The organism is Mesorhizobium sp. WSM3626 (assembly GCF_000513935.1).
GTDB lineage: Bacteria > Pseudomonadota > Alphaproteobacteria > Rhizobiales > Rhizobiaceae > Mesorhizobium > Mesorhizobium salmacidum.
This window is the reverse complement of the sequence record NZ_AZUY01000034.1, coordinates 1-55,801: the sequence shown is the minus strand read 5'-3', so window position 1 is coordinate 55,801 and position 55,801 is coordinate 1. Positions and strand designations below refer to the sequence as shown.

The following is a 55,801-nucleotide window of genomic DNA, read 5'->3' as shown; positions in this document are numbered from 1 at the left end:
TTCTCGGTGGACGAGGCGATCCGGCGTGCGGCGAGGTTGCGCGAACTCGATCTCGCATGGATCGAGGAGCCGCTGCCGGCCGACGACATCGACGGACATATCAGGTTGTCGAGCTCGACGCCGACGCCGATCGCGGTTGGCGAATCGCTCTATTCCATGCGCCACTTCCGCGAATACATGCAGAAAGGCGCCTGCTCGGTCGTGCAGGTCGATGTCGGCCGCATCGGCGGCATCACCCCCTGGCTCAAGATCGCCCATGCGGCGGAAGCCTTCGACATTCCGGTTTGCCCGCATTTCCTGATGGAATTGCATGTCAGCCTGACCTGTGCTGTTCAGAACGGCAGGTATGTCGAGTACATTCCGCAACTCGACCAGTTGACCGGCAGGCACATGCGCATCGAGGATGGGCATGCGCTGGCGCCCGACGAGCCCGGTATCGGCATCGATTGGGACTGGGACGCGGTCAAGGCCATGAGCATCGCCGAATTCACCACGGCGATCACGAAATAGGGGAACGAACATGCAGCGGATGGGAATGGTTCTGGGGCTGAAGCCGGAAAAGGTCGAGGAATATGTCCGCCTCCATGCCGCCGTCTGGCCGGATGTGCTGACCATGATCTCGGCCTGCAACATCAAGAATTATTCGATCTACCTGAAGCGGCCGGAGAACCTGTTGTTTTCCTATTACGAATATCACGGCACCGACTACGCGGCCGATATGGCCAAGATGGCGGCCGACCCGAAGACGCAGGAATGGTGGTCCGTCTGCGTGCCCTGCCAAGAGCCGCTTGCAACCCGCAAGGAAGGTGAGTGGTGGGCTTCGATGGACGAAGTCTTCCACCATGACTGAGGCCGGTTTCGACCCCGCCTCGCTCATCCAGTCCTGGCCAAAACCCTCAAAACCCCGGCCGATCGTCACCTTCGGTGCCGGATCTATCGTCGGCGACGCGCATTTTCCGGCCTACCGGAAGGCGGGATTTCCGATCGCAGGCCTCTACGATCCGGACCAGGCCAAGGCGCAGGCCCTGGCCGATAGATGGAGCGTGACGGCGTTCCGCTCGGTGGAAGAGGCCGCTGAAGCGAAGGACGCGATCTTCGATCTGGCAACACCACCGGGGCGGCACGCCGAGATCCTGAAGGTCCTGCCCGACGGTGCGTTCGCGCTGGTCCAGAAGCCGATGGGCAATTATCTCGGCGAGGCAACCGAAATCCTCGAAATCTGCCGCGCTGGGAATCTCAAGGCGGCCGTGAATTTCCAGTTGCGCTTTGCGCCGATGATGCTGGCGCTGAAGGACGCGATCGCCAAGGGCTGGCTCGGCGAGGTCGTCGACTTCGACGCCTGGCTGGCGCTGGCGACGCCGTGGCAATTGTGGGAATTCCTGCTCAAGGCGCCGCGCGTCGAGATCGCCATGCATTCGATCCATTATCTCGACCTGATCCGGCAATTGCTCGGCGACCCCAGGGGCGTCCACGCCAAGACACTCGGCCATCCCAACCACAAGGTGGCGCAGACGCGCACCAGCGCCATTCTCGACTATGGCGATACGGTGCGTTGCGCGCTGTCGATCAATCACGACCACAAGTTCGGGCGCCGGCATCAGGCCTGCGAGTTCCGCATCTGCGGCACGGAAGGTGCCGCTTATCTCAAGCTCGGCCTCAACCTCGACTATCCCCGTGGCGAGCCGGACATTCTGGAGATCTATCCGAAAGGCGGGACCGATTGGATTGCCGTGCCTTTGGCCGGCGAATGGTTTCCCGACGCCTTTGTCGGGCGCATGGCCAATGTCCAGCGCTTTGCTTGCGGAGAGGACGACAAGCTGGTCAGTTCGGTCGAGGACGCCTGGACCACCATGGCGCTGGTGGAAGCCGCCTATAAATCGAGCGCGGCGCCGGCGACGCCGCTGGCCGAAAAGCCGTAAGGCAGGACATGGAACAGATCACCTATTTCGAAGACTACGAGATCGGCTCGACGCGGCTGACCAGCGGCCGCACGATCACCGAGACCGACTTCATCGTCCATGCCGGCCACACCGGCGATTTCTTCCCGCACCACATGGACGCCGAGTTCATGAAGACGACGCCGTTCGGCCAGCGCATCGCGCACGGCACGCTGGTGTTCTCGGTCGGCATCGGGCTGACGGCGAACGTGATCAACCCTGTCGCCTTTTCCTATGGCTATGACCGGCTGCGCTTCATCAAGCCGGTGTTCATCGGCGACACGATCCGCACGCGCACCACCATCGCGGCCAAGGAGGACGACCCCAAGCGGCCCACCTCGGGGCGGGTGATCGAGCGCTGCGAGGTGATCAACCAGCGCGGCGAGGTGGTGCTGGCGGCCGACCACATCTACATCGTCGAACGCAAGCCAGCGCAGGGCTGAAACTCCGCGCAATTCCTACGAACCGGTGGCAGGCGGTGATTCGCTCCAGAGCAAGCAGCAGCGAACCGGTCCGCTGGCAGCGGCGTCCGCCCGGCATGGTCCGGGCGGGGAAATCACATCAGTCAATCGACCTTCACGGCGACCACCGCGGCGCAGTCGCCAGCCTTGACCAGGCCAGGAAAATGCCGCGCCGCCAGCATGCCCGACATTTTCGCCCGGATATCCTGCGGAGCAACGCCGGTGCGGCCGGTGGAATGGATACGCGCCAGAACCACGCCCGCTTCGACGGGCTCGCCGAGATCGATCATGGTTTCGATCATGCCGTCGTCCTCGGCGAAGCAGAAGCAATCTCCCGAGGGCATGTCCAGCCACTGGGTTTTGCCCGTCTCGACCGCCCCGGCGACGATACCGGCACGACGCAACACGTTGAGGATGCCGCGCCGGGCGATCCGCACCGTCTCGGCTCGCGAGGTGCCGCCGCCGCCGAGCTCGGTGGTGACGAAGACCTTGCCCATTTCTTCGGCCGCCGTGTCATACATGCCGATTGCGTCGATCTCGGTCATGCGCATCGAGAACGGTGCCGAGAATGCCGCCACCGCGGCAAAGGCTTTCTGCTCCAGCGCCTTGTCGGGCAAGGTATGGGCGGCGCAGAACGGCACGAAATCCAGCGTTTTGCCACCGGAATGGAAGTCGAAGACGATGTCGGCGCGGGGAAGCAGCTCGCGTTGGAAATAATCGGCGATCTTCTGCGTCACCGTGCCGTCGGGCCGGCCGGGAAAGCTGCGGTTCATGTTGCCCTTGTCGATCGGCGAGGTGCGCGTGCCGGCCCGAAAGGCCGGATAGTTCATCGCCGGCACGATGATCACCGTGCCGCTGACCTGGTCGGGATCGAGCGTCCTGGCAAGTTCGTAGAGCGCCAGCGGCCCTTCATACTCGTCGCCATGATTGCCGCCGGTCAGCAGCGCCGTCGGCCCCTTGCCGTTGCGGATGACGCAGATCGGGATCATCACCGAGCCCCAGGCCGAGTCGTCGCGGCTATGGGGCAGGCGCAGGAATCCATGCTGGACGCCGCCGCGATCGAAATCGACGGTCGGCGCGATCGGCGACGGGCGAAGACTGGACATCGGGCTCAATCCTTCACCACCAGCTTGCGCGGCACATTGGCCAGGCACTCCACACCGGTTTCGGTGATCAGGATGGACTCGGTGATCTCCAGTCCCATTGTCTCCAGCCAGAGGCCGGTCATGAAATGGAAAGTCATGCCGGGCTTGAGCTCGGTGCGATCGCCGGGACGCAGGCTCATCGTGCGTTCGCCCCAGTCCGGCGGATAGGAAATACCGATCGGATAGCCCGTGCGGTTGTCCTTGACGATGCCGTATTTCTTCAGGACGGCAAAAAAGGCGTTGGCGATATCCTCGCATGTGTTGCCCGGCCTGGCGGCGGCAAGACCTGCTTCCATGCCTTCCAGCGTCGCCTTCTCGGCATCAAGGAATTCCTGCGTCGGTTTGCCGAGAAAGACGGTGCGCGATAGCGGGCAATGGTATCTGTTGTAGCAGCCGGCGATCTCGAAGAACGTGCCCTCGCCCCGCTTCATCGGCTTGTCGTCCCAGGTCAGATGCGGCGCCGAGGCGTCCGCGCCCGACGGCAGCAGCGGAACGATCGCGGGATAATCGCCGCCGATGCCGTCGACGCCGCGCGTGCCGGCATCGTAGATCTCGGCGACCAGATCGCATTTGCGCATGCCGACTTCTATCTTGTCGACGATACGCTGGTGCATCGCCTCGACGATGCGGGCGGCCTTGCGCATATAGTCGATTTCGGTCGGGCTCTTCACCGCGCGCTGCCAGTTGACCAACGCGGTGGCATCGACGAAGCGGGCGTTGGGCAGATGTTTCTGTAAAGAGGCGAAGGCGGCGGCGGAGAACCAGTAATTGTCCATCTCGACGCCGACGGTGAGCTTGCCCCAGCCGCGATTTGTCAGCACGCTTGACAGGAAATCCATCGGATGGCGCTCGGTCGACTGCACGTAATGGTCGGCGTAGCCGACGATGTTGTCATGCGCGAGATAGGCGGTACGCTTGGCGCCGTTGGCGTCCTGGCCACGGCCATACCAGACCGGCTCGCCCGACGGCGGCACGATGACCGCCTGATGGACGTAAAACGACCAGCCGTCATAGCCGGTCAGCCAGGCCATGTTGGAGGGATCGCTGACGATCAAAAGATCGACGCCCTTCGCCTCCATGGCTTTCCGCGTCTTGGCGAGGCGTTCCGCATATTCGCTTCGCGAGAATTTCAGGTTCGGCTGCATAGTGTTGGTCCTCGTTTTTTGGGGCTGGAGCCGTTTCAACTTTGTTGAATCCGGCTCCAGGTAATTCTTTTTGTCGGAGCATGATCTGCCGGGAAAACCGGTCGCCGTTTTTTCCGGATCATGCTCCTGCGGCCGGCATCAGCTTTCAAAGATCGTTCCGGCTTTCGCGGCCAGCGCGCGGTCGCGGGCGAGCGTGGCGATCGCCGTATCCTGCACGCCGGTGCCGGTAAGATCGGCGATGGTGATGTCGCTGGCCGAGCGCCGGCCATGCTTCGCGCCGGCGATGATCTGGCCGAGCTCGGTCACATCCGTGTCAGCGGCCATCACGCCTGCCGCGATGGCATGGTGCAATTCACCCAGCCGCCGCGTCTGCTTCGCGCTGTCGGCGACATAGAGATCAGCCATGCGCAGGATCGCCGGCGCGATCTCGTTCTTGTGCTCGGCGTCGGAACCCATGGCGGTGATATGCTGGCCGGCTGAGACAAACCCGGCTTTGATCAGCGGTTCGGTCGACGGCGTGGTGGTGACGACGATGTCGGCGCCGGCAACAGCGTTGGCCGCGTCGGGTTCGGCACGCACGTCGATGCCGAGCCTTTCGCGCAAGGCAGCCGCGGCGGTCTCCGCCTTGGCGGCATCGCGCGCCCAGATGCGCGCCTGCCTGATCGGCCGCACCAGCATCAGCGCTTCCAGCTGCAGCCCTGCCTGGACCCCGGCGCCGAAGATCGCGGCGACGGATGAGGCCGGCCGTGACAAGTGTTTGGCCGCGACTGCTCCCGCAGCAGCGGTACGGACGTCGGTGAGATAGCCGTTGTCGAGCAGCAAGGCTTCGACCAGGCCGGTTCTGGCTGACAAAAGCACCATCATGCCGTTTACGCTGGGCAGGCCGAGCTTGGGATTGTCGAAGAAGCCGGGGCTGATCTTGATGGCGAAGCCATCGATACCAGGCACATAGGCGGTCTTCACATCAACCTCGCCGCGATGCTGCGGAATATCGAGCCGCAGGATCGGCGGCATCGCCACGGGCAGCGTGGCAAGCGCGCGAAAGGCATTCTCGACACAGGCGACGGCATCGAGATCGAGCGTCACGATTGTGCGCAGTTCAGCTTCGGTGAGGATGGTCATCCTGCTCATGCGGCGCGCTCCGAAATCGATGGTATCTTCCCGCAGACGATCTTCCTGTGCAGTTCCATGTCGATGTTGCGGCCGGAAAGCAGAACCACCACTGGCCCCTCCGCCTTGACTTTGCCAGCGAGCAGCGCCGCGATGCCTACCGCACCTGCTCCTTCGACGATCTCGCGTTCCTGTTCATAGCCATGGCGAATGCCGGCGGCGATCTCGTCCTCACTGAGCAGGACGACATCGTCGAGCAGGTCGCGGCACATGGCGAAGGTCAGCCGGTTGTCGAGGCCGATGCCGCCACCGAGCGAATCCGCCAGCGTCGGCAGTTCCTCGACCAGCACGGGGTGGCCGGCATCGAGGCTCGCCTTCATCGCGGCGCCGCGCGCCATCGAGATGCCGACGACTTTTGTCCCGGGACGAACGCCCTTGATGGCGGCGGCGACACCGGAAGCCAAGCCACCTCCGGAGAGTTGCACCAGCACCAGAGCGGCATCCGGGACCTGCTCCATCATCTCCAGCCCGAGCGTGCCTTGCCCGGCGATGATCGCGGGATGGTCGAAGGGTGGCAGCATCACCAGCCCCTCCTCCGCCACCAGCCGCTCGACCTCCTGCTGGGCATCGTCCTGGCTGTTGCCGACAATACGGATTTCCGCGCCGAGGCGGCGGATTTCGTCGAGCTTATTCTGGGGTACCAACCGCGACATGCAGATAACCGCGCGCATACCCTCGAGCTTCGCCGCGTGGGCGAGCGCACGGCCATGATTGCCGGTCGATGCCGCGACGACGCCGCGCGCCTTCTCCTCGGCATCCAGCGAAGCGATGGCGTTCGAAGCGCCGCGCAATTTGAAGCTGCCGGTGGTCTGGCGGTGCTCGAGCTTGAGATGAACCGGGACGCCCAGCCGCTCGGAGAGACTCGCCGAAAGCACGATCGAAGTGCGCTCGACCTTGCCTGCAATTCGCTCACGTGCGGCGCGGATATCGCCAAGGGTTACTGTTGCCATAATCGTCAGTCGCGCGGCAGGGGCAGCGTCATCAGACGGCCGAATTCGGGATGGGCTGTCTCGTCGCCGCAAAGGCGCAGACAGTTCCAGGCGGTCGCCTGGTTGCTGGTCACCACCGGGCGGCCGATCGCCTCTTCCATGCCGGTGACCGCGAGTGCGCCGCGCAGTGCCGTGCAGGACACGAACAGCGCATCGGCCTGCGGGTGCATCGCCTGGCGCGCGAGATCGACAAGCGCTGCCGGAGCAATGCGCGCCATCTCGCGATCGTCCTCAAAGCCGAGGCAGGTAAAGCTTAGGATTTCGAAGCCACGTTCGGCGAAATAGGTCGCCATCGGCCTGGAGGTTTCCATGGTATAGGGTGTGAGGATGCTGATCCTGCGCACGCCGAACGCGTTCAGCGCGCGCACGCCGGCCATTGTTGGCATGACGACGGGCACGCTTGGTTTGGCGGCCTGGATCGCAGCCTCGACCTCTCCATCGCCAATCACCACCGAGGCCGACGTGCAGGAATAGCAGATGGCGTCGAGCGGCTCGTCCGGCAGGATCAAGGCCGCGCCCGCCGTCAGCGCCGGCTGCATCTTGCGCAGGTTCTCAGGCGTCGTCGGATTGGCATAGGGGATGCGCGCGACATAGACGCCGATCCGTTCGCTCGCCACCATGCGGCGAAAATCCGGCTCGGTCGTATGGTCGGTGGCCAGGATGATGAGGCCGACGCGCCGCTCCATCGGACGCTCATCGAGCGCTGGCCGGTTGGGCACAAGCTTGATCTCGGGCAAGGGCTTCATCTTTTATCTTTCGATCTTGCCATAGCGGCGTTCCAGCCAGCGCAGCAGCACGACCGAAATCAGGCTGATGGCGAGGAAGAAGGCACCGACCAACGTGATCGGCTCGAGGTAGCGATAATAGGTGTTGGCGACGCTTTTTGCCTGGTTCATCAGTTCCAGAACGGTGATCGCGGAGAGCAGCGGCGTCTCCTTGAACATGGCGATGAAGTAGTTGGCCAATGCCGGGATCATCGGCGGAATGGCCTGCGGGATGATAATATGCGTCCAGGTCTGCCGGGCGCTGAGATTGCAGGCCTTGGCGGCTTCCCACTGGCCACGCGGCACATTGTCGATGCCGGCGCGGTAGACCTCCGCCGTGTAGGTGCCGTAGTGCAGGCCGAGCCCGATGACGCCGGCGACCAGGGGCGGCAGCAGGATGCCGATGTCGGGCAGCACATAGAAGATGAAATAGAGCTGCACCAGGAGCGGTGTGCCGCGGATGAATTCGGCCACCCAACCGACGGTACGCGCCACCGCTTTGTTGGGCGAGCGGCGCGCCAGCGCGATGCCCAAGCCGACGATCGCCGCCAGCACCGAGCCGAGCAGCGTCGCCAGGATGGTGATCTTCACCCCCTGGATCAGGGTCGGCAGGATCTGCCGGACAAAATCCCAATCCCAATCCATCAGCGAACCCAATTCATCAGGAATGCTCCGGCCATCAGACCCGCACCCCGTCGAGGCCGCGCGCCATGCGGCGTTCCAGCGAGCGCACACCCCACGAGATGAGCAGCGCGAGGATGAAATAGATGAGAAGAATGGTGGTGAACGGCACCATGGTGTTGCCCGTCTGGGCGCGCACCACCTGTGCCTGGAAAGTGAGGTCGGCAAGCGAGATCAGCGAGACGACCGATGTCGCCTTGAGCAGCTCGATGGCATTGTTGCCGAAGGTCGGCAGCATCACCAGAAACGCCTGCGGCAGGATGACGTGGCGCATGCCTTGCCAGCGGCCCAGATTGAGCGCGATGCAGGCCTCATGCTGTTCGCGGCCGATCGATTGCACGGCGCCGCGCACCACCTCCGCGGCATAGGCTCCGACATTCAGGCCCAGCGCCAATACGCCGGCCTGCAATGGGGTCAGTTCAAGACCCAGCAGGGGCAACACGAAATAGGCGAAGAACAGCTGCACGAAGATCGATGTGCCGCGGAAGAATTCGATATAGGCCGTCGCCAGGGCCCGCAGCGCGAAGAAGCGCGACAGTCGCCCCAAGCCGGCGAGAAAGGCCATGATCAGGGCCAGCACGGACCCCATCAGCGTCAGCTCGATGGTGACAAGCGCTCCCTGCAATATCAGGCCGAAATAGCCGGACCACTGGGTCATTGAGATTCCAACGTTGTGATTCTAGCCCCTTCTCCCCGTTTACGGGGAGAAGATGCCGGCAGGCAGATGTAGGGCAGCGCTAGCTCGGCAAAACCTGGCGCCGCCCCTCATCGGTCCCTTCGTGCCACCTTCTCCCCGTGAACGGGGAGAAGGTGAGAAATGCGCGCGCTACTTCGCCGAGCAGAGCTTGTCGCGCGTGGTCGACATTGCCGCCGCCGCCGAGAAGCCGTAGGGCTCGATGATCTTGGCGAACTCACCCGACTTCTTCATCTTGGCCAGTTCGACATCATAGGCATCACGCAGAGCCTCGTCGCCCTTCTTGAAGGCGGCGCCGTCGCAATAGACCGGCGCGCCCTGCACCGGAGCGATGACTTCGAGGTTCGGATCGGCGGCCTTCTTCATCAGATCATTGATCGACAGCACAGGCAGCGAATAGGCATCGATGCGGCCGTCCTGCACCATCTTCAGGCCGCTCTGGCCGTCCGGCACGACGATGACGCGCTCGCGCGGCACGCCGGCGTTGAGCGCCAGCTTCTCCTCGGTGCCGCCGCCGGGCGCGCCGATGGTGGCGGACGTGTCCTTGGCGACATCCTCATAGCTCTTGAAGCCCTTCGGATTGCCCTTCTTCACCAGCATCGCCTCGGCGTCGCACAGCACCGGCTCCGAATAGGCGACCGCCGCGCAGCGCTCCGGCTTCATGAACAGGCCGGCGGTGACGACGTCGAAGCGACCAGCCTGCAGGCCGGGGATCATGGCGCCGTATTCGGAAATGGAGGCAACAATATCGCCGACGCCGAGACGCTTGAAGATTTCGCGCGCCACGTCAGGCGCGGCGCCCGAAACCTTGCCGTCGGCCGCGACCGCCGTATAGGGCGGCTCGTTGGCGATAGCGACGCGTGCGAACCCTTGCGCCTTGAGTTGTTCGAGCTTCTTGTCCGCGGCCGAGCCCACGCTTGATGTCGCAAGCACCGCAGTCAGTGCGAGGCCAGCGACGCCGGCGAGAATGCCAAGTTTCTTCATTGTTCCCAACTCCTTGTTCTTGTCCTGGTTTGCGTGATTTCAAGACGGCTTGGCCGCCTTTGGCATGCGGTCAGACACGGTGTCCGGCCGCGATGATCTTCTTCAGGAAGCCTTGCGTGCGTTCCTGCTTGGGATTGCGGAAAATCTCGTCTGGCTTGCCTTCCTCGACTATGCGGCCGCGATCGAAGAACAGCACCCGGTCGGCGAAGTCGTGGGCGAAACCCATCTCGTGCGTGACCAGCAGCATGGTCATGTCGGTCTCGGCGCAGAGCCGCCACAAGACGTTGAGCACTTCCTCGACCAGTTCCGGGTCGAGCGCCGACGTCACCTCGTCAAACAGCATGATCTTCGGCTGCAAAGCGAGCGCGCGGGCGATCGCCACGCGCTGCTTCTGGCCGCCGGACAATTGGGCCGGCATCGCCTTCGCCTTGTCGGCCATGCCGACCATCTCGAGCAGTTCCATCGCCCGCTTCTCGGCAGCGGCGCGCGGCGTGCCCTTGGTCAGCATCGGTGCCAGCGTCACATTGTCGATGACGCTCTTGTGCGGAAACAGGTTGAACAGCTGGAAGACCATGCCGGTCTTCTGGCGCATCCGCGCCAGGTGGCGCTCGTCGGCCGGCAACAGCTGGCCGTTGCGCTCCATATGGTAGAGCTGCTCGCCGTCGATCTGGATGTGACCGCCGTCGATGCGCTCCAGCGTCATCAGGATGCGCAGGATCGTCGTCTTGCCCGAGCCGGACGGGCCGATCAGCGCCAGCTTCTCGCGCGGCATGACCTGCATCGACAGGCCGTCCAGGACCTTGAAGCTGCCAAAGCTCTTCGAGATGCTGTCGACCTTGATGATGGGTGCGGATGCGGACAAATGAATTTCCCCGTGCTGGAGAAGGCTGGTGCCCTTAACGATGCGGAACGTGCCAAATCATGTCAATTGGGAAAATAATATCATGACAATTATTCCGATTGCGCACATTTTTCAGTCAAGCACAGCCGGCTTTTTGGGCATGCTTAGATTGCGAGCAGCAAATGCTCGGGATCGCCAAGCAAGAGCTTGGTGACAACGCCGAGACCGGCGCGCAGTTCCCCCTCGGTGGTAGAACCGAGCGAGATGCGCACCGCCGGATGCCAGGGCGCATCCGAAATGCGGAAGGAGGTGCCCGGCGCGATGGCCACGCCTTGCAACCGGGCCTGAGCGACAAAGCTCTCCTCGGAGCGGTCGGCCGGCAGTTGCAGCCAGATATGCAATCCGTCGCGGCGGGCACGGTAGTCGACGCCTGAGAGTACCTCGTCAGCGATATCCTGCCGGCGACGCAACGCCGCGCGCTGCCAGCGCACCAGCTCCATCGCGGTGCCGTCGGTCACCCATTTGGTGGCGATCTCGGCCACCATTGGTGTCGCCATCCAGTTCGAGACAAGATGCCGGTTGGCGACGGCCGCAACGTAACGATCGGGCGCGGCGAGATAACCGATGCGCAGGCCGGGCACGGTGATCTTGGTGAAGGAGGTGACGTAGAGCGTCCGCTCCGGTGCGAAAGCTGCGACCGGCGGCGGTCGATCCTCGACCAGCGGACCCAGCACATCGTTCTCGATAATTGCGATGTCGTGCTTGCGCGCCACCGCCGCGATCTGCTCGCGGCGCGCCGCATCCATGAGCGTTGCCGTGGGATTTATGACGGAAGGCTGGACGAATACGGCGCGGATGTCGGAAAGCCGGCAGGCCTCGTCCAGCGCTTCCGGAATCAGGCCATTGCCGTCAATCGGCAGGCCTTCGAGATTGAAGCCGAGATAACGGGCGAGCGGCACCAGCGTGTGATGGCCGATCGCCTCGGTGGCGACGGTGGAGCCCGGCGGCGCCACGCTCATCAGCGCCACCGTCATGCCGGCGGTGGCGCCATTGGTCAGGCTGATGTTCTGCGGGGAGACATCGAGGCCGCACAGTTTCAGCCACTCGACCGCCACGGCGCGGTGGCGCGGGAATACCATGTTTGGCCGGAACGACAGTACCGAACTCGAGGGCAGGTTTTCGGCGAGCCAGCCCAGCGCCTGCTTCATGCGCTCCAGGTGCATCGGCTCGCAGACCGGTTTCAGAATCGACAGGTCGATGACCTCGCCGAGGCGCTCGGGCAGATAAGGCGGCTCCGGTTCGCGGCGCTGCGTCTGGACGAAGCTGCCACGGCCGATCTCGCCCGAAATCAGGCCGCGCCGGATCAACTCCTCGTAGGCGCGGCTCACCGTCTGCACTGACAGCTTGAGATCGTCCGCCAGCCTGCGATGCGTCGGCAGCCGCGCGCCATTGGCAAGGCGTCCGTCGTGGATGGCGCGCGCGAACTGATCGGCCAACGATTGATAGGCTGGCCGCCGGATGAGCGTGGGATCGGGTTGCCACAATGTCATGACTTATTAGAGATCGAAATCAGTGCAATTGACAATCGAAATAATGCGCCGTCATGGTACGATCGACGAAAAAGTGAGCGCTGATGACTGCTGCGAAACTCGACGCGATCGACCTCAAAATCCTCGACGCCATCCAGCGTGACGGACGTATCACCAAGCTGGCGCTGGCCGAGCAGGTCGGGCTGTCGCCGACACCGTGCTGGATGCGGCTGCGCAAGCTCGAAAAAGCCGGCATCGTTTCGGGCTATCACGCCCGGATCGCCATGCGCGTCGTGGCGCCGGTCGCCACGGTGCTGATGGAGGTGACGCTGGCCAGCCACCGCCAGGCCGATTTCGACCGCTTCGAGCGCGTCATCCGCGACATCCCCAAGATCGTCGCCTGCTGGTCGGTGGGTGGCGGCGTCGACTATGTGTTGAAGGTGATGGCACGCGACATCGACGCCTATCAGCGGCTGGTCGACGGCTTGCTCGATCGCGAGATCGGCATCGACCGCTACTTCACTTACATCGTCATCAAGACGGTAAAAGATGATGTCGCGCTGCCGATAGCGGACCTGCTGCCGGCACCGACATAGCGCCGGAGAAATGGGCTGCCCTCTCGGTGCAATAGAGAGATTCTCTCTACAGTCGGGCGCCGAAACAGCCTCTCTGTCTGTCGCTGATGGATAGTCTCCCGGCATCAAACCGAACCGGGAGGCTTCGACCATGTCCGCGCATTTCGCCCGCTCGCACCGCCACGAAGCGCTAGACCGGCTCGCCGACCGTCGGCTGCTGCGCGAACTCGCTTACGTCGACGGCCATTGGACGGGGAGTGAGGCTGCGGAGAGCTTCGAGATCACCGATCCGGCGACCGGCGCCACCGTGGCCTTCGTTGCGGCGCTCGATGCCGGGCAGACCACAAAGGCAATCGACGCCGCCGCGCGCGCCTTTCCGGCCTGGCGGGTGCTGTTGCCGCAGGAGCGCTCGAAAATCCTGCGGAAATGGTTCGACCTGATCATCGCGGCGAAAGACGACCTCGCCCTGCTGATGACATTGGAGCAGGGCAAACCGTTGAAGGAGTCGCTCGGCGAGATCGACTACGCCGCCTCCTTCATCGAATGGTATGCCGAGGAAGCGAAACGTCTCAACGCCGAGAGTGTCACCAGCCATCTGCCGAACGCGGAGATGATGGTGCGGCGCGAACCGCTCGGCGTCGTCGGCGTGGTCACGCCGTGGAATTTTCCGTCGGCCATGCTGACGCGCAAGGCAGCTGCCGCACTCGCCGCCGGCTGCACCGTCGTCGCGCATCCCTCCTCGGAGACGCCACTTTCGGCACTGGCGCTGGCCGAACTCGGCGAACGCGCCGGCCTGCCCGCCGGCATTTTCAACATCATCACCGGCAAGGCCGCGACGATCGTTGGACGCATGTGCGAAGATCCGCGCGTGCGTGCCATGAGTTTCACCGGCTCGACCGAGGTCGGCCGGCTGATCGCCGCGCAAAGTGCGCCGACGATGAAGCGGCTGGTGATGGAGCTTGGCGGCCACGCGCCGCTGATCGTCTTTGCCGACGCCGATATCGACAAAGCGGTGGCCATCGCTATCGACGCCAAATTCGCCACCTCGGGCCAGGACTGCCTTGCGGCCAACCGCATCTATGTCCAGCGTCCGCTCTACGACCGATTCTGCATCGCTTTCGCCAAGCGCATCGAGGCGCTGCGGGCCGGCAATGGCCTGGCCGATGACATCGACATCGGGCCGCTGATGCATGAGCGCGCCATCAAGAAGGTCGAGGAACAGGTTGCTGACGCCATGGCCCTTGGCGCGCGTTGCCTCACCGGCGGCAAGCGGCATCAGGCCGGGCCGCTGTTCTACCAGCCGACACTGCTCGCCGATGTCGCCGACGAAGCGCTGGTCATGCGCGAGGAGACCTTTGGTCCGGTCGCCGCGGTGACACCATTCGACGACGAGGACAAGGTGATCGCCCGCGCCAATGCGACCGAATATGGCCTCGTCGCCTATGTGGTGACAGAGAACGGCGCCCGCCAACAGCGCATGGGCCGCGCGCTCGATTATGGCATGGTCGCCATCAACCGTGTGAAGATCACCGGCGCGCCGATCCCGTTCGGCGGCGTCAAGCAGTCCGGCATCGGCCGCGAAGGCTCGCGCCACGGGCTGGAAGCTTTCACCGACCTCAAATACCTTTGCCTGGATGTGGCGTAGGCTCGCACCCGGATCTCTTTCAAGGAGTCAAAAAAGATGCTCGATCAGTCCAACGAACTCGCCGCCTGGGATCGCGACCACTTCTTCCATCCCTCGACGCATATGGGCACGCATGCCCGTGGCGAGAGCCCGACGCGGATCATGGCCGGTGGTGAAGGCGTCACGGTCTGGGACAACAACGGCAAGAAGAGCATCGATGCCTTCGCCGGCCTCTATTGCGTCAATGTCGGCTATGGCCGCCAGAAGATCGCCGATGCCATCGCGACCCAGGCGAAGAACCTCGCCTATTACCACGCCTATGTCGGGCACGGCACCGAGGCCTCGATCACGCTGGCCAAGATGATCATCGACCGCGCGCCGAAGGGCATGTCGAGGGTCTATTTCGGCCTGTCCGGTTCGGATGCCAACGAAACCAACATCAAGCTGATCTGGTACTACAACAACGTCCTGGGCCGCCCGGAGAAGAAGAAGATCATCTCGCGCTGGCGCGGCTATCACGGCTCGGGCGTGATGACGGGCTCGCTGACCGGGCTCGACCTGTTCCACAACGCCTTCGACCTGCCGCGCGCGCCGATCCTGCACACCGAGGCGCCCTATTATTTCCGCCGCGCCGACCGCTCGATGAGCGAGGAGCAGTTCTCGCAGCATTGCGCCGACAAGCTCGAGGAGATGATCCTGGCCGAAGGTCCCGACACGGTTGCCGCCTTCATCGGCGAGCCGATCCTCGGCACCGGCGGCATCGTGCCGCCGCCCGCCGGCTACTGGGAAAAGATCCAGGCGGTGCTGAAAAAGTATGATGTGCTCCTGGTCGCCGACGAGGTGGTGACGGGCTTCGGCCGGCTGGGCACGATGTTCGGGTCCGATCACTACGGCATCAAGCCGGACCTGATCACCATCGCCAAGGGTCTGACCTCCGCCTATGCCCCGCTGTCGGGCGTGATCGTCGCCGACAAGATGTGGCAGGTGCTGGTGCAGGGCTCCGACAAGCTCGGCTCGCTCGGCCATGGCTGGACCTATTCGGCGCATCCGATCTGCGTCGCCGCCGGGGTCGCCAATCTCGAACTGATCGACGAGATGGACCTGGTGCGGAATGCCGGCGAGACCGGCGCTTATTTCCGTGCCGAACTGGCCAAGGCCGTCGGCGGTCACAAACACGTCGGTGAGGTGCGCGGCGACGGCATGCTGGCAGCGGTCGAATTCGTGAGAGATCGTGACGACCGTGTCTTCTTCGACCCTTCGCTGAAGATCGGACCGCAAATTGCCGCGGCCCTTGCCGCAAGCGGCGTCATAGGCCGCGCGATGCCGCAGGGCGACATTCTCGGCTTCGCGCCGCCGCTGTGCCTGACCCGCGAGGAGGCCGACATCGTGGTGGCCAAGACCGCCGATGCCGTGAACAGCGTATTCGCCAATCTCTGAGACCGACCGATGAATGCCATGACCAAAACGCTCCCCGCCACCATGGCCGCCGTGCTGCTCACCGGGCACGGCGGACCGGAAAAGCTCGTCTACCGCACCGATGTCAAAGTGCCTGCCCCCGCTTCAAGTGAAGTGCTGATAAGGGTCAGCGCTTGCGGGATGAACAACACCGATGTCTGGGTTCGCCAGGGCGCCTATGGTACCGAGGAGGATGCGGACGCGGTGTCGACCTGGCGAAGGCAGGGCAATACGCTGACCTTCCCGCGCATCCAGGGCACCGACACGGTCGGCACCATCGTTGCCGTCGGCGAAGGCGTTTCGCCCGATCGCATCGGCGAACGGGTGATGGTCGACTTCTCCATCTACAACCGCGACGACGATTCACTCGCCGACATCGACTATATGGGCCATGGCCGCGATGGCGGTTATGCCGAATACCAAACCGTCCCGGCTGACAACGCGCATGTCGTCGACACCACCTTGAGCGACGTCGAACTCGCCACGTTCTGCTGCGCTTACCTTACCGGCGAGCAGATGCTGGAACGCGCCGCACTTAAGGCCGGAGAACGGGTGCTGGTCACCGGCGCCTCGGGCGGCGTCGGTTCCGGCATCGTGCAGCTGGCGCGGGCACGTGGCGCCATTCCCTATGCCGTCGTCGGCAAGGGCAAGGAACAGGCCGTGCTCGACATCGGCGCCGAGGCGGTCATCACCCGTGGCGTCGCAGACCTGCCGCGAGCCGTGACCGAAGCGACCGGCGGCCAGTCGATCGACGTGGTCGCCGATCTCGTCGGCGGCGCGATCTTCAACGATCTGCTGCGCATCCTGCGACCCGAAGGCCGCTACACCACTGCCGGCGCGATTGCAGGCCCGGTCGTCCAACTCGACCTCAGGACCATGTATCTCAAGCAGCTGCAGTTGCATGGTTCGAGCCAGGGCACGCGCGCCGATTTCCGCCGCATCGTTCGCTACATCGAGGAGGGCAAGGTCAGGCCGTTGGTCGGCGGCGTCTACAAGCTGTCCGATTTCCACCACGCGCAGGCCGATTTCATCGCCAAGGATTTCGTCGGCAAGCTGGTGGTGGTGCCCGACGCTGTCGCGGAGCGCCTCGCCTAGCGCCGGAACCCCGGCCTTTCGCCCGAAACTCCCTTCGCCTGCTGCTGTCATAATCGGAAGGGCTTGCAGTCGTGCCAGCAAGGCGCCACAAACGGTGACGCTCGCAGCGCCACCGGCCCGGGCATCCGGTCACGGGATACAGGCGAGACATGACAGCCCGAATGATACTGCTCGACGCCAAGCCGCTCCGCGCGGCTGACGGCCTGGGAGCAGCTTGGCCAGGCGCTCGCGCATTGCGCGGTGGGCACCGCCAACCGCTGCATGAAGCTGATGTCGCCGACAATTGCGGAGCTGCCGCGCTTTCTGTCAGCCAGGGGCGGCAGCCGCCAGGGCTACGCTGAACTGCAAAAGCCGCTCGCAGCGCTGGAAGCCGAGATCCGGCATCTGGCCAACCCGATGTCGCTCAGCCCGCTTGCCGTATCGGACGGCATCGAGGACCAGTCCTCGATGGCGCCACGGGTGGTGGCCAAGACCGCCGAGATTGTCGAACGCCTACGCTATCTCGTGGCGATGGAGCTGATCTTCGCGGCGACAGGCGTGGAGTTGCGTGGCGTCGTCGACAGCATGGGCGAAGGACCGCAGAGCACCTTTGCCGCCATCCGTGCGCTCGTCAGCCCGCTCGACGACGATCGTGAGATGAGTGCCGACATGATGCGAGTCGCCCGTATGGTGGCCGGTCCCCGGAACTGAGCGCTCCGGCCTATTGCTGGAAAGGTCCCCTGAGATCGAGGTTCTCGGCCAGAAGGCAGAAGCGGTCGATCAACCGGACAAGGTCTTCGCCCTGTTCGGCGACAATCGCGCCTCGCTCGGCAGGCGGAGTATTCGAGAGAGCTTTCCACAACCGGCTTTGGCGATCACAGAGATCCGCCAATTCGGAGCATTCGCTGGCGGTCAGTTTCAAAAGGTGGTCGGAGGTCACCGGTCCGATGCCTGGAGGCGTGGTCGCACCAACGGAAAGATAGTTTGGCGGCACGGTGCCTTTTGCGTTCGTCACCGTCTTGCGGCAGATGACATCGAAGATCTGGTCGACGGCCTGCTTGGCGCCGGCGACGCGCGAGGGATGATCCGTGTCGGCCGCCGCATGCGGCAGAAGCTCGAGCCTGGCGCCATGCCTCTCGACGAGATCGAGATAAGGCAGCATCGGGCCAGACAAGCTGCCAGTGGAGGCATCCCTGAACAGGTCGGCATCGATCGCGGCGTGGCGCACCTGCCCTGCATTCAGGGCGTCGCCCAAGGCCGCGACGTCGACGAGCTCGCCGCGATCGTAGTTGACCAGCACCGCGCCGCCTTTCATGCGAGACAAAATGTCCGCGCCGATGAGCCCGGCATTGGCATAGCGGCCGGTCCGCGCATCCTGGTTGCCCAGGCCGACGTGAACGCTCAGCACATCGGCGCCTGCAGCCGCGTCGGCGAGGTCCGCCGCAAAGGCAAAACCCTCGGCTTCTATCCAGTCCCGATGCCGGGGCCGCGCGTGGATCACCACGCGCATGCCGAAGGCGCGGGCAAGCTTGGCCACCTCCCTGCCGATATTGCCATAGCCGATGATCGCGATGGTCTTGCCTTCGAGCTTTCCGGTAGGGAAATCGCGCAGCTCCCTGCCGGTGTCGAAGAGGCCCCGCGCCACCCGGTCGTGAAGCAAGTCCACCGGGAGATCCGGCAGCACTTTCAGGATCGCCTTCATCACCATCTGCGCGGTTGCGCGGCTGTTGATGCCGGGCGTGTTCATCAGGACCGCCGAGCCGCCCTCGCCACTGCCGCCGCCCCACGAGCGCGAGCCCATATTGCCGGTGCCGGCGCCGATCCGCACACCGGCCAGCGGAAAGACGGTCTCTACCGGCAGGAAGGTGGCGGCGGCAATGACGGCGTCATAGCGTCCGTCGCCGGCGGCTCCGATCAGCTCTTCGCGGGTGCTGAGATCCGGCTGGTAGAAGAAATGCACTCGGCCAGGTTCGAGAGCGGTCTTGTCGCCAAGTCCGGTCGCATGAAAGCGGCCGCCCTTGGCCTCGATATGGGCACGCACCTCCGAAGGGTCGGGTTTTCCGTCAGCATCAAAGCGCAGGCCGATCAGATCGCAGATCAGAACGGCGTAGGCGCGTTGCGGATCGATCGATTCAACGGCGTGTGTGTCTGTTGTCGCGGTCACGTCGTTCCCTCATGAAGGATGGAAGCCTACTGGAAGAGCAGGCGCTGAATAATCAGAACCTATCCGCCCGCAAAGTCGCGAGATCGATCACCGGCGGCAGACCAGCGGCGAGTTGCGACACGATCTTGCCGCTGACCGCTCCGCAGATCAGGCGCTGATGACCCGGCCGAGATGGCACCCGGCACCGCCTTTCAGGAACAGTGCGATGCCGTCATTGGCCCCTTGAACGGGCAAGCCGGACGCGCGTAAAATCGCGCTATCTGATTGAGTCTGCTACATTCGTTCGGGCTAATGTCCGGATTGGTCTGGGTATTTTCCTTGCACACGGATGCAACCAGCGCGGCCAAGCGCGGCAAATCATTTGCCCATGTGGCGGAAGCCTCCTGGGGCAAGGGCCTCAGTACGTTGCTGCGCATTGTGCGCATGACGCTGCGCCATCCCTGGCAGGTTGCCATCACCCTCATCTCGACCTTTGTCGCAGCGACGCTGCAACTCTTCATTCCGCGCCTCTTGGGCCGCGCCATCGACCAGGCGCAAGGGGTGATGGCCGCGGGTGCCGGCATCGCGGCCGAGCAGGCGCTGTGGACTACCGCGCTGACGCTGCTGATCGTCAGCATCCTGCGCGGCCTCTTCACCATGGCGCAGAACTACTATGGCGAGGCCGTCGGCCATCAGACGGGCTATGAGCTGCGGCTCGCCTTCTACGAGAAGATCCAGCGGCTGAGCTTTTCCTTCCACGACAAGGTCCATACCGGCGACCTCATCACGCTCGGGCTGCTCGATCTCGACGGCGTGCGCATGTTCTTTTCCACCGGTATCCTGCGCGTGGTGCTGCTTGGCGTGCTGATCGGGGTCGGCGCCTATTTGTTGATCAGCACCGATCTCGTGCTCGGATTGTTGAGCCTCAGCTTCGTGCCATTCGTCGCCTGGCGCTCCTCGGTGACGCAGCTCCGGCTGCGCAGCACCTGGCTGACGCTGCAGGAGCGGCTGTCGGTGCTGAGCCGGGTGATGGATGAGAATCTCGGGGGCATCCGTGTCGTGCGCGCCTTCGCGGCACAGCGGCATGAGCTGGCAAAATTCGATCGTGCCAAACAGGATGCGCTGGAGCTCGCCAATGAGCGCGTCGAAATCCGCGTCTCCAACACCAGCGCCATGAACTTTTCCTTCCTTGCCGCCATGGGCCTGGTACTGTGGTTCGGCGGCCAGAAGGTGATCGCGGGCCAGATCAGCGTCGGAACGCTGGCCCAGTTCCTCACCTTCATGACCATATTGCAGATGCCGGTGCGCCAGCTCGGCCTGATGGTCAACTCCTTCGCGCGCGCCTCGACCTGTGGCACGCGGCTGTTCGAATTGCTCGACACGGAGCTCGACATCAAGGATGCGTCCGATGCCAAAGATCTCGTCATCTCCGACGGCGTGCTGCGCTTCGACAATGTCGGTTTCCGCTACGAGGGCGCGGGCGAACGCCCGACGCTTTCCGGCGTTTCCTTCGAAGCCAGGCCCGGCGAGACCGTCGGCATCGTCGGCCCGCCGGGCAGCGGCAAGTCGACCATCGCGCATCTGATCCCGCGCTTCTACGACGTGACCTCGGGCGCGATCACCATTGACGGGCAGGACATCCGCAAAGTCACGCTGCAATCGCTGCGCAAGGCGGTCGGCGTCGTGCAGCAGGACGCGTTCCTGTTCACCACCTCGATCGAGAACAACATCGCCTATGGCAATCCCTGGGCGCGCGAGACCCGCATCGGGCAAGCCGCCGAGTATGCCCAGTTGCACAATTACATTATCGGCCTTCCGGCCGGCTACACCACGGTCGTCGGGGAACGTGGGGCGTCGCTTTCCGGTGGCCAGCGGCAGCGCCTGACCATCGCGCGCAGCCTGATGCTGCGGCCATCAGTGCTGGTCTTCGACGATTCCACCGCAGCCGTCGACGCCGGCACCGAGCAGCGTATCCGGGTGGCGATGAAGCGCTTCGCCAGGGATCGCGTGACGCTCATCATTTCGCATCGGCTGAGTTCGTTGATGCATGCCGACCAGATTCTGTTCGTCGAGGGCGGCCGGATCGTGGAACGCGGCACGCATGAGGAATTGCTGGCGCTCGGCGGACGCTACCGCGCGCTTTACGACCTGCAGCTGCGGCCGGACGAAGATCGGCTCGAGGGAGCCGCCTGATGTCGACGCAGGACGAGGACGAGAAGGAAGACACAAGCCGGCGCCCGACCAAGGCGGTCGTCGGCTCGCACCGCGATGAGGAAGAGGTCTTCGGCAAGGCCTACGATCCGCGCATCGTCAGGCGCATCTGGAGCTTCGTCAGACCATATCAGGGCCGGATCTTCATCTCGGTCGCCGCGGTGCTGGTGTTCACGCTGACGCAGCTGGCGATCCCGCTGGTCATCCGCTACGCCATCGATCACGGCATGGCGCCAGGCAGGCTCGACCGATCGGTGATGGTCTCCGCGATCGTCGCTTTTGCCGTCATCATCCTCATCAACTACGCCGCCAGTCATGTCCAGGAGAGCGTCGTCGGCAAGGTGGCCGAGAACGTGCTATCCGACCTGCGCCGTGCCATGTTCAGCCACCTGCAGCGGGTCTCTCTAGGCTTCATGGACAGGACCGAGGTCGGCCGGCTGATGTCGCGCCTGCAGGGCGACGTCAATTCGATGCAGGAATTCCTCGAGACCTCCGTGATGTCGGTGGGCGACATCGTGCTGTTGTTCGGCATCGTCACCGTCCTGCTGTGGCTCGACTTCCGGCTCGGCCTGCTGACGCTGTCGACCATGCCGATGCTGTTCATCGTGCGCCTGTTCTGGCTGCCGCGCGCCAAGGTCGCCTTCATGGCCGCCCACGAGACCAACTCCATCGCCAACGGCGCGCTTGCCGAAGGCATCCATGGCGTGCGCACCGTGCAGAGCCTGGAGCGCCAGCACGTCAATTTCGACCTCTACGACGAGAAGGTGCTGGCCAATCTCAACGCGCATCTGCGATCGGCGAGATACGCGCAGGTGATGGTGCCGATCGTCGATACGCTGACCGGCATCGCCATGGCGACCGTGATCGTCGTCGGCGGGTCGATGGTGCTGTCGCACAGTCTCGACATCGGCGTGATGGTGGCGTTCCTGTTCTACATCCAGCGCTTCTTCGACCCGATCCGCTCGCTCACCATGCAATACAGCGTCATGCAGCGCGCCATGGCTTCGGGCCAGCGTATCTCCGAAGTGCTCGACGTGCCGGTGGATGTCAGCGACAAGGAAGGCGCCATCGCGCTGTCGCGCGACATGGACGGTTCGGTCGAGTTCCGGAATGTCACTTTCGGTTACCGGCCGAACCAGCCGGTGCTGAAGAACATCTCCTTTCGGGTCAATCCCGGCGAAACGGTCGCGCTTGTCGGGCCGACCGGATCGGGCAAGTCGAGCTCGATGGCGCTTGTGCACCGCTTCTACGATGTCTGGTCGGGCGAGGTCCTGGTCGGCCGGCACGATGTGCGCGACCTGACGCAGGACTCGCTCGGCGACCAGGTGGCCATGGTGCTGCAGGAACCGTTCCTGTTCTCCGGCACGGTGCTGGAGAACATCCGCTATCACAAGACCGGTGCCAGCCGTGAAGAGGTGGTGCGCGCCGCCCAAGCCGTCGGTGCGCACGACTTCATCGAGCAATTGCCTGACGGCTACGACACCGAGCTCGGGCAACGCGGCGGCAACCTCTCGCTCGGCCAGCGCCAGTTGATCAGCTTCGCGCGGGCGCTGGTGGCCGACGCCAAGATCCTCGTCCTCGACGAGGCCACGGCCAGCATCGATTCCTACACCGAGATGCTGATCCAGAAGGCGCTGATCAAACTGCTGGAGGGCCGCACCGGGCTGGTCATCGCGCATCGCCTGGCCACCATCCGCGGCGCCGACCGCATCATCGTGCTGCAGAATGGCGAGATCGTCGAAAGCGGCAACCATGAGCAGCTGATGAAGAGGAAAGGCCTTTACGCCCGCCTCTACAACATGAACTACGCTTCCTTCGACGACATTTCCGAGGAAGAGATGGAAATGGACGCGGCGGCCGGCAATGCAACGTAAACCCGTGCTGGCGGGTTCGAACGTACGGATTGCTTCCATACCTTTGCCGAGAAGACCTTATTTGCGAGATCCCCTGATGTGACCGCTGACCTGCACGCCGTCCTCGGGACCGTGAAGGCCCGATTTCGTGAAGGAACGTGTGCAGGGAGGCGCGCGTTCTTCCCAATGTCTCGAATGAAAAGGAGACATGCTTATGGAAAAGCGAAACGTATTCCTCGGTTCCATCGTGTTGACGTTGGCCACGAGCGCTGTCCCGTTTGCCACAGTCGCCGAAGCCGCCGTCGCCAGGCACCATTATGTCCGCGTCACCACCGCCCATAATGGCCACACGCAGACCGCGAACCGCGGACACAGACACCGTTACGGTTGGGTTGATGCCGGTTGGACTGGCGAGAATTCGACCGACAACAGCAACTGGATGGACAGCTATTACAATGGTTACGGCAGTTACCGTGGGTATGCCGGCGACTTTTGCGGCACCATCGCATGGACGCTCGGCATATGCAGTCCCCACGGCCCCTGATTCCTGACCGCCGGTGGGGCCAACGAAGTTGCTGGCATTACGCCATTTCGGGTCGTCTTGATGCCTCGCGGATCGCCTTGTGCACGCCGCGCTGCAAATCCATGAAGGCAGGGGTTTCCATCACCTCTTCCCGGCGCGGTCGCTCGATGTCGACGTTGAAGGTTTGCATGATGCGTCCCGGGCCGATCCCCATGACGACGATGCGATCCGAGAGGTAGACGGCCTCCTCGACGTCATGCGTGACGAACAGCACTGTGAGCCGATGCTCTTCCCAGATCTGGGTCAGCAGTTCCTGCATCTGGTGCCGCGTCAGGGCATCGAGCGCGCCGAAGGGCTCGTCCATCAGCAGCATCTTCGGGCGATAGGAAAGCGCGCGCGCGATGGCGACGCGCTGCTTCATGCCGCCCGACAGTTCGGACGGGAAGCGATCAGCGCTTTGCGACAGCTTGACGAGGTCGAGATGCTCGAGCGCGATCTCACGGCAGGCGGAGCGATCATAGCCGGCGGCCTTGAGGGCAAACTCGATATTCTGCCGCGCCGTCAGCCAGGGAAGCAGCGTGTAGGACTGGAAGACGACACCACGGTCGAGACCCGGTTGCAAGATCGGTGCGCCGTCGATGCTGAGATCGCCGGCGTCAAAATCCTGCAGTCCGGCGACGATCGACAGCAACGTGCTCTTGCCGCAGCCCGACGTGCCGACGAGGGAGACGAACTCATTGTCGGCAAGGTCGAGGTTGATGTCCCGCAGCACTTGCGTACGCCGCTCTCCGGTGCCGAAGCTCTTGTCGAGACCGGCGATGCGCAATTTGGGAACTGTCATCGGCGGTTCCTCATTGCGGGTGGCCTTCCTGCCGGAACAGTACCTTCTCCAACGCTTTCATGACCTGGTCGGTAATGAGGCCGAGCACGCCCAGGAGCAGGATGTAGCCGATGATGGTGTTTGTCTGGAAATAGCGCTGCGACACGGTGATGCGATAGCCCAGGCCGGATGTCGCCGCGACGAGCTCGGCCAGCACCAGCCAGGTCCATGCCCAGCCGAGGCTGATGCGCAGCGTGTCCCAGATGCCCGGCAAGGCACTGGGCACGACGATGCGCGTCAGGATCTTGCGGTCCGGCAGACCGAGCGTGCGGCCAAGGCCGATGAAGTCGGCGGGAACCCGTTTCACATTGTCCATGACCATCAGCACCTGCTGGAAGAAGGTGCCGATGAAGATAATCAGGAATTTCTGGGTGTCGCCGGTACCGGCCCACAGGATGGAGAGCGGCACGAAGGCGACAACCGGCATATAGCGGATGAAATCCACCAGCGGCTCGATGGCCGCCTCCCAGGAGCGGAAACTGCCGATCAGCACGCCGATCGGTATGGACAATGCCGAGGCGAGGAGAAAGCCGATGGAAATGCGGTACATCGAGGCCCTGAGGTCCAGCCACAAGGTGCCGTCGGCCGCGAGCTTGGTGATCTGGGTCGCGACGCTGCCTGGCGACGGCAGGAAGATGGGTTTCACCCATTCCAGCCCGGTCGCCGCCCACCAGGCGAGACCAAGGCCGACAAAGACAGCCACCGCTATCGCCAGGAAACGCGACCTGGCGATGGGCACGCCGATCCCGGAGGATCGGCGACGCCTCGCCGGTTTTGCGGCGGGCGCCGGCGTCGGGCGGGCCAAACCGGTTTTCGCGGGAGGCTCCCCGGACATCTGCGTTACCACCGCGATCCGGATCTCGTCATTGCGCCGCCTTGACGAAGGACGGGTCGATCATCTGCTCCGGCGTCACATCGGCCTGAAGCAGCTTGGCGTTCTTGGCCGCCGCTTCGACGTCGGCGAATGTCTTGGTGGTAAAATCGCCGGTGAGCGCCGTCTTGTTTTCGGCCAGGGAGTAGTAGCGCACGCCGTCGAAGGCGGTATTGAGGTCCTTGACATCGGAACCGACGGCTTTGGCGATGATGGCGCGACCGCCTGATGTATCGGCCTTATAGTCCTTGAGTGCGGCGTCCCAGCTCTTGATCATCGCCAGCACCTGGCCGGGCCGCGACTTGATCACCTCGTCGCGCACCACCAGCACGTCGCTGATCAGGCCGGGATCCTCGCCGGCGGTGAACAACAGCTTGACGTCCTTGTTCTGCGCCATGGCGACAGTGAGGTACGGCTCGTAGGTGACCGCGACCGGCACCTGGCCCGCGATCAAGGCGCTGCCGGCGTCGGCGGCAGGCATTGGAACCGGCTGGATATCGGCTACCGACATGCCGTTCCTGGCGAGCGCGTATTTGAGCAGGATGTCGCTCGTCGTGCCTTCCTCAAAAGCGACCTGCTTGCCCTTGAGATCGGCGATGGATGCGACGTCCTTGCCGGCGACGATGGCGTCGGCCGTCATGGAGACATCGAGCAGCAGCACGATCTTCACCGGCAGGCCGGCCGCAACCATGCCCATCGCCGTGTGAGTGGCGATGTTGGCGGCGTCGAGCTGGCCGCTTGCGAGTGCGGCGTTGATATCCTTATCCTCGGCGAAATTGACGATCTGGACGTCCGACAGGCCGTTTGTCTTGAACAGGCCCTTGGCGTCGGCGACGTGCCACTGGCCATATCCAAGCCAGGGCTCGATCCCGATCTTGAACGGACCGGCCTCGGGCGTCGTGGGAATGGCCGCATCGGCCGCATGGGCCGCCGGGGCTGCGATGAGCCCGACGGCAACGGCCATCACCAATGCGCGAAATTGTCCTGCTAGGTTGAGCATCATCTTTCGTTCCCCTTGATGATCAGACCGCTTTTTACCCAGGCATCCGGTCTGATGAGACTGCGGGGTTCTGCTCTTGCGGCACTGTGCCTCGGCGTCTTGCCCGCCACTTCATGGTTGAAGTGCCGACATATCTCAACGTCAGCGGCCGCGGATGTCAAGGCTGAAATACATACATGCATATACAAGTTGGTGGAGTCCAATTTTACGTTGATCCGGCGGGTCCCCAGCCCGACTACTCACGCTTTTTCAGGATCGATCCGATCGAGAAAACCGGTCATCCGGTCGGTTCTGCCATCGGGCTTACTGCCGACCCTCTCTTGCCGTTGGAACTCGACCGTCGCGGCATGCTGCCGGTGGATTGGCGAGCAATGCTGCGATCAGGACTTTTCCTGTCGCCGTGAAACCTCGGCTTGCATTGGCTCGTCGACTTCAGCTTGCTTTGGAAGGCGAGTAGCGGCTGCCGAGCGAATAGCGGCTGCCGGCATAGGTCAGCTTGCTGATCGTGGCCACGACTGCTCCCGTCCATGTCCGGCGATGCAGGAAAAGGCAGCAACTTCCGACATCGATGCCCAGATGCTGCGCCGTCTCCTTGTCGGCCGGGATGGCGGAGATGATATGCTCGACCTCGGTCACCGGGGTCTTCTGCATGAGGTAGTCGTAGGTCGCCGTCCTCGCAAAGTCTTGCTTGTCATAGTCGGGAATCAGGCCCGGATTGACGAAACGCTCCTCCAGTTGCACCGGCAGGTCGTTCTCGAAATTGACGACGACGGAGTGATAGACCGAGGTGCGCTTGGCAAACTCGAACGACAGCGCGAGTTCCTTCGTGGGCACGATGGTTTCGAGGACGAGAACTTCGGAGCGATGCCTGTTGCCGCGCTCGACTATCTCGGCGGCGATGTTGTTGATCTCGATCAGCGTCGATTGTGGCCGGGGTGGCGCGATGAACGTGCCGACACCTTGCAGCCGGATCAGGAATCCTGCGGCGGTCAGTTCCCGCAGGGCCCGGTGAACCGTCATCCGCGACACACCCAGCGAAACCACCAGCTCGTTCTCGGACGGCAGCTTGCGATCCTTGCCCCATTTGCCCGTTCCGATGTTGATCAGGATGTAATCCTTCACCTTCTCGTAAAGGGGGCTCGCCGTATCGGGCAAATCGATCATTTCAAAAATCCTTTCCGGCAGGTTGCCGCATGCGGATGATTGTCTTCAAGCCATCGCTCTTCCCGGCCAGCAGCCGCTCATAGGCGGCTGGAATCTCGTCCAGGCCGATCTCGCGATCGATCAGGGCCAGCAGCGGTTCACTCAGTTCGCCCAGCATCCGCACGGCCTCTGGCAATTCGTCGGCGAAGGCATGGCATCCGAGCAATGCGATCTCGCGCTCGACCAGAACATTGGGGTCGATGTCGAGCCGGCCATGGAAGATGCCGACCATCGCCACCGCGCCGCCGGGATCGAGAAGGTCTAGCAGCTGGTTGAATGCGGCGATGCTGCCCGTCGCCTCGACGGCCGCGAGCAGCGGGGCATTGGCGGTCGCGGCTGCAATGGCATCGCGGTCGAGATCGACGATGGTGGCGCCGGTCACCCGCGCCACCCGGGCGCAGCGGTCCCGGTTGCGGTCAGCGACAAGCACCGTGCCGGCGAAGGTTCGGGAGAGCAGCATCGCGGCGAGACCACCGATCGGACCGCAACCGACGACAAGCACCGAGCCCGCCGTTCTCGGCAACCGTCGCACCGCGTGCAGCGCGACCGCGAGCGGCTCGGCCATGGCAGCGACCCGCTCGTCGAGACCGGCGTCGATGACATGCAGCAGACGTGCGGGCAGCACCGCCTGTTCGGCAAAGCCGCCATCGCAGATTTCGCCGACGAAGCCCAGCGAAGTGCAGAGATGCCGCTTGCCGGCGCGGCATTGCGCGCAATCTCCGCACCAGAAGCGGGAATCTGCGACCACCCTGTGGCCGACGGCGACGGTATCGACGCCCTCGCCCAGCGCGATCACCGTGCCGGTCAGCTCATGGCCAGCTGTCGAAGGCGACCGGCTGATCCATTGGCCGGTGCGGAAATTGTGCAGGTCCGAACCGCAGATGCCTGCCGCATCGACCCTGAGCTTCACCCAGCCGGCATCCGGAATGCCTGGCGCGGCGACGTCCTCGACGCGCAGATCGCCCGGTCCATAAAGTCGTGCCGCCTTCATCGCGATCGTCTCCGCTCAGCCGGCGAGATAGCTGTCGCGGATTTCCGAAACCGCGTTTTCGTGCGAGCTGAAGCCCTCGTAGCGGGCGAGCCTGCGGGCATGCAGCGCCAGTTCCGGATAGGCGGCCGAGGTGACATAGCCGACCGACGAACGCTTGACGAAATCCGTCACCGAAAGCGGCCCATAGGTCCGCGCCCAGCGGCTGGTCGGCAGCACGGCATTCGGCCCGAGGACAAAATTGGCGAGGGTGACCGGCGTGTGCGGACCCATCAGGATTTCGGCCGCTTCGGTGATGTGGCCGAGATGCGCGAACGGCTCCTTCGAGAGTATCTCGAGATGTTCGGGCGCATAGTCGTTGATGAAGCGGTAAGAGTCTTCCAACGACGCGGTCAGCACGATGCCGCCGCGCTCTCCCGTCAGCACCGCGCGCGAGAAATCCACACGCTGCTCGGTCATGCGCGACCAGTGGTCGGGAAGTGCAGCAAGTGCTGCCTCGGCAACCTTGCGGCTGTGCGTCACCAGATAGGCCGAGGAATCCGGCCCGTGCTCAGCCTCGATCAAAAGGTCGAGCGCGGCAAGGCCTCCGTCGACGCTGTCGTCGGCAAAGATAATGGCCTCCGACGGCCCGGCCGGCAGACCCGTGTTGATGATCGAGGACAGCACGCTCTTGGCCGCCACCACCCATGGGCTGCCTGGGCCGACGATCTTGAGCGCCGGCTTCACCGTCTCGGTGCCGTAGGCGACCGCGGCGACGGCTTGCGCGCCGCCGCATTTGTACACGGTCTCGACGCCGGCGAGGCGAGCGGCGACCAGCGTGGCCGCGTCCACGGAACCATCCGAGGTTGGCGGCGTCACGATGGCGATCTGCGGCACGCCGGCAATGACGGCCGGAACCGACGTCATCATCGTCACCGACGGAAAGGCGCCCTTTCCGCGCGGCACGTAGAGCGCGACCGATGCGATCGGCGTATATCTGTCGCCGGCATAGGCGCCCGGCCGGACTTCCTTGAGCCACATGGTTTCCGGCTTCTGCTCTTCATGAAAATGCCGGATGTTTTCGATGCCGAACCCGATGCTCTCCACGACATCCTTCTCGACCTTGTCGAAGGCCGCATCGAATTCCGCTTCCGACACTTTCAGTTCGCCTTCGGCCACATTGGCCTTGTCCAAGTCCCTGGCGAAGCGGATCAGGGCGGCGTCGCCCTCGTCCCTGACCGCCTGGATAATCGGGCGGACCTTTTCGACGAAGACCGACAGATCGCTCTCGGCGCGTTTCAGCAGACCGGCCCGCTGGGTGGCATCGAGGGATGACAGATCGTGGAAGCTGACGTCAGGCATGGTATTCCCTCCTGTTGGAACGCAATGTGCCGGCCGGTCACATTGCGGAAGACTCTGTTTTCGAACCTGGGCGAGCCGCCTCAGATCGATGCCAGGAAACCGCCATCCACCGGAATGGACTGGCCGGTTATGTAGGCTGCGGCATCCGAAGCAAGGAACACGGCGATGCCGTGCAGATCGCGCAGATCGCCGAAACGATGCTGCGGAATCTTGGCGAGCATGGATTGCTGCCACGCCTCGTTGCTGTAGAACACTTCCGTCATCGCCGTCCTGAAATAGCCCGGGGCGATGGCGTTGACCCTGATGCCAAGTTCCGCCCATTCCACTGCCAGCGCCCGTGTCATGCCGAGCAGGCCCGATTTCGACGAACCATATGGCACCGCCGTTGGAATGCCGACTTCTGAAGTCAGCGAGCAGAGATTGATGATAGCGCCGGGCCGCCCGGCGTCCCGCATCTGCCGCGCCGCCGCCTGGGCGCAGAAGAACGCCCCTTTGAGGTTGGTATCGATGATCCGGTCCCAGAGGGACTCGTCGACGTCGAGCGAGGGCCGGACCTCTTCCACCCCGGCATTGTTGACGAGAATGTCGAGGCCGCCAAGCAGGCGGGCTGCCTCGACGGTGGCCGCACGGCACCGGCCGACATTGGTCACGTCAAGGGCAATGGCATGCGCAACCCCGCCGGCCGCGCGGATGGCCGCCACCGTCTCATCGAGCGAGTCCAGGTTACGCGCCGTGACGGCGAGGTCGGCGCCGGCGGCGCTCAGCGCCTCGGCGATGCTGCGGCCAATGCCGCGGCTGGCGCCGGTGACAATCGCCTTCCTGCCGGAAAGGTCGAAAAGAGAAGCGTTGCGCATTGATCCTCCTTGGCCGCTCCGGTTGCGCGGCAGAGAGACTATCAGATCGACTTGCATATACAAGCATGTACAAACAGCCTCGGGTGAGATTGAGGGTGACGTTATCCGCCGCACGCGCGATCACAAAGTTAGCTCTTTCATACGAAATGCCACGGGCGGCGATTGTCGAGGTTTGTCCAAGACGATAATCGGCCGGCGATGGGGGAGACCAACATGTCCAAAGCTGTGATTTCCGAAAGCCCTGCAGAATTGCCTGGCGTATCCGACAAAAAAGTCTGGGTCTGCCGTGCGTGCCGGATATCGGGCAGTTGAAAGCCGGTTGCCCGTCAAGCCCGCCGCCCTATCGTGAGAGCCCGTCATATGCTGGAAAGCAGCCCGCCCAGGAGCCTCTATCGCGAAACGGCTGGCGGCGCCGGCAAGTACCCCGCCCTTGCCGGTCCGCAGCAGGCAAGGGTCGCCATCGTTGGCGGTGGCTTCACGGGCCTTTCCACCGCCTTGCATCTGGCGGAAGCCGGCGAAGACGTCTGCGTGATCGAGACCCATCAGCCTGGATGGGGAGCGTCGGGCAGAAATGGCGGCCAGGTCAATCCCGGCCTCAAATACGATCCGGACACCATCGAGGCGATGTTCGGCCCGGAGCTTGGGCCGCGGATGATCGAGTTCTCCTACGGCGCGCCGGATTTCACCTTCGGTCTCATCAGGCGCCTGTCGATCAATTGCGAGGCCCGGCAGAACGGCACCATACGCGCGGCGATCCGGCCGAAGCCGGCAGCCTCCGTGCGGGCCACGGCAACGCAATGCGAGCGGCGGGGAATGCCGGTTGAAATGCTCGACGCAAAGGCGATGGCGGCGCGTAGCGGCACGGACAGGTATATATCCGGCATGTTCGATGCCCGCGGCGGCGACCTCCATCCCTTGAAATACGCGCTTGGCCTGGCAGCCGCCGCGCAGATGGCCGGCGCGCGGATCTTCGGCGGCAGCGAGGTGCTCTCGCTGAGCAGGCAGGCCGCGCGCTGGGTCATCGAGACTGCAGGCGGTTCCGTCAGCGCCGAGAAGGTCGTGATCGCGACCAACGGCTATACCGGAAACCTGTGGCCGGGCCTGGAGCAGTCGCTCGTCCCGGTGTTCAGCGCCATCGCGGCGACCGAGCCGCTTGCGCCGGCAGTTGCGGCGGCAATCCTCCCCGAAAGGCCCGTCGTCTACGAAACCGGCAACATCACCGTGTACTATCGCATCGACGCCCAGAACCGGCTTCTCATGGGCGGTCGGGGCCCGATGAGCCCGATCGGCGATGCTTCCGCCATCCGCTACCTCACCGACCATGCGCTGCGGCTCTGGCCGGCGCTTGCTGGAACCGGGTGGACACATGGCTGGAACGGCCGGGTCGCGATCACCAAGGACCATCTTCCGCACGTTCACGAGCCGAAAGACGGCGTGCTGATCTGCCTTGGCTACAATGGCCGCGGTGTTGCCATGGCCTCGGCGATGGGCGCTGCCCTGGCGCGGCGCCTGCGGGGCGACGAGACATCGCCGTTTCCCATGCCGATATCGCCGCTCAAGCCAATCCGGTTCCATCGCTTCTGGCCGCTTGGCGTCAAGGCGGCGATCCTTTCGGGCCGGGTGAAGGACCGGTTCGGGCTTTGATGAGAAGAGCCCGCCGCTATGCTCCGGCTTCAGCGCCGGACAATCTTCGGGCGTGCCATCTCAGATGATCGTCCATGAATGTCGAGATGAAGAAATACGAGTGATCGTAGCCGTCCTGCATGCGCAGCGTCAGCGCAATGCCGGCCTTGGCGCATGCCGCTTCCAGAAGCCAGGGCCTCAGTCCATCATCAAGAAATCCGTCCGATGTCCCTTGGTCGACGAAAAGCTCCGGGAAGCGGTGGCCATCCTCGATGAGCAAGGTGGCATCGTAGCCCCGCCATGATTTCTCGTCCGCACCGAGATATTTTTCGAAGGCCGGCTTCGACCAGCCGGCGGTGCTGGGTTGCACGATCGGCGCGAAGGCCGAGCAGCTCTTGAAGCGTTCGGGATTCTTCAGCGCGATGGTCAATGCGCCATGTCCACCCATCGAGTGGCCGAAGATCGCCTGACGCATCATGTCGGCCGGAAACTCCCGCGCGATCAGCGCTGGTAATTCCTCGGCGACATAGGAATACATGCGATAATTACTGGCATAGGGTTCCTGCGTGGCATCGACGTAGAATCCGGCGCCGCTGCCGAACTGCCAATTGTCCTTCTCGTCGGGAATGCCGGCGCCGCGGGGGCTGGTATCGGGACAGATTACGATCAGGCCAAGCTCGGCCGCCATGCGCCTGTACTCCCCCTTGTCCATGACATTGGCGTGGGTGCAGGTGAGACCGGATAGGTACCATATGACGGGGCAAGGTCTTTCACGGGCCTGTGGCGGCACGAAGACGGCAAAGGTCATGTCGCAGGCGCAGACATCCGAAGCGTGGGAATAGACGCCCTGGACGCCGCCATGCGACTTGGCAGCGGAGATGATTTTCATCCGATCCGACATGTGTTTCTTCTCCGCCAATGTGATTCACCGCCGCTTGTCTACGGCATCGGCCGGGACTACGGCAACCTCGACGGATTGGGCTTTGGATATCGGGCCAGGTCCGATCGGGCGTCGGCCATCGCCATCGAAATCGGCAGCCCGCATCATCCTGGCAACGCCGCTGACGGTCAGGTGGCACAGGCAGCGTGCTGGATGTCGCCCTACCGCGCGCTAAGCGCGTTCAGGGGCCGCTTCAGCGCGCTCATGGGTCGGAGTGGGAGATATTCCGCAGCTACTCGGCGGCGATCCTGGCGCGTTGCCGGCCAAAAAGCGCCAGGCCGACATCGTCCACCGCGAGACCGATACGGGCCCGGATCGCTTCGGATGCCAGCACGCCGTCGACGAAATCCTTTTCCGAGGCGTAGAGAGCCGTCGGCAGCGCAAGAGCCTCGAAGAAGCCGAACAGCGGCCGCAGCTGATGCTCGACGATCAGCGCATGGCGGTCGCCGCCGCCGGTCGCCGCCAGCAGCACCGGCTTGCCCCTGAGGGCCGCCGGGTCGACGAGATCGAAGAAATGCTTGAACAGACCGGTATAGCTGCCCTTGTAGGTGGGCGAGCCGACCACGAGGACATCGGCGGCCAGGATCCGCTCGAGAATGGCGCGAGCCTGTACATCCAGGTCGCGCGTCTTTTTGGCATTGCCAAGGCTGGGACCGAGATCAACGATATCATGGGTGCTGGCGGTAAGGCCGTATCGCCCGGCGATCTCCGTCACGATATGGTCCACGAAGCCGCGGGTCTTGGAGGGCCGCGTGAAATTGCCGGAGAAGCCGACAATGGCCGGGTTGGTCATGATGGATGCCCTGTGATCTTTTCGAACCAGCTGGCCGGAATGTCCCTAGTTTCTATAGACATTACTTCCGAACAAAAGGAATTGACGGTCGCCGTGGAGCGAAATCGGAAAAACATTTTTCTTCCGGAGCGCCATCCTTGAAAAAGGAGCATGGCTTGGCGAGCGTGCGGGCTGCAGCCGTGCACGCGAGGGCCGATGCGACGGCTGGCAAAAGAGTCGATCATCACCGTTTGTTCGGAACCTGATCGGCCCGCGGCTGTTTTCCGTTCAGGCAAACACGGAGGCGGCCATGGCACGCGAGAGGACCGAATACGAAACGGGCGCACGGAAATATCCGGCGAGGACCGGCTCGGATCCGAGCGATGATTTCTCGCCCGATGCAGCGGGCAACAAGCCGCCGGCGGGCGGAATGGGGCTCACGCGACCAGCGGATCAGACAAAGGAAGAAACACATCAGTCCGGAGGTCAGCCCGGCAAGGCGACACCCAGCCCGACAACTGAAAAGACATCCGGCGCAGGCCCGACGATCTCCGAACACTCGAAGGACGCGAAGTCTCCAAGATCGGGCCGCCAACCCGGAGCCTATGTCAAGGACTGACGCGGACGACAAGCTTTGGCATCGCGCAAACCTTTCGGTCCGCCGCGCGTTGAACTTTCTTCAGCCGAGGAGACAACCATGGAGACGAAATCCCAGACCGCCAGTGAAGCCGCCAAGCAACGCCATATCCAGCGCGGCATCGGCGCCAAGGACAAATCGAAGCGCAACGGAAAGGCTGAACACGCCATGCAGGCAGGCGCGCGCACCTATCCCGAGCCGCCCTTCCCCAAGCAACATCAGGCGAAACCCGGGTATGAAGCGGCGATCGAACCTGCCCCGCTCTACGATGCACCCTATTATCTCGGATCAAGGAAACTCGAGGAGAAGGTGGCTCTCATCACAGGCGGCGATTCCGGCATCGGTCGCGCGGTGGCGGTATTGTTCGCCCGCGAAGGCGCCGATATCGCGATCGTCTACCTGGCAGAGGACAGGGACGCCGAAGAGACAAAATCCGCCGTCGAAAAAGAAGGCCGACGCTGCATCCTCGTAAAGGCCGACGTCAGCGAACGGCAGGATTGCCACGATGCCGTGGCGGCAGCGGTCGAAACATTCGGCCGCATCGACGTTCTGGTCAACAATGCCGCCTTCCAGATCCATTCCAGCGACTTCGGCGACCTGACCGAAGAACATTTCGACACCACGCTCAAGACCAATCTCTACGGCTACTTCCATATGGCACAGGAAGCGGTGCCGCACATGAAGCCGGGCTCGGCGATCGTCAACACCGGTTCGGTTACCGGCATAGACGGCTCCAAGCAACTGGTCGACTATTCGATGACCAAGGGCGGCATCCACGCCTTCACGCGCGCGCTTTCGGGCAATCTCATCGCCAAGGGCATCAGGGTGAACGCGGTCGCGCCTGGCCCGGTGTGGACGCCGCTCAATCCGTCCGACAAGGAAGCCGACGACGTCTCGAAATTCGGCGCGGACACGCCGATGAAACGGCCGGCACAGCCGGAGGAAGTGGCTCCGGCCTATGTGTTCCTCGCCTCCCCGCACTGCTCGAGTTATGTCACCGGCGAGATCCTGCCGATCGTCGGCGGCTACTGAGGTCATCGCAATGTATTTCATTGCCTTGGCGACCGACTATGACGGGACGCTCGCACATGACGGAGTTGTCTCCAAGAAAACCCTCGCCGCACTGGAGCGGTTCAAGAAAAGTGGCCGCAAACTGCTTCTGGTCACCGGACGCGAGCTGCCCGACCTCAAGCGCGTGTTTCCCGACATCGGCATGTTCGACAAGGTCGTCGCCGAGAACGGCGCCCTGATCTACACCCCGGCGAGTGAGGAGGAGCGGGCGATCTCGCCATCGCCGGAGCCCAAATTCGTCGCCAGGCTGAAAAAACAGGGGGTAAAGCCACTTTCGGCGGGACGGTCGATCGTCGCCACCTGGGAGCCACATCAGGCGACCGTGCTCGAGGTGATCAAGAAGATGGGGCTCGAGCTCGAAATCATCTTCAACAAGGGCGCGGTTATGATCCTGCCGAGCGGCGTCAACAAAGCCACCGGGCTGGCCGCCGCACTCGAGGACCTTCACCTGTCGCCGCACAATGTGGTGGGTATCGGCGACGCCGAGAACGATCATGCCTTCCTGCAGGCCTGCGGCTGCAGCGTTGCGGTCGAAAATGCCATTCCCGCGGTCAAAGGCACCGCAAACCTGGTCACGCGCGGCGCACGCGGCAAAGGCGTCGAGGAACTGATCGCCAAGCTGATCGAACGCGACCACGGGATCGTGCCGAAACGTCACGACGGCATTGTTCTGGGATCGTCCGGTGGCGACGACATCTATCTGTCGCCGACCGAAAGCGTGCTCATCGCCGGCAGTTCGGGCATCGGCAAATCCACCCTGGCCACCGCGCTGACGGAACGCTTTGTCGAGAGCCGATTTCAGTTTTGCGTCTTCGACCCCGAGGGTGACTATGACGGCCTCGAGGGCGCCGTTCGGCTGGGGGATGGGTCGAGCGCGCCGACAAAGGCGCAGGTGCTGGATCTGATGGCCAAGGCCGACAGCAATATCGTCGTCAACGGGTTGGCGCTTCGTGTCGATGAACGGCCTGACTTCTTTGCCGACCTGCTGCCTGGCCTTGGCAGTTTTCGCCGCCGCACCGCAAGACCGCATTGGCTGGTCATCGACGAAGCGCACCATCTTCTTCCGAAGCGGCGCGACGATACGCGCTCCGTGCTCTCGCTGGAACTGCCGGGCACGATCCTGATCACCGTCCATCCCGAGGCGATTTCGACCGACGCCCTGCGTCTGGTTACAGCCGTCATCGCCCTTGGCCCAAAGGCGAAGGACGTGGTGAAGGCCTTCTGCCACGAGACCGGCATCGAGCCGCCGAAAGACATTCCCACGCCCAAGGGTGACCGGGTTCTGTTCTGGCGGCCGCAGGCGCGCAAAAAACTCACGACGGTCAAGGTCATCGAACCTCGTCAGTCTCTCAAGCGCCACAGCCGCAAATATGCCGAGGGCCAACTCGATGAGACCGGCAGCTTCTATTTCCGCGGTCCCGACGACGCGATGAACCTCAGGGCCCATAATCTGATGATCTTTGCCCAGATGGCCGAAGGCATAGACGACAAGACCTGGGAATTCCATCTGCGCGCGGGCGACTATTCGAAATGGTTCCGCCAGCAGATCAGGGACAAGGATCTCGCCCGCGAAACCACCGAGGCGGAAAAGGACAGGAAGCTTTCGGCGGAGGAGAGCCGCAAACGGGTGCTCGATGCCGTTCGGCGGCGCTACACCGCACCGGCAACGGCGCCTGAGGAATAGCAGCCCGGAAGCGGTCATGAACGATGTCGGAACGGGCCGGTTCGCCGATCGCGATTGGAACTTGGACGGCGACTTGACGTTCAACCTCCATCGAGAAGGAGAAACGATCATGCCACGAGGCGAGAAATCCAAATACACCGACAAGCAGGAACGCAAGGCCGACCATATTGCCGAAGGCTATGAGAAGCGTGGCGTGTCCGACAAGGAAGCCGAGCGACGCGCATGGGCGACGGTCAACAAGGACGATGGTGGCGGCAATAAGGAAGGCGGCTCCGGGCGTGGCAAGCACACAGGTCATCCGGCGGCGCACAAGGGCGGCAAGAGCGGCGGAAAGGCGTCCGCTTCCCGATCGGCCGCCAGCCGGTCCGAATCGGCAAGGAAGGCGGCGGCGACCCGCAAGAGGAATGCCGAACACCACGCCCACTGACCGGCCACAAGGATCGGAACACCGGCATGAAATCGCGACTGGTCAACGAGGCCAACGGCCAACGGACATTTGTCGTGGTGCTCGACCCGGGCGAGGAAGCATTTTCGGCGCTGACCAGCTTCGCGGTCGAGCAGACGATCGGCAGCGCTTCCCTAACGGCGATCGGCGCGTTCCAACGGGTTACTGTCGGCTGGTTCGACCTGGAGGCGAAGCGCTATCGAAAAATCCCGGTCGACGAGCAATGCGAGGTCCTGAGCGCGATCGGTGATGTCGCGACGGGCGATGATGGCAAGCCAAGTCTTCATGTCCACGCGGTGCTTGGCTTGAGCGACGGCACGACCAGGGGCGGCCATCTGCTCGAAGGCACCGTTCGGCCGACATTGGAAGTCACCGTGGTGGAAGCGCCGGGTCACCTGCGCCGCCGCAAGCGTGCCGAGTTCGGTGTGGCTTTGATCGATCTCGGCGGCTGAGGTGTCTTTGCGGGCGCTTCGCCGAGGGGCGCGACGCCCCGGAAAGCGATGGTTCAGGCAATGACGCACAGGTTCGCCCTACCCCTGGACACGCCGCCCATGGAGGCCAAGGCCGCCGACGCCCTGCCGGAGGGGGAAGGCCTTTGGCAATACGAGCCCAAATGGGACGGGTTTCGCTGCCTCGCCTTCAAGGGCGACACGGATGTCGACTTGCGCGCCAAATCCGGCAAACCTCTTGGCCGTTACTTCCCGGAACTCGTCGCCATGCTGCAGCAGGTGGAGGCCCGCAACTTCGTTGTCGATGGCGAAATCGTCATCGAACTCGATGGCCAGCTATCCTTCGACGCGCTGCAGATGCGGCTTCACCCGGCCGAAAGCCGTATCCGCAAGCTGAGTGCGCAAACCCCTGCCCGGCTGATCCTGTTCGACATGCCGGCCGCGCCGGGCGGGACGATCCTGCTTGGCGAGCCGTTGTCGCGACGCCGCCGGGCGGTCGAGGCCTTCGTTCGCGATTGCGCCAAGCCCGGCTTGCGGCTCTCGCCCAGCGCGACCGATCCGCCGGCCGCCAGGCGCTGGCTGGAAGGGGCCGGCCATGGCCCCACCGACGGCGTCGTCGCCAAATTGCTGACCGATCCCTACCGGCCGGGCGAACGCGCGATGGTCAAGGTCAAAAGGTTGCGCACGGCCGACTGCGTGGTTGGCGGATTCCGCTATCTGACCGGCAGCAGCGAGGTCGGCTCGCTCCTGCTCGGCCTTTACGACGAGAGCGGTAAACTCGACCATGTCGGCTTTACCTCGACCATCGGCAGGGATGACCGGGCCCGTGTCACCCGAGAGCTGGAAAAGCTGCGTGGCGGACCCGGCTTCACCGGCAAGGCGCCGGGCGGGCCGAGCCGCTGGAGTACGCAGCGCAGCGGCGAATGGGAGCCCCTGCGGCCGGAACTGGTGGTCGAGGTCCGCTTCGACCATGTCACCGGCGACAGGTTCCGGCATGGCACCAAACTGTTGCGCTGGCGCCCGGACAAGGCGCCGCGCCAGTGCACCATGCGGCAGATCGAGTGACGCAGTTCGCGCCACGGGCGCGCTCGCTGGCCGGAGGCGCCCTCCCGGCCGGCTCTTTGCGAAATGGCTGGAACAACCTTCCCGATGGCAAGTTGTGCCCCAGCTACACCGCTGGTGGGCTTCACGATAATTGATAGTTGGAGATGACAATCATGGCGACTGCGAAGAAAGCGGCACCGAAGGGCCTTGAAGCCCTGTTCCTCGACGGGCTGAAGGACATCTATTATGCCGAGAAGAAAATCCTGAAGGCGCTGCCGAAAATGGCGAAGGGCGCCGAATCCGAAGATGTTTCGGCGGCGTTCGAGAAACATCTGCAAGAGACCGAGGGCCAGGTCGACCGCCTCGAACAGATTTTCGAGCTTCTCGACAAGCCGGCCCGAGGCAAGACCTGTCCGGCCATCGACGGCATCATCGAGGAGGGTTCGGAAGTCCTCCAGGAATATAAGGGCGACCCCGCGCTGGATGCTGGGCTGGTCGGAGCGGCGCAGGCCGTCGAACACTACGAGATCGCGCGCTACGGTACGCTGATCGCCTGGGCCGAACAACTCGGCAAAAGCGACGTGGTCAAACTCCTCAACGAGACCCTTGAGGAAGAGACGGCGACCGACAAGGCACTCTCCAGCCTTGGCGAGGGCGGCGTCAATGAACGTGCCCTGAAACAGGCCGCCTAGCTGGCGAGCGGTTGCCCCGGGCGCCAGGCGATCCGGGGCAACTCCCCGGATTTCGGAGAACGACGATGGACCCCCGCAAAACAAAGCAACCCTCAGTGCAGCCCGACGACGCAGTGCAGGCCGAAGACGCGGCAGAAACCGAAGGTCCCGTGATCGAGCAGCAGGACTGGGACGCGCTCGCAGGCGCGAAAATCCTTCCCGACGACGCCGAGGTGGAAGACGAGGCTGAGGGCGACTTGCCCGAGGAAAATGACGACAACGCCTACCAGGAAAGCGACGAGGCCTTGCCCGACGATGTCGAGGAGGCGGTCATCTCACGCGATCCGTCACGGGAAGGCAACCGCTCCGACGACGAGTGACCGAACGACGTCCGCAATCGGGTCAGCCGGCCGCATGCAACGGGGGCTCTTCATTCTCATCAGGATTGGGCAACGGCGCCTCATCGGGCAATCCGTCCGGCTCCGGTTCTCCGATCGGCTTGGGCTTCCAGTTGGGAGCGGGCATGGGCACGTCGCGGTTGGGGTCGGGTTCTCTCGGATCGGGCATCAAATCTGTCTCTCTTTCGGCGGCCTCTCTTTCGCCGGACCGGGCGGGTTGACCGCAGCACCTATCACCACGCAGAGCCCGTCCCGAGCGCTCGGGACGGGCTCGATGCCACAGGGGTCGGCTAGCGATTCTTGTGGCTTTGCTCGCCAGCTCTCACATGCTGTTCATGGGTCCCGCCGCGCATATTGCCGGAGCTGTCGCCTGGCTGGCGCTGGTTGCCACCGGCCGCCTGCTGCTGACGGTTCTTGTCATCCATGTTCTTGTGGCTCTGCTGGCCTGCTTTCACATGTTGCTCATGGCTACCACCTTTATTGGGCATTCTTCTTCTCCTTTGAGTTACCGAGGCGAACGACCGCCTCGAGGGTCAAAGAAACCAGCGGCCCGGACGTTCCGTCACATAATATTTCGTGAACCGTGCCGCTGAAGCTTGAACGTGTCGAGAAACTCGATCGGAGTTGAGTTCGAGAGCCCGTCAGCGAAGCTGAAACCAACCGATCGCCGAGGCCAGGGAGCCGCGCTGAGGCTCGCAATTAGCCGCCACGATGCCGGTATCGCATCTCTCCTCTCCACGGATCTGAATTGCGCGCTACCCAGGCACCAACGTCTTCAGCATCGAAGCGACGCGCATAATGATCGGGACAAGGACGATTATCAGGCTCAGCGGAAACAGACATGTGGCCAGCGGAAAGAGCATCTTGATAGGCAGGGCATTGGCCTTTTCCTCGGCGCGCAGGATTCGCATCTGGCGCATTTCCTTGCTGTACACGCGAAGGCTCTTCGTTACGCTGGAGCCAAGTTCTTCCGATTGCCGGAACAGCACGGCAAGCGACCTGGCCTCGTCGATGCGCAGGCGGGTCGAAAGGTTCGTCAATGCATCGCGCAAGCGCCGGCCGCCGCGAACCTCAAGCATCATGATGGAAAGGTGCAGCCCGAAGTCGGGCCGGGTCGACATGAACTCTCGTGCAACACGATCGGCCGCCGCTTCGACGCTCAGGCCGGCGTCGACGCAAACGATCAACATATCCATGAAATCGGGAAAGATCCTGCGATAGGCTCTTTCCTTGGCAACTCCCATGCGTTCGAGCACGACGCCAGCGATGAAAAAAACAAGGCCACCGCACAACATGGATATCGAGATTGCGAGCGTCCGGGAAACGCTCACCAAATAGTGTTCCATAACCAGAAACGTGCCAAGCAACACCAGTAAGGATACCACGGCACGCGCGGTCTGAAATATTGCACTCGCCTGCGGCGAAAAGAACCCGGCTCGCAAGAGCCGGTTCGGCAAGGAATTGGAATTCGTGTCCTTCCTGACCACATTGAAATAGTGTTTGACGAAGGCACCATACTTGTCATCGATTATTTCGGAGGCAGGACCGTAATAGGAACTGCCTCCTGCCTCGCCGTCGGTCACGACATCTGCCAGCCTGGACGCCACTTCGCGTTGGCTCGCAATCCTTCCAACGACGACCGTTGAAAAGAGCAGAACGCCAGCGAAAGTAGCTAGGAGGATCAGTGTTTCAGTCATCTATCGCACTCAAAATTCGAAATTCACAAGTTTATAGAGAATATAATTCCCTATAGCCATCACAGTGAAGGCGATCGATAAAATAACGTTGCTATATCCACTTTGCCAGACAGGATCGAAATATGTCGGCACGAGTGTGCTGATCATGAGATAAAGGCCGAACGGGAATGCTGACATAATTATGGCTGTTATCCTGCCTTCAGAGGACAACGCCCTGACCTTCGCCCGAAGGATCGCTCGTTCGCGGACCACATTCGCTAGGTTCTCCAGGATCTCAACAAAATTGCCGCCTGTTCCACGCTGGACGCTCATCGAGATCGCCAGAAGCTTCAGGTCCTCCGCTCCGACGCGCTCGATCATGTTCAGCATTGCATCGTTGAGATCGGTTCCGTAGGTGAGTTCGTCACTGAGCATGCCGAACTCCGTCCCAATGGGATCGGGCAATTCCCGTGAGACCAGGGAAATCGATATCGGCAATGGATGCCCGGCCGAAAGGCTCCGGGTCACCACGTCTAGGGTGCCGGGTAACTGGGACGTGAATTTTCTTATCCGCGCCCCGCGCACGCGCATCATGTAGACAAACGGCAAGGCGACCAAAAAGAAGACTATGAGGATGATCTTCGGAATTGTCGAAACGCCGAAGTAGCTCAGCAACAACCAGACGAGCACCGCAGCCACGGGCGCATAGATCACCAACCTCAAAGCGTTTATTTTCAGCCCGGATTGTGCGAACAGCCGCCGCAGCTGGACCACCGGCTTAATGCCGCCTCGATCATAGTCGAGCGCCCTTTCGCGAACCATTCCCTTGAAGACGCCAAGGCCGTCCTCGTTGCCTTGCAGAAGTTTGAGTCGGTAGTTCAGCGCGCTGCTTCGCCGGAAGTGGTTCGCGATGGTCCCCGTGACCCGTTCGAATATGATCAGGCCACCAATAAAAACCGCTGCGTAGACGAGCATGAGTTCCATTGCACACCTACATCAGGGAGCGAGTCGGATCGAAAATATCGCCCGGCAGCTGGAAGCCCAGTTCGGCGATGTGCTCGAGGAACCGCGGACGGATGCCGGTTGCCCGGAACTGTCCGTTCACTCTGTTCAAGTCGTCGACACCAAGCTTCTGGAATTTCATGATCTCCTGCATCTGGACGACGTCGCCCTCCATGCCGGTGATTTCGGTAACTGAAACCAGACGCCGCGTGCCGTCGTGAAGACGCTCGACCTGGACGATCAGGGTGATTGCCGAAGCGATCTGGGACTTGATGCTCAGCTGCGACATCGGCATGCCCGCCATGCCGATCATTTGCTCAAGCCTGGAGACCGCATCCCGCGGCGTGTTGGCGTGAATCGTGGTCATCGATCCTTCGTGACCGGTATTCATGGCCTGCAGCATGTCGAAAGCTTCCTCGCCGCGGACCTCGCCCACGATAATCCTGTCGGGCCGCATGCGAAGTGCGTTCTTCAGGAGTTCGCGCTGGCGTATTTCGCCGCGTCCGTCCAGCGTCGGTGGCCGCGTTTCGAGTCGACCGACATGGGGTTGCTGCAGCTGCAATTCGGCAGCGTCTTCGATCGTGATCAGGCGCTCGCGATTTGAAATCTGCGACGAAAGCGCGTTGAGCATGGTGGTCTTTCCGGAGCCGGTTCCTCCAGAGATGATCATCGACACCTTGCCCTTGACGGCCGCGGTCAGCAGAACCTGCATCGCCTTGGCCATCGAATGACTTTCGACAAGGCGGTCGAGCGTATACGGCCGACGTGAAAACTTGCGGATCGAGACGAGCGGACCGTCGATCGCGACCGGCCTAATGGCGGCGTTCACGCGGGATCCGTCGGGAAGTCGCGCGTCGACCAGCGGCGAAGACTCGTCCACACGTCGCCCGACGGTCGTGACGATCTTGTTGATCACGCGCATAAGGTGATCTTCGTCCTTGAACCGGATAGGCGTATCCTCGATCTGGCCATAGCGCTCGATATAGACGTGCTCGTGGCCGTTGATCAGGATGTCGGAAATCGTATCGTCCTTGAGCAACGGCTCTATCGGACCCAGCCCGAGCATTTCGTCGGTGATATCGCTGATCAGGCCGTCGAGTTCACGCGCATTGAGCGGGAAATTCCGCGCCCGGACATATTCGCGCACCAGCGGCCGGATCTCGGCGGCGAGTTCGTCATTCTGCGCCGTTTCAAGCAGACCGAGATTGATACGGTCCAGAAGATAGCGGTGCAGGTTCACCCGCTCCGAAACCATGTCGGGGCCAAGAGAACCTCCCTCCACCGGTTTCGGGTCCTCGGTCGGCGGCGGCACGGAAGGAACGGCTTCGGTCTTCTCGATGAGCGCAAGGTCCGCGCCTGCGCCAAGTGCCTGTTCCGGCAGGCCCTCGGATCGTGACCTGTAAAATCGCCCAATGATCCCGTTGGCCATACCGCCCGCTCTTCCTATTCGACAATCACTTTTGCGCCAATGCGCACCTCGCCGTAGAGCTCCAGCACATCGGCGTTCGTCATGCGAAAACAGCCGGAAGAAACGAAGCCGCCGATCGAGGGCGCATCGTTGGTGCCGTGGATGCGGTAGAGAGTGTCGCGCTGCCCCTTGAACAGATAGATCGCACGCGCGCCGAGCGGATTGTAGGGACCCGCCGGCATCATTTCCGGCAGCCGCGGGTCGCGCTGGCGCATCTCGGCCGGCGGTCGCCATTCCGGCCATTCGGCCTTGTCGCCGACGCGCACTGTGCCGGTCCAAACGAACCCATCCTTGGCCACGCCGATCGAGTATCGGGCGACCTTGCCGGGCGCCACGACGAAGTCGAGCGTTCGCGCCGCGGTCGAGATCAGGATTGTTCCCGGCTTTTCCCTGGTCTCCGTCGCAACGACGCGCCTGGTGACCGGCCCAAGGCTCTTCGGCACCGGTTCGCTTCGTCGCTCCGTCGCGTCAGCTCTGCCGATACCGGCGACGGCCAATAACAAAAGACCGGCTCCGGCGCCGCCGCGCGTGAGGCGGCCTATCCGGCCCAGACCGGTCATTTGACGGCCTCGGCAAGTTTTTCGATCTGGCGGACGAATTTTGAGCGCGGGTTGACTTCGGCCGGCAGCATGCCTCGATTGATTGCCTCGTTCATGGTGCCCCAATCGTCCTCGACGACCATGGCGCTCGATTGCTTGAAGATGTTGTTGGCGTCCTTCTTGCCGATGCCGAAGCTGAAGAGACGCCTGCGATGCTTGTTGGCGATGACCTTGACGGCAATATCGTCGCTTCTGAGCTTCTTGATCCGGTTGTAGACTTCCTTGGCCTGCTGCAGGCCAGGGATGGTCAATTCGGTGACCAGATGGATGGAATTGACCGCGGCCAGCAGTTCATCCTTCCAGCTCGTCTCGTAATAGGGGATGTCGACCACGGTGTGATTGTTCTGGAGAGACACGACGTCCAGCATCCGCAGGACAAGCTCGCCGCCGGAGGGAGCCATGGAGACGCCGGGTTGCCGGAACGACAGCAGCGAAAAGCCGCGCTGGTGCTTTTTCTTGATAATGTCGATGAATTCCAGATCGACCCGCGATGGTTGGGCAATGATCGGCCGCAAATCGTAGTCATTGGGCGTATTCAGGTAATGACCGCAGGCGCCGGTGGTAAAATCGAGATCGAACAGGGCAACGCTGACTTGCGTCTTCTTCGCCGTACGGGCAAGCGCATCGGCCAGCGAGATGGCGACGGAGGTTCCGCCGGCTCCGCCCACCGCCGAGACGACCGCATGCACATGGTTGCCACCTGAATGCGCCATCTGCACATTTCCGGTCACGGCTTCCAGGAAGCTCTTGCGGTCCAGCGGCTTTCTCACCCAGTCGCTGCCGTTGAGCTTCAGCAGCAGCCGCATGCGCTGGTCGGTCAGCGGATCGGAAACCACGATCAGCGGAAGCGCGGCGAACTTGCGCCGCAGTTCCTGTGCGGCGCTGCTTTCGAGAAGGGCGCCATCGCCGGCGTCGAGCACCAGCAAATCGTAGCTTGCCGGATCGACCGCCAGGCGCTTGTCGAGCAGCGCGCCGTGATCCTTCACCTCGCAGTCGTATTGCGAGAGCGCCGACAGCGAGCTCTGCATGAACTCGGACGCCGCCTGATCCGCCGAGGCGATCAGCACCTTCACTCGTCTCGAAAAGTTCATATGGCTTGTCATCCGAGAATGCCCGATGTTTCCACTGCCGTGGTCAGCTGCCCGAGTTTGTGTCCAGGTCCTCGCTTGTGATGGTCACCGGCAAGGCTGGAATCGTAACATTATTGAGACCTAATAAAGCGCCAAGTAAAGGCAGATTGAAAGTGATGCCGAGAACTTCCATGCGTATGGTTAGCACGGCGCCTGCCGGCCTTCCGTAATAGCCAAGTCCCGACATCATATACGTGACGCGAACGTTGTTTATCCCGATGCGCGGGTTCAGTTGGCACATTGCGGGGCTTCCGGTGCCGATCGCTTGGCATGTTGTCGCCCCGGGGGCGCCATACACGATGCGGTTGAGTTCCGAGGTGCAGGCCGGCCTGCCGGTGCATGTCCAGGGGCCAAGCGCGCCGACCGGTATCGCCACGCCGCCGTTCGTGCCGCCGGACGCCACGGCTGTCACGGTGACGGGATCGAAACCGGTTACCATCGAACTCGAAACCGCCACCTTGCGCGCGCCAAATTGCAACGCCTTGACGGTCTGGTTCCACTGGAACATCGCGTAGCCGAACTCGACGAAGGCGGCGAAGACCAACAAGACCAAGGGAAATACGATCAGCCCTTCGGCGAGAACGGCACCGACCTCTTCACGAACAAAGGATCGGAACGGAGAGACCCTCACCATCCGATATACCTCTCTTCATGATAGGCCTGGATGGTGATGTTGGCGAGGCCAAGCCAGCCGAACAGCGGTGAATTGCTGTAAGCAAGTGACGTGCTCGCGACGTTGACCGTTTTCCCCGCACGCGTAACCGTGGCGAACACGATCGCACTTCCGCTTGGCCCCCATCCAGGCACCCGCAGCGCTGTGGCGGCGGGGTTGGACGTTCCGTAGTAGGCGATGCGCCGGGCAACGGTGTCGCTGCATTGCGACACGTAGCCGGAAACCGCATTGCTTGGCTGGCAACGCGCAAGATAGCGCGCCGCGTCACGCAGTCCGGTCTCGATTTGCTCCTTCTCCCAGAACATGTTGCCGAATTCCAGGATCCCAACGGAAAACAGCGTGACGAACGGCACGATTATCAGCGCTTCGGCGAGGACCGCGCCGCGCTCGTCGCGGTGGAATCGTTCGAGAGTCCGCTTCAGCCACGTGACCATCGGACCAATTGCGCCTCCTCGCGCAGGAACGTTTCCCAGGCTTCCGTTGCCGTGCAAGCCAATGACGTCGACAATTTCAGCCGTCTTGGTGCTCCCACTTGTGATCATCGGCCTTGTCACGAACATGCTGACGAATGCTTTCCGGGTGGTGGTCCAGTTCGACGCCGCCATGGTCATCATCGAACCAGATAGGATTCTTCACGCATGAACTGGTCCAGGGAGCCGTTGCCTTGGCCTCCGGTGACATCGACGATTTCGAACGTGATCGGCTTCACGGAGCCGGTGGAGGATTCAACATCGCTCTTGTCCGTTTTCTCGACGGGGTTCGTTAGAAAAACGCTAGCGAAGCTGTCTGGCTTCAGGGTCGTCTTGCCATTGATGGTGGAGTGTTTTGTGCTGTCTTGGAAGTCGTGGCAGTTGACGATCGCAGCGAAGATCACTCGCCTGTCCGGCAACTTGGTGACACTGGATGGGTCGTGACAGGCGACAGCCCCCGTTTCCTTGTTTTTACCGATTCCCGTCTCGTTGATCAAATTGTTGTCGATCTCGTATTTGTAGACATCATAGCGGGAGGGAGGGAAAGAGGTGCCCAAGGGGTTCGTTGCGCTCGGAATCGCCGGCATTGTCGACTGCGGATGGTTCGTCTTCCAATATAGGTCTCGGCTCTGGCTCCACGTGCTGTCGGTCATTCCGGTGCTCGAGTTGTAGTTGTTCCCCAGCGGGAAACCCATCGCGTTCGCGACAACGTCATCGGATGCAAACTTTGAACAATTACTGGATTTCGAGGCCCCCTTGCGGACGTTTATAGAGGGGCGCCACAGCGGGTCGTTTTTGTACTGAGGCTTGTTGATGCTGTTGGCATACACATCGAACCGAACATTAATGCCGGCGTAGACCGGGCCAAAATTCACGCCGGTTTTTGTCACGACTGACCGTTTGCTGTAACAGGCACCGGCTGCACCCTTTCCAAAGGACTCCCTCAGATCCATGTCGGTGTCCAATAGCCCGAAATTTCCGGCGCCAGGTGTCGCTCCCGCCTGAAGTGACAGTATCTCCCGGCCATAGGTCAGGCCTTGTTTGAACGCATCCGGCAGAGAAAGCCCCTGAGCTTCGAAAGGATTGCAGATGAACATCGGCGTTATGTCACAGGCCGAGGCGTCATAAACGGCTACCGCTTCAGCCTGGAAATTCACCGTGGATCTCGTCAACCCGACAGGTATCGGAAAGAGCGAGGTCATGGCGCGCGGCGTGGATCTCACAAGCAGATAGACTGCCTGCGTTCCATTCGTCGTCTGGTGCGCGGTTATCCAGGCGCTGTCGATCCGAGTGTCGTCGCTGACCGGAATGGTATCGAGGTAGATCGCGCTAACCTGCGTGTTGTCGATAATCGCCGCACCGCTGTTTCCGCCACGCGCCTGGTTCTTCACCAGAGCGGCGAGCGCGGCGTTGGCCCTTGTGATCGAATCCGTCCTGCCATCGAGTTCGCGGGCGCCGGCAAGCGCCAGCCCGTCGACGGCATTCTGCAGATCGGTATGGAGATTATTGCCGCGCGACACATCGATGACCAGCAGGCTGAAGCCCAGCAGCATCGGCATGGCAATCAGTGTCAACGCCGTGACATAGCCACGGTCGTCGAACAGCACATCGAGTATCTTCCGTCTCATACCAGACCCCAGTGTCGGCTTTCGCCGCACCCAGCTTCGCAAACCCCGGAGCCGCCGCCTGCTCCCTGTCCTGTCCTCGTTTGTTCGTCCTCAGTTCGTGGCCGCGGCCTCGGTCGTCGCTACCGCCGGCACTGGCACGATTACCGCGGTAGGCGCATAGCGCTGCTGCGCCCTTGCAACCACGCGTCCATCGCCGCCGATCCTGGTGTTCCAGGCTTCCGGCGGGAACGGATCGATCGTCTGGATGCCGATATTGGCCTGCGGGGCGTCGCCAAGGCCGAGCGTCACCGAATCCCTGTGCGCCATGTAATCGGCGCAACCGCTCATCAGCAGGCATGCGCCGAGCACGGCGCCGGCCGTCCTATTTCTTGCCGACGGCATACGCGCCTCCGAAATCGAGATCGATGATGTGACCGTAGGGGCCGATGACACCCTTTCCGTCCTTGAAGCCCCGCATCATGTCCTTGTCGACTTCCAGCATGCCGAGCATGAACATATCCACGTCGTTGCCCGGCCGCGTCTGGTCCAGCGGCGAATGCAGCTTCTCGTCGGGCGAGGCCGGCCGCACGATGCGCGGCGTCACCACGATCACCAGGTCGCTCTCCCGCTTCTGGAACGAGGTGGAGCGAAACAGCGTCCCAAGCACGGGGACCTGGCCAAGCCAGGGCATTTGCTGGACGTCGCCGGCGTTGACCGTCTGTAACAGGCCGGCCATGGCGAAGCTCTGCCCGTCACGCAGTTCGATCGTGGCGTAGGCCTTGCGCGAAATGAAGCCGGGATTACCGTTGACGGTAACCGACCGGTCGATTTCGCTGACTTCCGGCTCGATCACGAGATTGACGAGCCCATTGTCGAGGACGATCGGTGTGAAGGAGAGTTTCACGCCATAGGGTCGATAGCTGATTTCGGTCGCGAGCTGTCCGCCGGTGGTCACCGCGCGCGTGATTGGCACCTCTCCGCCGGCATGGAAGCTGGCCGTCGTTCCGCTCATCGTCACGAGATTCGGCTGAGCCAGCCGGCGGACGAGACCCTTTGCCTCCAGGGCGTTGATGACGACATCGATGCGCCAGCCGGAAACTTCCAGCACCTTGGCGATCATCTCCCCGAACGGGGTGCCGTTCTGCGTGGCGACGGCGCCGACTTCTGTCTGGAGTTGATGCGTGTCATCGTTGACGCCGATGTGAAGCCGGGGAGCCGCGGTAAAGAGACCGCCGCTCGCACTTACACCATTGAACCCGATCCCGAGATCCCGCCCCGCGCTGCGCGATGCCTCGATGATGCGCACCTCCAGCATCACCTGCTGGGCGTCGGAAACGCGAACCTGGTTCAACACGGGTTGGCTCGAATATTGCTGCGCGATCTCGAGCACCCGCGCAAGATCGACGCCGTCCTTGACCACGCCGGTAAGCCGAATGCGGTCGTTGACGTTGGTGACGGTCAGCTTCGAACTCGGCACCGCCGAGCGGATCGCCGTCTGGATTTCATCGAAATCGAGCATGATGCGCACGTCGATGACGCCGAGAAGATTTTTCGCGTCGTCATAGATCGAGATGTTGGTGGCACCCGATCCCTTTCCCTGGATGTAGAGCGAGCGTTCCGTCAGCGGCACGACGTCGGCTACCGCGGGATTGCCAACCACGAGATCGGCGAAACGGCGGCTGGTGGTGATCGTCATCGTGCTGCCGGGCGCGACCTTCACGTGGGCGACATTTCCACCGCCGATCGTGACGTTCTTCTCCTGGGCTTGCGCCGGCGCGACGAGGCCCGCGAGAAGAGAAGTGGCCAAAAAGACAACTGCACCGAGAACACGCGTCAGCCTCGATATCCCCGTGTCTTCAAGTTGGCGATTGCCCATGCGTCGTTACCCCGTCCTCGGCCGCTCCCGAATGGCTTCTTGTCAGTTTAGCGGCGGGACCCGGTATTCTTCCCGCTTGGTATTGCGCGAAACGCCAATTACCACGAAGTCCGGTTTCGGCGCCGCAACCAAAACCGGTTTCTCCACAATAACGGGTTTTTGCTTAAGGTTGTCTTCCATCGCGCCGAGCCGCGTGCCGAGCGTGTCACCGACGTTTCTTACGAGCTTCTCCAGATCGGTAAGTCTGTTTTGGTCGGCGCCATCATTCTTCAGCGTCTGCGCCATCGGTCCGCCGCCGAGATCGGCAAGCGTCACCGGCTGCGTCTGTTCCACGCCAGAGGAAGCAACATTGCGCAGCGCCAGCGACAGCGTGCCGACATTGGCGGCGAGCGTCAGCTTTTGCGCCTCGGTGGTCGTGACTTCGAAAGTCACGGTCTTGACGACGGAGGGCTTGTCGGTGCGGTCGTCCGCTGTCTGGTCGGCGGCCAGAACCTTGACCCCCTGAAGCAGCACGTCGACAAAAGTCTGGTCGCTTTTGGCCTCTTCATGAACTACCCGCGTCAGCAGGATGTCGACGCGGTCGCCAGGCAGGACGAAACCGGCGACGCCAAGCACGTCATTGACGCGGATCGACACCGCCTTCATACCTTCGGTGAGTGCCGCCGATAATGTCGCGCGCTGGCCGGCGCCGGTGATCTTGGAGGCGAGCACCGGCTCGTCCTTTTCCATCGCCGACATGACGTAGCGAAGCGTGCCGTCCGTGCCGAGCAGATCCTCCGGCTTGCGGAAGGCGCCGGCCGGCAGTTCTCCGGTCGGCCATGCGAGAGCCCTGACATCCTCGGGCTTGACCGGCTCGCCGAAGCGCAACGCGCGCGTGGCGACAACGATCGTATCCCCGGCCGCAGGTTCGGCCAGGCCGGCCTGCTGCGCGAGAATGTCGCGCTGGGTGGCGAGATAGGATCGGACGCCGAAGACCGCCAGCAACGCCAGCGCGACCGAGACAAGCAGACTTATGATGGTGGAGCTTTTCATCTAACGGCCCCCGCCGTAACTTTTTCGCCCAGACGAAAGAATCAATCAATCAAGATAATAACTAGATAACAAGCGGCCGACAAAGCCGCTTATTGTCTATGCAGCATGTTTGTGCCGCGGTCAAAAGGCGACAGGCAAGCCGCCTTTTGACGCCATCGATGTTAGGCCGGGGCGGAGAGGCTGGTGCTGAACCATGTACCCCAGCTCGTCCACGCGCCAGCCAGGTTGACACCGACCGCCAGCACTGCAGCGATCACGCCTCCAACAAGCAGGCCGAGGAGAACGAGGTATTCCGAAAGTGCGATGCCGTCCTCTTCGCGGGCGAAGGCACGGAACATGCTGATCAATTTGGTCACGATGATACTCCCTTACATGACGTTTCCATTTACCGGTCCGCGAGAGGAGCCCCCCTCAGCGCCAATTATTAATATCTCCTTAACAAGCGTTTCGTCAATTAGGGAATCCTAATGGTACATTTCCGACTTGGTTTATGGTAAATTAACAAAAGCCCCATGCATCTGGTCTTACTTGGCTGGCGAAGTAGCTCCAAGGAGTAGCTCTAGAGGAGGTGTGTCGAAACACGACAACGACCATCCGCTGGCGACTGCCACGCCGCCCCAAGGCTACGTTCAGCCTCAGGTATCCGCCCGCTACGCCCGCCGCTTCCCTTGGCCCCGATCAAATTGCCGATGGCTGCGATCACGGCGGATGCGCCGGAGGCTTTCGCCGGGCATAATCATTCTGCATGATTCGACCGGTCAGGCGTCCGGCAATGCGCCAAGATGGAAATGGGGGCAGGCGGGATGGAATTCCTCGGGGTGGTGGCCATCGTGGCAGCGGCGGGATTGATCCTCATCGCCGCATGGCAGGACTTCATAGCTTGGAAAATACGCAACTGGACGGTTCTGGCGCTTGTTGCGGACTATGCGCTTCTGGCTTTGATCCGCTGGGCGAACCCAGGGGCCGGCATTCTTGCGGGGATCGATAGCGCTTCACCGCTCCAGGGCGACCTTGCCGCCGGCCTGTTGCTGCTGACGATCGGCTTCGTGCTGTGGGCCTTGCGGATGCTGGGAGCCGGCGACGCGAAGCTGTTCTTCCCAATCGGCCTGTTCGTCGGGCTGAACCATCTGTTCTCGTTCGCCGTCGGGCTTGCCGCCGGAGGGGTTGTCGTCAGCCTCGCCTTGCAGTTTCCCGTGCCGCTGCAATACCAGGCATGGCCGGCGCTGTCCCGCATCGAGGAGATCAGGAAAACACGTAAGGTGCCCTATGGCGTCATCATGGCCGCGGCGGCACTGGTTGCGATGTACTTGCGTTATTTCACGGCTTGATAGGTGCAATGCAGCTTTTGTCGATTGGCTTCGGATTGCCAACTCTCCCGCGAATGCCCGTTGCGCGGCGGAGAGCCGAGTGGTTCAAATGGTCGACAGATACTTTGGGTGGGGGTTAGTGCCGAACGTGGATATTCTCGGGCTAAAGTCGCTGCTAATTTGCTTCGCGATCTTCGTTCCGCTGGAGAGGCTTCTAGCCGTTCGCCCCCAGAAGATACTGCGCAATGGCTTCGGCAACGACGTGATCTATGCTGTTCTGAACAGCGCCATCACCAAGATTTTCATTGTCATGGTCGCGGCCGCCGCAATGGGCGCGGCGGGCTTGCTAGTGCCGCGTGGCTTGCTGCTGGCCATCAGCGGCCAATCCATCTGGCTCCAGGTGATCGAGATGATCGTCATCGCCGATCTTGGCGTCTACGCCGCGCACCGCACCTTTCATGCCATCCCGGCGCTCTGGCGTTTCCACTCAATCCACCACGGGATCGAGGAACTTGACTGGCTCGCCTCCTTTCGCGCCCATCCGGTCGACCAGATCATCACAAAATCCGTCTCGCTGGCACCCATTTTCTTCCTTGGATTTTCAGATGAGGCGATCGCGATCTATTTCATCATTTACACCGGCCACGCGCTGCTCTTGCACGCCAACGTCAGGATCAATTTCGGCCCACTCAAGTGGCTGATCGCCAGCCCTCAGTTCCACCATTGGCATCACGCCGACCATCGAGCGGCTTACGACAAGAACTTTGCCAGCCAGATCGCGCTCTTTGACGTGCTGTTCGGCACGTTTCATGTTCCGGGTTCTGAGATGCCCGAGAAATACGGCGTGGAGGAGCCGGTCCCGACAAGCTACCTCGGCCAACTCGGATATCCTTTTCTGCGCAGGGATCGAAGACGAGAAGCCAGACCTCTTGTTCCGCACCGCCTGGACTGACCGGTGCGCTCTTAGACATCATGACCTTGGGAATTCAGCAACTGCCGGCGTGTAACCTGCGTCAGAGCCGCATTCAGCAACATTTCTGATACGCGTCTCGGGATGCCGGAGGTGAAGCGCTAAAAAGCGAGGGCGACCGGCGATCGGCAAGGATCCTCTCGTGGCATTCCGGGCGCCGGAAGACCTCCTGCGAGCGATCGATTCCTTTTCTGCCGACATGAACAACGCTGGGCGATCGGAGGCGATCCGCTTGATCTTGGCCGCATGGCTGCAGGAGAGGGGCTACATGCCCTAAGCAATGGCGGCCGAAGTACAGCGGCCCGAACTGTAGCGCGCAAAATCGTTTGGCACCTCCGCGCAACTTCATTTGCCAGTAAAAAGTGGTGTTAAATGACGGTTGAAGGGGCCTTCACTGGGTGCGACGGACGGAAGTGCGAGTATCTGTCGGTTCTCGATTCCGCTCCGTCCAGTTACTGCCAGCAGTGAAGATGCCCCTTCACCTGCTCGCATGCGTTGATCAGGGGCGAAGGGCCGAATGGCCCCCACTCATTGGCCCACGTGACCGTAGTGATGGCGCCGACCACCGCGAGGGCCGCACCAGCCACCACCGCGGAATGCCTGGTCCGCCGGCTCTCGACCTTCTGCATGGCGGTCTGCCGCACAATCATGTCACGTATCACGGACCGATGGCTGGCGGCGCAGGTCAGCGCGACGACCGCAAAAAGGCCGACACCAATAGCGGGAAAGCTGCTGAAATCCAGCGTCCAGTCGGTCAGCGATGCCGGGCCGATGCCGATCTCGGCGTTGCCTGCGGAAAAGACCCCTGCCCGACCCATCGACAGGAACAGCATCAGGAAGGCAAGATGGGCATGGACAAATCGCGCCCTGCCGGTTGGACGGGAAGAGAAGGCAATGACGACGCCGGCAAGTGCGGCGGTGGCGAAGACGACGAAGGCAGCGGCATCGCCGGAGCCCGGCAGCCCGGCAACCAGATAGACCGGCTCGCGGACCAGCGGGGCGAGAGCCAGAAAACCCTGCCAGGCGGCCGGATCGGCGGGTGACGCGCCAAGCCGATAGGCGGCCGCGACGAACGCCGCGCCAAGGCCGAAGGTCAGCGCGGGCGCAAGGTAGATCAACCTGGTGGCATATTTCAGCATCGGTCGTTCCCGCAACATCTTGCAGGGACGATGAACTTCTTCCATTAAGAATTGGTTCCGCGCAAACCTACTTGCGGACCTTGCTGTAGGTTACTTTTCCATCGGGCGACACGATCCGCTCGAACTGGACCGGGTTCGCCGGACGGACAGGTTCCGGACCCACTTCCTTCGGCTGTTGCGGCG

General features: G+C 62.6%; 58 protein-coding genes (1 of these 58 cut by a window edge). 23 read left to right on the top strand and 35 right to left on the bottom strand.

Annotation, left to right across the window (positions count from 1 at the left end; translation table 11 throughout):
• The 4 genes in view from M653_RS0121570 to M653_RS0121555 are tightly spaced (at most 10 nt apart) and all read left to right on the top strand, a layout consistent with a single transcriptional unit that may run on beyond the window.
• Positions 1–510, top strand: partial view of a mandelate racemase/muconate lactonizing enzyme family protein gene (locus tag M653_RS0121570; RefSeq protein WP_027145217.1) — the 3' portion only. 603 nt of this gene lie to the left of the window's left edge; 510 of the gene's 1,113 nt are visible here — the last part of the coding sequence; its start codon lies off the left edge, out of view; it ends in the stop codon at positions 508–510.
• Between the two features lie 10 nt (positions 511–520).
• Positions 521–850 (top strand): L-rhamnose mutarotase, encoded by a 330-nt coding sequence (locus M653_RS0121565; protein ID WP_027145216.1) that lies wholly within the window; start codon positions 521–523, stop codon positions 848–850.
• Positions 843–1,919, top strand: coding sequence for a Gfo/Idh/MocA family oxidoreductase (locus M653_RS0121560; RefSeq protein WP_027145215.1), 1,077 nt, complete (start codon positions 843–845; stop codon positions 1,917–1,919). The genes M653_RS0121565 and M653_RS0121560 overlap by 8 nt, the downstream gene beginning before the upstream one ends.
• An 8-nt stretch (positions 1,920–1,927) precedes the next feature.
• Positions 1,928–2,380, top strand: a complete 453-nt coding sequence (locus tag M653_RS0121555) for a MaoC/PaaZ C-terminal domain-containing protein (RefSeq protein WP_027145214.1) — start codon at positions 1,928–1,930, stop codon at positions 2,378–2,380.
• A 122-nt stretch (positions 2,381–2,502) separates the two neighbouring features.
• Here the strand turns inward: M653_RS0121555 and doeB are convergent, their stop codons facing one another.
• The 10 genes from doeB to M653_RS0121505 form a co-directional block, all read right to left on the bottom strand.
• Positions 2,503–3,504, bottom strand: coding sequence for a N(2)-acetyl-L-2,4-diaminobutanoate deacetylase DoeB (gene doeB, locus M653_RS0121550; RefSeq protein ID WP_027145213.1), 1,002 nt, complete (start codon positions 3,502–3,504; stop codon positions 2,503–2,505).
• A 5-nt stretch (positions 3,505–3,509) separates the two neighbouring features.
• Positions 3,510–4,688 carry an ectoine hydrolase DoeA gene (gene doeA, locus M653_RS0121545; protein WP_027145212.1) on the bottom strand — a complete coding sequence of 393 codons (1,179 nt, stop codon included), beginning with the start codon at positions 4,686–4,688 and terminating at the stop codon, positions 3,510–3,512.
• Positions 4,689–4,826: 138 nt separating this feature from the next.
• A complete protein-coding gene (eutC, locus tag M653_RS0121540) occupies positions 4,827–5,819 on the bottom strand; it encodes an ectoine utilization protein EutC (protein ID WP_027145211.1) in 993 nt (330 codons plus the stop codon).
• Positions 5,816–6,808, bottom strand: a complete 993-nt coding sequence (gene eutB, locus M653_RS0121535) for a hydroxyectoine utilization dehydratase EutB (protein WP_027145210.1) — start codon at positions 6,806–6,808, stop codon at positions 5,816–5,818. Before eutB ends, eutC begins: the two co-directional genes overlap by 4 nt.
• Before the next feature lie 5 nt (positions 6,809–6,813).
• A complete protein-coding gene (gene eutA / locus M653_RS0121530) occupies positions 6,814–7,593 on the bottom strand; it encodes an ectoine utilization protein EutA (protein ID WP_027145209.1) in 780 nt (259 codons plus the stop codon).
• Positions 7,594–7,596: 3 nt separating this feature from the next.
• The gene (ehuD, locus tag M653_RS0121525; protein WP_027145208.1) at positions 7,597–8,256 is read right to left on the bottom strand and encodes an ectoine/hydroxyectoine ABC transporter permease subunit EhuD; all 660 of its coding nucleotides are present in this window, start codon (positions 8,254–8,256) and stop codon (positions 7,597–7,599) included.
• Between the two features lie 34 nt (positions 8,257–8,290).
• Positions 8,291–8,950 (bottom strand): ectoine/hydroxyectoine ABC transporter permease subunit EhuC, encoded by a 660-nt coding sequence (gene ehuC / locus M653_RS0121520; RefSeq protein WP_027145207.1) that lies wholly within the window; start codon positions 8,948–8,950, stop codon positions 8,291–8,293.
• Between the two features lie 168 nt (positions 8,951–9,118).
• Positions 9,119–9,970, bottom strand: coding sequence for an ectoine/hydroxyectoine ABC transporter substrate-binding protein EhuB (gene ehuB, locus M653_RS0121515; protein ID WP_027145206.1), 852 nt, complete (start codon positions 9,968–9,970; stop codon positions 9,119–9,121).
• Between the two features lie 70 nt (positions 9,971–10,040).
• A complete protein-coding gene (ehuA, locus tag M653_RS0121510; RefSeq protein WP_027145205.1) occupies positions 10,041–10,832 on the bottom strand; it encodes an ectoine/hydroxyectoine ABC transporter ATP-binding protein EhuA in 792 nt (263 codons plus the stop codon).
• 143 nt (positions 10,833–10,975) lie between these two features.
• Positions 10,976–12,361 carry a PLP-dependent aminotransferase family protein gene (locus tag M653_RS0121505; RefSeq protein ID WP_027145204.1) on the bottom strand — a complete coding sequence of 462 codons (1,386 nt, stop codon included), beginning with the start codon at positions 12,359–12,361 and terminating at the stop codon, positions 10,976–10,978.
• 83 nt (positions 12,362–12,444) lie between these two features.
• Here M653_RS0121505 and M653_RS0121500 point away from each other — a divergent pair, with 83 nt between their 5' ends.
• The 5 genes from M653_RS0121500 (at position 12,445) to M653_RS0121480 (ending at position 17,779) form a co-directional block, all read left to right on the top strand.
• A complete protein-coding gene (locus tag M653_RS0121500; RefSeq protein ID WP_027145203.1) occupies positions 12,445–12,936 on the top strand; it encodes an Lrp/AsnC family transcriptional regulator in 492 nt (163 codons plus the stop codon).
• 130 nt (positions 12,937–13,066) lie between these two features.
• Positions 13,067–14,560: an NAD-dependent succinate-semialdehyde dehydrogenase gene (locus tag M653_RS0121495; protein ID WP_027145202.1), complete on the top strand. Its 1,494-nt coding sequence runs from the start codon at positions 13,067–13,069 to the stop codon at positions 14,558–14,560.
• 36 nt (positions 14,561–14,596) lie between these two features.
• A complete protein-coding gene (locus tag M653_RS0121490; protein ID WP_027145201.1) occupies positions 14,597–15,976 on the top strand; it encodes an aspartate aminotransferase family protein in 1,380 nt (459 codons plus the stop codon).
• Between the two features lie 9 nt (positions 15,977–15,985).
• Entirely contained in the window at positions 15,986–17,089 is a 1,104-nt protein-coding gene (locus M653_RS0121485; RefSeq protein ID WP_027145200.1) for an alcohol dehydrogenase family protein, read from the top strand.
• A gap of 195 nt (positions 17,090–17,284) precedes the next feature.
• The gene (locus M653_RS0121480; protein ID WP_280940113.1) at positions 17,285–17,779 is read left to right on the top strand and encodes an aromatic amino acid lyase; all 495 of its coding nucleotides are present in this window, start codon (positions 17,285–17,287) and stop codon (positions 17,777–17,779) included.
• Between the two features lie 10 nt (positions 17,780–17,789).
• Here the strand turns inward: M653_RS0121480 and M653_RS0121475 are convergent, their stop codons facing one another.
• Positions 17,790–19,232, bottom strand: a complete 1,443-nt coding sequence (locus tag M653_RS0121475) for an NAD(P)-dependent oxidoreductase (protein ID WP_027145198.1) — start codon at positions 19,230–19,232, stop codon at positions 17,790–17,792.
• Positions 19,233–19,550: 318 nt separating this feature from the next.
• Between M653_RS0121475 and M653_RS0121470 the strand changes: the two genes are divergently transcribed.
• The 3 genes from M653_RS0121470 to M653_RS0121460 all read left to right on the top strand — a co-directional run bounded on the left by M653_RS0121470 (position 19,551) and on the right by M653_RS0121460 (position 23,819).
• Positions 19,551–21,404, top strand: a complete 1,854-nt coding sequence (locus M653_RS0121470) for an ABC transporter ATP-binding protein (protein WP_027145197.1) — start codon at positions 19,551–19,553, stop codon at positions 21,402–21,404.
• On the top strand, positions 21,404–23,296 hold the full coding sequence (locus M653_RS0121465) for an ABC transporter ATP-binding protein (protein WP_027145196.1): 1,893 nt from the start codon (positions 21,404–21,406) through the stop codon (positions 23,294–23,296). The genes M653_RS0121470 and M653_RS0121465 overlap by 1 nt, the downstream gene beginning before the upstream one ends.
• 193 nt (positions 23,297–23,489) lie before the next feature.
• Complete coding sequence (locus tag M653_RS0121460) at positions 23,490–23,819, top strand: hypothetical protein (RefSeq protein WP_027145195.1); 330 nt, start codon at positions 23,490–23,492, stop codon at positions 23,817–23,819.
• 37 nt (positions 23,820–23,856) lie between these two features.
• Here M653_RS0121460 and M653_RS0121455 read toward each other — a convergent pair whose 3' ends face one another.
• The 3 genes from M653_RS0121455 to M653_RS0121445 form a co-directional block, all read right to left on the bottom strand.
• On the bottom strand, positions 23,857–24,639 hold the full coding sequence (locus M653_RS0121455) for an ABC transporter ATP-binding protein (RefSeq protein WP_027145194.1): 783 nt from the start codon (positions 24,637–24,639) through the stop codon (positions 23,857–23,859).
• Between the two features lie 10 nt (positions 24,640–24,649).
• On the bottom strand, positions 24,650–25,417 hold the full coding sequence (locus M653_RS0121450) for an ABC transporter permease (RefSeq protein ID WP_032935740.1): 768 nt from the start codon (positions 25,415–25,417) through the stop codon (positions 24,650–24,652).
• Between the two features lie 124 nt (positions 25,418–25,541).
• Positions 25,542–26,549, bottom strand: coding sequence for an ABC transporter substrate-binding protein (locus M653_RS0121445; RefSeq protein WP_027145192.1), 1,008 nt, complete (start codon positions 26,547–26,549; stop codon positions 25,542–25,544).
• Between the two features lie 176 nt (positions 26,550–26,725).
• On the opposite strand from M653_RS0121445, the gene M653_RS1000000135875 reads away from it, so the two are divergent.
• On the top strand, positions 26,726–26,953 hold the full coding sequence (locus M653_RS1000000135875) for a hypothetical protein (RefSeq protein WP_084636795.1): 228 nt from the start codon (positions 26,726–26,728) through the stop codon (positions 26,951–26,953).
• A gap of 28 nt (positions 26,954–26,981) precedes the next feature.
• Here the strand turns inward: M653_RS1000000135875 and hutC are convergent, their stop codons facing one another.
• The 4 genes from hutC to M653_RS0121425 all read right to left on the bottom strand — a co-directional run bounded on the left by hutC (position 26,982) and on the right by M653_RS0121425 (position 30,935).
• A complete protein-coding gene (gene hutC, locus M653_RS0121440) occupies positions 26,982–27,713 on the bottom strand; it encodes a histidine utilization repressor (protein ID WP_027145191.1) in 732 nt (243 codons plus the stop codon).
• 1 nt (position 27,714) lies between these two features.
• A complete protein-coding gene (locus tag M653_RS0121435) occupies positions 27,715–28,743 on the bottom strand; it encodes a zinc-binding dehydrogenase (RefSeq protein ID WP_027145190.1) in 1,029 nt (342 codons plus the stop codon).
• Between the two features lie 15 nt (positions 28,744–28,758).
• The gene (gene hisD / locus M653_RS0121430) at positions 28,759–30,081 is read right to left on the bottom strand and encodes a histidinol dehydrogenase (protein ID WP_027145189.1); all 1,323 of its coding nucleotides are present in this window, start codon (positions 30,079–30,081) and stop codon (positions 28,759–28,761) included.
• Between the two features lie 80 nt (positions 30,082–30,161).
• A complete protein-coding gene (locus M653_RS0121425; protein ID WP_027145188.1) occupies positions 30,162–30,935 on the bottom strand; it encodes a glucose 1-dehydrogenase in 774 nt (257 codons plus the stop codon).
• Positions 30,936–31,295: 360 nt separating this feature from the next.
• Between M653_RS0121425 and M653_RS0121420 the strand changes: the two genes are divergently transcribed.
• Positions 31,296–32,579 carry an FAD-binding oxidoreductase gene (locus M653_RS0121420; RefSeq protein ID WP_027145187.1) on the top strand — a complete coding sequence of 428 codons (1,284 nt, stop codon included), beginning with the start codon at positions 31,296–31,298 and terminating at the stop codon, positions 32,577–32,579.
• A 16-nt stretch (positions 32,580–32,595) separates the two neighbouring features.
• Here the strand turns inward: M653_RS0121420 and fghA are convergent, their stop codons facing one another.
• Together fghA and msuE are read right to left on the bottom strand one after the other, a co-directional pair.
• Positions 32,596–33,459 carry an S-formylglutathione hydrolase gene (gene fghA / locus M653_RS0121415; protein ID WP_027145186.1) on the bottom strand — a complete coding sequence of 288 codons (864 nt, stop codon included), beginning with the start codon at positions 33,457–33,459 and terminating at the stop codon, positions 32,596–32,598.
• A gap of 271 nt (positions 33,460–33,730) precedes the next feature.
• Positions 33,731–34,291: an FMN reductase gene (gene msuE / locus M653_RS0121410; protein WP_027145185.1), complete on the bottom strand. Its 561-nt coding sequence runs from the start codon at positions 34,289–34,291 to the stop codon at positions 33,731–33,733.
• A gap of 676 nt (positions 34,292–34,967) precedes the next feature.
• On the opposite strand from msuE, the gene M653_RS0121400 reads away from it, so the two are divergent.
• From M653_RS0121400 to M653_RS0121370, 7 genes are all read left to right on the top strand, one after another.
• Positions 34,968–35,939, top strand: coding sequence for an SDR family oxidoreductase (locus M653_RS0121400; protein ID WP_027145183.1), 972 nt, complete (start codon positions 34,968–34,970; stop codon positions 35,937–35,939).
• 10 nt (positions 35,940–35,949) lie between these two features.
• Positions 35,950–37,662 (top strand): HAD-IIB family hydrolase, encoded by a 1,713-nt coding sequence (locus M653_RS0121395; RefSeq protein ID WP_027145182.1) that lies wholly within the window; start codon positions 35,950–35,952, stop codon positions 37,660–37,662.
• A gap of 109 nt (positions 37,663–37,771) precedes the next feature.
• Positions 37,772–38,089 carry a hypothetical protein gene (locus M653_RS0121390; RefSeq protein WP_027145181.1) on the top strand — a complete coding sequence of 106 codons (318 nt, stop codon included), beginning with the start codon at positions 37,772–37,774 and terminating at the stop codon, positions 38,087–38,089.
• 26 nt (positions 38,090–38,115) lie between these two features.
• A complete protein-coding gene (locus M653_RS0121385) occupies positions 38,116–38,559 on the top strand; it encodes a PPC domain-containing DNA-binding protein (protein WP_027145180.1) in 444 nt (147 codons plus the stop codon).
• Positions 38,560–38,619: 60 nt separating this feature from the next.
• Positions 38,620–39,621 (top strand): ATP-dependent DNA ligase, encoded by a 1,002-nt coding sequence (locus M653_RS0121380; protein WP_084636797.1) that lies wholly within the window; start codon positions 38,620–38,622, stop codon positions 39,619–39,621.
• A gap of 152 nt (positions 39,622–39,773) precedes the next feature.
• Positions 39,774–40,292: a ferritin-like domain-containing protein gene (locus M653_RS0121375; protein ID WP_027145178.1), complete on the top strand. Its 519-nt coding sequence runs from the start codon at positions 39,774–39,776 to the stop codon at positions 40,290–40,292.
• Positions 40,293–40,357: 65 nt separating this feature from the next.
• Complete coding sequence (locus M653_RS0121370; RefSeq protein ID WP_027145177.1) at positions 40,358–40,651, top strand: hypothetical protein; 294 nt, start codon at positions 40,358–40,360, stop codon at positions 40,649–40,651.
• Between the two features lie 22 nt (positions 40,652–40,673).
• On the opposite strand, the gene M653_RS1000000135870 is transcribed toward M653_RS0121370, so the two are convergent.
• The 14 genes from M653_RS1000000135870 to M653_RS0121305 all read right to left on the bottom strand — a co-directional run bounded on the left by M653_RS1000000135870 (position 40,674) and on the right by M653_RS0121305 (position 52,558).
• A complete protein-coding gene (locus M653_RS1000000135870) occupies positions 40,674–40,838 on the bottom strand; it encodes a hypothetical protein (RefSeq protein ID WP_084636794.1) in 165 nt (54 codons plus the stop codon).
• Between the two features lie 121 nt (positions 40,839–40,959).
• Positions 40,960–41,157, bottom strand: a complete 198-nt coding sequence (locus M653_RS0121365; protein WP_027145176.1) for a hypothetical protein — start codon at positions 41,155–41,157, stop codon at positions 40,960–40,962.
• 267 nt (positions 41,158–41,424) lie between these two features.
• Positions 41,425–42,366: a type II secretion system F family protein gene (locus M653_RS0121360; protein ID WP_051442756.1), complete on the bottom strand. Its 942-nt coding sequence runs from the start codon at positions 42,364–42,366 to the stop codon at positions 41,425–41,427.
• 9 nt (positions 42,367–42,375) lie between these two features.
• Positions 42,376–43,329 (bottom strand): type II secretion system F family protein, encoded by a 954-nt coding sequence (locus M653_RS0121355; RefSeq protein ID WP_027145174.1) that lies wholly within the window; start codon positions 43,327–43,329, stop codon positions 42,376–42,378.
• 7 nt (positions 43,330–43,336) lie between these two features.
• A complete protein-coding gene (locus tag M653_RS0121350) occupies positions 43,337–44,776 on the bottom strand; it encodes a CpaF family protein (RefSeq protein WP_027145173.1) in 1,440 nt (479 codons plus the stop codon).
• Between the two features lie 14 nt (positions 44,777–44,790).
• Entirely contained in the window at positions 44,791–45,375 is a 585-nt protein-coding gene (locus M653_RS0121345) for a L,D-transpeptidase (RefSeq protein WP_027145172.1), read from the bottom strand.
• A complete protein-coding gene (locus M653_RS0121340; protein ID WP_156938235.1) occupies positions 45,372–46,505 on the bottom strand; it encodes a pilus assembly protein in 1,134 nt (377 codons plus the stop codon). Before M653_RS0121340 ends, M653_RS0121345 begins: the two co-directional genes overlap by 4 nt.
• A 43-nt stretch (positions 46,506–46,548) precedes the next feature.
• The gene (locus tag M653_RS0121335) at positions 46,549–47,178 is read right to left on the bottom strand and encodes a TadE/TadG family type IV pilus assembly protein (protein ID WP_027145170.1); all 630 of its coding nucleotides are present in this window, start codon (positions 47,176–47,178) and stop codon (positions 46,549–46,551) included.
• Positions 47,172–47,822 (bottom strand): TadE/TadG family type IV pilus assembly protein, encoded by a 651-nt coding sequence (locus M653_RS0121330; protein WP_245262253.1) that lies wholly within the window; start codon positions 47,820–47,822, stop codon positions 47,172–47,174. Before M653_RS0121330 ends, M653_RS0121335 begins: the two co-directional genes overlap by 7 nt.
• 5 nt (positions 47,823–47,827) lie before the next feature.
• A complete protein-coding gene (locus M653_RS0121325; RefSeq protein ID WP_198028819.1) occupies positions 47,828–49,294 on the bottom strand; it encodes a TadE/TadG family type IV pilus assembly protein in 1,467 nt (488 codons plus the stop codon).
• 111 nt (positions 49,295–49,405) lie between these two features.
• Positions 49,406–49,696, bottom strand: a complete 291-nt coding sequence (locus M653_RS0121320) for a hypothetical protein (RefSeq protein ID WP_027145167.1) — start codon at positions 49,694–49,696, stop codon at positions 49,406–49,408.
• Complete coding sequence (locus M653_RS0121315; protein WP_245262251.1) at positions 49,677–51,101, bottom strand: type II and III secretion system protein family protein; 1,425 nt, start codon at positions 51,099–51,101, stop codon at positions 49,677–49,679. The genes M653_RS0121320 and M653_RS0121315 overlap by 20 nt, the downstream gene beginning before the upstream one ends.
• A gap of 111 nt (positions 51,102–51,212) precedes the next feature.
• The gene (gene cpaB / locus M653_RS0121310) at positions 51,213–52,202 is read right to left on the bottom strand and encodes a Flp pilus assembly protein CpaB (protein WP_027145165.1); all 990 of its coding nucleotides are present in this window, start codon (positions 52,200–52,202) and stop codon (positions 51,213–51,215) included.
• Positions 52,203–52,363: 161 nt separating this feature from the next.
• On the bottom strand, positions 52,364–52,558 hold the full coding sequence (locus M653_RS0121305; protein ID WP_032935737.1) for a hypothetical protein: 195 nt from the start codon (positions 52,556–52,558) through the stop codon (positions 52,364–52,366).
• A 426-nt stretch (positions 52,559–52,984) separates the two neighbouring features.
• Between M653_RS0121305 and M653_RS0121300 the strand changes: the two genes are divergently transcribed.
• Complete coding sequence (locus M653_RS0121300) at positions 52,985–53,530, top strand: pilus assembly protein CpaA (protein WP_348626247.1); 546 nt, start codon at positions 52,985–52,987, stop codon at positions 53,528–53,530.
• Between the two features lie 88 nt (positions 53,531–53,618).
• Positions 53,619–54,461, top strand: coding sequence for a sterol desaturase family protein (locus M653_RS01000000133145; protein ID WP_051442754.1), 843 nt, complete (start codon positions 53,619–53,621; stop codon positions 54,459–54,461).
• A 470-nt stretch (positions 54,462–54,931) separates the two neighbouring features.
• Here the strand turns inward: M653_RS01000000133145 and M653_RS0121285 are convergent, their stop codons facing one another.
• Positions 54,932–55,618 (bottom strand): hypothetical protein, encoded by a 687-nt coding sequence (locus tag M653_RS0121285; RefSeq protein ID WP_027145162.1) that lies wholly within the window; start codon positions 55,616–55,618, stop codon positions 54,932–54,934.
• Positions 55,619–55,801: the final 183 nt, after the last annotated feature.

Excerpts from the sequence above, each read along its gene's own strand:
- ehuC (WP_027145207.1), bottom strand. The coding sequence starts at position 8,950 with ATGACCCAGTGGTCCGGCTATTTCGGCCTGATATTGCAGGGAGCGCTT.
- M653_RS0121560 (WP_027145215.1), top strand. The coding sequence starts at position 843 with ATGACTGAGGCCGGTTTCGACCCCGCCTCGCTCATCCAGTCCTGGCCA.
- M653_RS0121500 (WP_027145203.1), top strand. The coding sequence starts at position 12,445 with ATGACTGCTGCGAAACTCGACGCGATCGACCTCAAAATCCTCGACGCC.
- M653_RS0121555 (WP_027145214.1), top strand. The coding sequence starts at position 1,928 with ATGGAACAGATCACCTATTTCGAAGACTACGAGATCGGCTCGACGCGG.
- M653_RS0121360 (WP_051442756.1), bottom strand. The coding sequence starts at position 42,366 with ATGACTGAAACACTGATCCTCCTAGCTACTTTCGCTGGCGTTCTGCTC.
- M653_RS0121460 (WP_027145195.1), top strand. The coding sequence starts at position 23,490 with ATGGAAAAGCGAAACGTATTCCTCGGTTCCATCGTGTTGACGTTGGCC.
- M653_RS0121340 (WP_156938235.1), bottom strand. The coding sequence starts at position 46,505 with ATGAACTTTTCGAGACGAGTGAAGGTGCTGATCGCCTCGGCGGATCAG.
- M653_RS0121365 (WP_027145176.1), bottom strand. The coding sequence starts at position 41,157 with ATGCCCAATAAAGGTGGTAGCCATGAGCAACATGTGAAAGCAGGCCAG.
- doeA (WP_027145212.1), bottom strand. The coding sequence starts at position 4,688 with ATGCAGCCGAACCTGAAATTCTCGCGAAGCGAATATGCGGAACGCCTC.
- M653_RS01000000133145 (WP_051442754.1), top strand. The coding sequence starts at position 53,619 with ATGGTCGACAGATACTTTGGGTGGGGGTTAGTGCCGAACGTGGATATT.
- M653_RS0121455 (WP_027145194.1), bottom strand. The coding sequence starts at position 24,639 with ATGACAGTTCCCAAATTGCGCATCGCCGGTCTCGACAAGAGCTTCGGC.
- M653_RS0121335 (WP_027145170.1), bottom strand. The coding sequence starts at position 47,178 with ATGGTGAGGGTCTCTCCGTTCCGATCCTTTGTTCGTGAAGAGGTCGGT.
- M653_RS0121400 (WP_027145183.1), top strand. The coding sequence starts at position 34,968 with ATGGAGACGAAATCCCAGACCGCCAGTGAAGCCGCCAAGCAACGCCAT.
- M653_RS0121285 (WP_027145162.1), bottom strand. The coding sequence starts at position 55,618 with ATGCTGAAATATGCCACCAGGTTGATCTACCTTGCGCCCGCGCTGACC.
- M653_RS0121485 (WP_027145200.1), top strand. The coding sequence starts at position 15,986 with ATGAATGCCATGACCAAAACGCTCCCCGCCACCATGGCCGCCGTGCTG.
- M653_RS0121380 (WP_084636797.1), top strand. The coding sequence starts at position 38,620 with ATGACGCACAGGTTCGCCCTACCCCTGGACACGCCGCCCATGGAGGCC.
- M653_RS0121420 (WP_027145187.1), top strand. The coding sequence starts at position 31,296 with ATGCTGGAAAGCAGCCCGCCCAGGAGCCTCTATCGCGAAACGGCTGGC.
- M653_RS1000000135875 (WP_084636795.1), top strand. The coding sequence starts at position 26,726 with ATGCATATACAAGTTGGTGGAGTCCAATTTTACGTTGATCCGGCGGGT.
- hutC (WP_027145191.1), bottom strand. The coding sequence starts at position 27,713 with ATGATCGATTTGCCCGATACGGCGAGCCCCCTTTACGAGAAGGTGAAG.
- M653_RS0121350 (WP_027145173.1), bottom strand. The coding sequence starts at position 44,776 with ATGGCCAACGGGATCATTGGGCGATTTTACAGGTCACGATCCGAGGGC.
- M653_RS0121495 (WP_027145202.1), top strand. The coding sequence starts at position 13,067 with ATGTCCGCGCATTTCGCCCGCTCGCACCGCCACGAAGCGCTAGACCGG.
- hisD (WP_027145189.1), bottom strand. The coding sequence starts at position 30,081 with ATGCCTGACGTCAGCTTCCACGATCTGTCATCCCTCGATGCCACCCAG.
- M653_RS0121565 (WP_027145216.1), top strand. The coding sequence starts at position 521 with ATGCAGCGGATGGGAATGGTTCTGGGGCTGAAGCCGGAAAAGGTCGAG.
- eutC (WP_027145211.1), bottom strand. The coding sequence starts at position 5,819 with ATGAGCAGGATGACCATCCTCACCGAAGCTGAACTGCGCACAATCGTG.
- eutA (WP_027145209.1), bottom strand. The coding sequence starts at position 7,593 with ATGAAGCCCTTGCCCGAGATCAAGCTTGTGCCCAACCGGCCAGCGCTC.
- M653_RS0121320 (WP_027145167.1), bottom strand. The coding sequence starts at position 49,696 with ATGCCGTCGGCAAGAAATAGGACGGCCGGCGCCGTGCTCGGCGCATGC.
- M653_RS0121345 (WP_027145172.1), bottom strand. The coding sequence starts at position 45,375 with ATGACCGGTCTGGGCCGGATAGGCCGCCTCACGCGCGGCGGCGCCGGA.
- M653_RS0121355 (WP_027145174.1), bottom strand. The coding sequence starts at position 43,329 with ATGGAACTCATGCTCGTCTACGCAGCGGTTTTTATTGGTGGCCTGATC.
- ehuD (WP_027145208.1), bottom strand. The coding sequence starts at position 8,256 with ATGGATTGGGATTGGGATTTTGTCCGGCAGATCCTGCCGACCCTGATC.
- M653_RS0121395 (WP_027145182.1), top strand. The coding sequence starts at position 35,950 with ATGTATTTCATTGCCTTGGCGACCGACTATGACGGGACGCTCGCACAT.
- M653_RS0121435 (WP_027145190.1), bottom strand. The coding sequence starts at position 28,743 with ATGAAGGCGGCACGACTTTATGGACCGGGCGATCTGCGCGTCGAGGAC.
- M653_RS0121505 (WP_027145204.1), bottom strand. The coding sequence starts at position 12,361 with ATGACATTGTGGCAACCCGATCCCACGCTCATCCGGCGGCCAGCCTAT.
- doeB (WP_027145213.1), bottom strand. The coding sequence starts at position 3,504 with ATGTCCAGTCTTCGCCCGTCGCCGATCGCGCCGACCGTCGATTTCGAT.
- M653_RS0121385 (WP_027145180.1), top strand. The coding sequence starts at position 38,116 with ATGAAATCGCGACTGGTCAACGAGGCCAACGGCCAACGGACATTTGTC.
- M653_RS0121425 (WP_027145188.1), bottom strand. The coding sequence starts at position 30,935 with ATGCGCAACGCTTCTCTTTTCGACCTTTCCGGCAGGAAGGCGATTGTC.
- cpaB (WP_027145165.1), bottom strand. The coding sequence starts at position 52,202 with ATGAAAAGCTCCACCATCATAAGTCTGCTTGTCTCGGTCGCGCTGGCG.
- M653_RS0121300 (WP_348626247.1), top strand. The coding sequence starts at position 52,985 with ATGGAAATGGGGGCAGGCGGGATGGAATTCCTCGGGGTGGTGGCCATC.
- M653_RS0121490 (WP_027145201.1), top strand. The coding sequence starts at position 14,597 with ATGCTCGATCAGTCCAACGAACTCGCCGCCTGGGATCGCGACCACTTC.
- M653_RS0121465 (WP_027145196.1), top strand. The coding sequence starts at position 21,404 with ATGTCGACGCAGGACGAGGACGAGAAGGAAGACACAAGCCGGCGCCCG.
- M653_RS1000000135870 (WP_084636794.1), bottom strand. The coding sequence starts at position 40,838 with ATGCCCGATCCGAGAGAACCCGACCCCAACCGCGACGTGCCCATGCCC.
- M653_RS0121445 (WP_027145192.1), bottom strand. The coding sequence starts at position 26,549 with ATGCTCAACCTAGCAGGACAATTTCGCGCATTGGTGATGGCCGTTGCC.
- M653_RS0121390 (WP_027145181.1), top strand. The coding sequence starts at position 37,772 with ATGCCACGAGGCGAGAAATCCAAATACACCGACAAGCAGGAACGCAAG.
- M653_RS0121330 (WP_245262253.1), bottom strand. The coding sequence starts at position 47,822 with ATGGCGGCGTCGAACTGGACCACCACCCGGAAAGCATTCGTCAGCATG.
- msuE (WP_027145185.1), bottom strand. The coding sequence starts at position 34,291 with ATGACCAACCCGGCCATTGTCGGCTTCTCCGGCAATTTCACGCGGCCC.
- ehuB (WP_027145206.1), bottom strand. The coding sequence starts at position 9,970 with ATGAAGAAACTTGGCATTCTCGCCGGCGTCGCTGGCCTCGCACTGACT.
- eutB (WP_027145210.1), bottom strand. The coding sequence starts at position 6,808 with ATGGCAACAGTAACCCTTGGCGATATCCGCGCCGCACGTGAGCGAATT.
- fghA (WP_027145186.1), bottom strand. The coding sequence starts at position 33,459 with ATGTCGGATCGGATGAAAATCATCTCCGCTGCCAAGTCGCATGGCGGC.
- M653_RS0121375 (WP_027145178.1), top strand. The coding sequence starts at position 39,774 with ATGGCGACTGCGAAGAAAGCGGCACCGAAGGGCCTTGAAGCCCTGTTC.
- M653_RS0121370 (WP_027145177.1), top strand. The coding sequence starts at position 40,358 with ATGGACCCCCGCAAAACAAAGCAACCCTCAGTGCAGCCCGACGACGCA.